Source organism: Salinarimonas chemoclinalis (genome assembly GCF_041514305.1).
GTDB lineage: Bacteria > Pseudomonadota > Alphaproteobacteria > Rhizobiales > Beijerinckiaceae > Salinarimonas > Salinarimonas chemoclinalis.
The window spans coordinates 330,520-388,190 of the sequence record NZ_JBGMWH010000003.1 but is presented as its reverse complement, the minus strand read 5'-3'; the positions used below and the strand labels follow the sequence as shown (position 1 = coordinate 388,190).

The following is a 57,671-nucleotide window of genomic DNA, read 5'->3' as shown; positions in this document are numbered from 1 at the left end:
TTCGACGAGGAAGACCTCGCCGTGGTGTCGGCCCACCTCCAGGATGCCGCCGTGCGCGTGGAGGACGTCGCCTATCTCCCCAAGGAGGGCCGCTTCGCCCTGTGCGCCCGCCGCTTCGACTGGGAGAGCGACCCCGGCGAGTCCCCCCGCCGGCGCCTCACGGGCCTGCATTTCGAGCGCGTGCTCGCCGTGCGCTGCCGGAACATGGACCCGCGCCGCAAGGACGAGGTGCTCAACCTCCTCGCCGTCACCTTCGAGCCGATGACCGCTCCGGCCGGCTGCGTCACGCTGATCTTCTCCGACGACCGCGCCATCCGCGTCGAGGTCGAGTGCCTCGAGGCGCAGATGAAGGACATGGGCCCCGTCTGGGAGGTGGAGAGCCGCCCGGCGCACGATCCGGCCCGTGCGGCGCCGGCGATCCTGGACGCCGCGCCCGAGCCCCGCGGGGCGCGGGGCTGATGCCGATCCGTCTCGACGCGCGCGATCCCGCCTTCGCGCAGGCCTTCGAGGCCCTGCTGGGGATGAAGCGCGAGGCGTCCGAGGAGGTCGACGGCGTGGTGCGCGCCGTCATCGCCGACGTGATCGCGCGGGGCGACGCCGCGCTCGTCGACTACACCGCCCGCTTCGATCGCCTGAGCCTCGCCGCCGACGGCCTGCGCATCACGGGAGACGAGCTGGAGGCCGCGGAGGCGGCCTGCGACCGCACCGCGCTCGACGCGCTGCACCTCGCTCGCGAGCGCATCGCGAGCTACCACGCGGCGCAGAAGCCGCAGGACATGCGCGAGACGGACGCGCTCGGCGTCACCCGCGGCTGGCGCTGGACGGCGGTGGAGGCCGCGGGCCTCTACGTGCCCGGCGGCACCGCGAGCTACCCCTCGTCCGTGCTGATGAACGCCGTCCCCGCCCGCGTCGCGGGCGTCGAGCGCATCGTCATGTGCGTGCCCACCCCCGACGGCGCGGTCGATCCGCTGGTGCTCGCCGCCGCCCGCATCGCGGGGGTCGACGAGGTCTATCGGGTGGGCGGCGCGCAGGCGATCGCGGCGCTCGCCTACGGCACCGCGACGATCGCGCCGGTGGCGAAGATCGTCGGGCCGGGCAACGCCTATGTGGCCGCCGCCAAACGCCGGGTGTTCGGGCGGGTGGGCATCGACATGATCGCCGGCCCCTCCGAGGTGCTGATCCTCGCCGACGGCGAGGCGAACCCGGACTGGGTCGCCGCCGACCTGCTCGCCCAGGCGGAGCACGACGCCGCCGCGCAGTCCATCCTGATCACCGACAGCCCGGCGCTCGCCGACGCCGTCGAGGCGGCGGTGGAGCGGGCGCTGGCGACGATGTCCCGGGCCGAGATCGCCGGCGCTTCCTGGCGCGACTTCGGCGCCGTGATCGTCGTGCCCGATCTCGAGGGCGCGATCCCCCTCGTCGACCGGCTCGCGCCCGAGCATCTCGAGATCGAGACCGCCGATCCCGAGCGGCTCGCCGCGCGGGTGCGCAACGCCGGCTCGATCTTCCTCGGTGCCCATACGCCGGAGGCCATCGGCGACTACGTCGGCGGCCCCAACCACGTGCTGCCGACGGCGCGCTCGGCGCGCTTCTCCTCGGGCCTCTCGGTGCTCGACTTCATGAAGCGCACCTCGATCCTGTCCTTGACGCCCGACGCCCTGCGCGCGCTCGGTCCCGCCGCGATCGCGCTCGGCCGCGCCGAGCGCCTCGACGGCCACGCCCGCTCCGTGGCGATCCGGCTCAACCTCTGAGGGGGGAAGAAGAGGGCGCGCCCGCCGCCCGCGTCCTCCGGGAGCGATCCTATGCCCAGCGAGAACCCCCGCCACCCCGGTTTCCCGATCCCCGGAGGCCCCGAGTTGCGCGCCAAGGGCTGGCGGCAGGAGGCCCTGCTGCGGCTCCTCGAGAACGTGCTGGCGGTGGGCGAGAACCCGGACGCGCTCGTCGTCTACGCCGCGCTCGGCAAGGCGGCGCGCTCCTGGCCGGCGCACCGCGCCATCGTCGAGACGCTGCTTTCCATGGACGAGGACCAGACGCTCGTCGTGCAATCGGGCAAGCCGGTCGGCCTGCTGAAGACCCACGCCGACGCGCCGCTCGTGATCATGGCGAACTGCAACATCGTCGGCCAATGGGCGAAGGCGGAGATCTTCTACGAGCTGGAGCGGAAGGGCCTCGTCGCCTGGGGCGGGCTCACCGCGGGCTGTTGGCAGTACATCGGCTCGCAGGGGGTGATCCAGGGCACCTACGAGATCTTCATGCGCATCGCGCAGAGGCGCTTCTCCGGCGATCTCGCCGGCCGCTTCGTGCTCACCGCCGGGCTCGGCGGCATGGGCGGCTCGCAGCCGCTGGCCGGGCGCATGGCGAAGGCCGCGATCCTGTGCGTCGAGGTCGACCCGGCTCGCGCCGAGACCCGCAAGCGGATCGGCTATCTCGAGGAGATCGCGCCCGACCTCGACACGGCGCTCGCCATGATCGACGCGGCGGTCGCCGAGAAGCGCCCGCTGTCGGTGGGCCTCGTCGGCAACGCCGCCGACGTCTACCCGGAGATCGCCCGGCGCGGCATCACCCCCGACGTGGTCACCGACCAGACCGCGGCGCACGACCTCGTCTTCGGCTACGTGCCCCGCGGCATCCCCCTCGACGAGGTCCGCCGTCTGCGCGAGTGCGATCCCGACCGGCTGATGCGCGAGAGCCGCGCCTCCATCGTCGAGCACGTGCGGGCGATGCTCGCCTTCCAGGCGCGCGGGGCGGAGGTGTTCGACAACGGCAACCTGATCCGCTCCCACGCCGTCGACGGCGGCGTGGCGAACGCCTACGACATCCCGATCTTCACGGAAGCCTACCTGCGCCCGCTGTTCTGCCGCGCCATCGGCCCGTTCCGCTGGATGGCGCTCTCTGGCGCGCCCGAGGACATCCGGGTGATCGACGATCTGGTGCTCGCGATGTTCCCCGACGACCGCATCGTCACGAACTGGATCGCGCTCGCCCGCGCACACGTCCCCTTCGAGGGCCTGCCGGCGCGCATCGCCTGGCTCGGTCACGGCGAGCGCACCCGCCTCGCCCGCGCGGTGAACCGGCTCGTGGCGGAGGGGCGGCTCGCAGGGCCGATCGCCTTCTCGCGCGACCACCTCGACGCGGGATCGATGGCGCATCCGCGGATCATGACGGAGAACCTGAAGGACGGCTCGGACGCCATCGCCGACTGGCCGCTGCTCGACGCGATGGCGCTGTGCGCCTCCGGCGCCGATCTCGTCGCGATCCACTCGGGCGGGGGCGGCTATGCCGGCTTCATGACGTCGGCGGGCGTCACCGTGATCGCCGACGGGAGCGACGCCGCCGACCGCCGCCTCGACCGCGCGCTGACGAACGACACCGCGCTCGGCGTCATCCGCTACGCCGACGCCGGCTACGAGGACGCGCTCGACGCGGCGGCGACGGGGGACGTGGGGCACATCCGGGTGGGGTGAGGCGCGAAGGTAGGCGCAGCGTCGCGGAACATCCGCCGACGCGCTCCCCTCTCCCTCGTGGCTCGTCGACTCACACGTATGCGGCACGTCGGGTCGAACGACGAACTCCGCGAGGCAGATGCAGGCCTTCTCCTTCCCTGTAGGGGAAGGTGGCACCGGCGAAGCCGGTGACGGATGGGGCGCGGCGCGCGAGCGACGCGTTCCGCGAAGCGGAAGCCGACGTGTCCGACGTCGAACCGACCACCTCCCCAGCACAGGTCGTGTGGGTCCGTGCGGCACGACCGCGACGCCGGTCCGGCGCGCTCACATGTGGAGCGCGCGCTTCTCCACGGCGAGCGCGGCTTCCTTCACCGCCTCGGCCAGCGTCGGGTGGGCGTGGCAGGTGCGGGCGACGTCCTCGGAGGAGGCGCCGAACTCCATCGCCACGGCGATCTCGTGGATCAGGTTGCCGGCTTCGGGCCCGACGATGTGGGCGCCGAGGACCCGGTCGGTCTTGGCGTCGGCGAGGATCTTGACGAAGCCGTCCGTCATCAGGTTCGCCTTGGCGCGGCCGTTGGCCGTGAAGGGGAACTTGCCGACGTTGTAGGCGACGCCCTGCGCCTTCAGGTCCTCCTCGGTCGCGCCGACGGCGGCGACTTCCGGATAGGTGTAGACCACGTTGGGAATGACGCCGTAGTTCACGTGCCCGCCCTTGCCGGCGAGCAGTTCGGCGAGGGCCACGCCCTCGTCCTCCGCCTTGTGGGCGAGCATCGGGCCGGCGATCACGTCGCCGATGGCCCAGATGCCCGGCACGTTGGTGGCGTAGTGCCCGTCGGTGACGACGCGACCCTTCTCGTCGCGGGCCACGCCGACCTCGTCGAGGCCGAGCCCGTCGGTGTAGGGTCGCCGGCCCACCGCGACGAGGACGACGTCGGCGTCCAGCGTCGTGGCCTCGCCGCCCGCCGCGGGCTCCACGGTGAGGGTGACGCCCGCATCCGTCGCCTCGGCCTTGGTGACCTTGGACGAGAGCTTGAAGCTCATGCCCTGCTTGGCGAGGATCTTCTGGAACTGCTTGGCGGTGTCCGCATCGATGCCGGCGAGGATGCGGTCGAGATACTCGATGACCGTCACCTTGGCGCCCAGCCGGCGCCAGACCGAGCCGAGCTCGAGCCCGATCACGCCGCCGCCGATCAGCACGAGGTGCTCCGGCACCGCCTCGAGATCGAGCGCGCCGGTGGAGGAGACGATCCGCTTCTCGTCGATGGCGATGCCCGGGAGCGCCGTCACCTCGGAGCCGGTGGCGATGACGATGTTCTTCGCCTCGAGCGTGGTGGTCGCGCCGTCCTCGGCGGTCACCTCGACCTTGCCCGGCGCGACGATCCGGCCGGTGCCGTGGTGGGCGTCGATCTTGTTCTTCTTGAGCAGGAACTCGACGCCCTTGGTGTTGCCCTCGATCGCCTGGTCCTTGAAGGCGAGCATCTTCTTCAGGTCGAGATTCGGCGTGCCCACCTCGATGCCGAAGGCGCCGAAATGATGCGCGGCCTCCTCGAACAGGTGAGAGGCGTGGAGCAGCGCCTTGGACGGGATGCAGCCCACGTTGAGGCAGGTGCCGCCATGCGCCTTGCGCTTCTCGACGACGGCGGTCTTCAGCCCGAGCTGCGCCGCGCGAATGGCGCAGACGTAACCGCCCGGGCCGGTGCCGATGATGACGAGATCGTAGGTGGACATTTAGCTTTCGGCCCCCGTGTCGGTGGCGCCGCGAAGGCCGTCCTTGAGGCTTGCGGCGTCGATGTAAGTCGGAAGGCGGGTTCGATCGTCTACGACGGCCGACATGAGCTGCTCCACTGTGAGATTCGCAACTTCCGTCAAATCTGTCCCGCGCAGAACCGTTCCGCGCAGATCCGCACCCTTGAGATCCGCTCGCTGCAGCGATGCGTTGGAAAGGTCGGCTCCCGCGAGATTGGCACCCCGCATGGAGAATTCGCTGAAGTCGAGGCGGCGAAGGAATGCGCCGTGTAGGTCGAGCCGGGGCGTCGAGCGTACGCGCCCGAGCGGCTCTCGGCCGAGATCCCGGACAGCGCGGACCGTCGTAAACAACATGCTGCGTCAGCCCGCCAGATCGAGGAGCGCGGCCTGGCGCACGGCGAGATCGCGCAAGAAGTCGCACTCAAAGTCGATTTCGTCGCCGTCGTCGTCCAGCCAGAAGATGCCGTGCCCGTATTCCTGGACCTGTACATTTCTGAAGCGGTCGGAATCGCGGATCGACGCGAAAATCTCCCCGTCCTTGATGAGCGGCCTAAGGTCGACGAAGCCCTCGTAACCATCGGTCCAGCGGAGCTTGACGACGCCGGGCAAGACGGCTTCCGCTGCTTCGATATGGAGAAAGCCGCTCATTCGATTCTCCCCGGCTTTTGCATCTTCTGGGCAGTATACCAAGCCGCGAAGAGTTTCTCACGCCGCGGCTCGGCCCAAGCCAGTAAAGCCTTGAGCTTGTGCACCGGAAAGGTGCCCTTGAGACTCCGAAGGGTCTCGATCTCGACAGCCAAGCGATGCTCGCCGAAGATCGCGTGGAAATGCGGCGGAGGATGCTCCCTCAAGTAGAACCGAATCTGAATGCCGTCCACGACGGCGACGGTCGGCATCCTCCCGGCCCCCTCGTCAAAGATCTAGCACGAGTCGCGCCGGGTCCTCCAGGGCCTCCTTCACCCGCACGAGGAAGGTCACCGCCTCCTTGCCGTCGACGATGCGGTGGTCGTAGGAGAGCGCGAGATACATCATCGGGCGCACCACGACCTGGCCTGCGCGCACCACGGGGCGCTCCTCGATGCGGTGCATGCCGAGGATGCCGGACTGCGGCGCGTTGAGGATCGGCGTCGACATCAGCGACCCGTAGATGCCGCCGTTGGTGATGGTGAAGGTGCCGCCCTGCATCTCGTCGATGGAGAGCTTGCCGTCGCGCGCCTTCTTGCCGTAGACGCCGATCTGCTTCTCGATCTCGGCGATCGACATCGTGTCGGCGTCGCGCACCACGGGCACGACGAGGCCCTTCTCGGTGCCGACCGCGATGCCGACGTGGTAGTAGTTCTTGTAGACGATGTCCTGCCCGTCGATCTCGGCGTTGACGGCAGGGAGCTCCTTCAACGCCTGCACGCAGGCCTTCGTGAAGAAGCCCATGAAGCCGAGCTTCACGCCGTGCTTCTTCTCGAACACGTCCTTGTAGGTCTTGCGCATCTCCATCACGGCCGTCATGTCGACGTCGTTGAACGTCGTGAGCATGGCGGCGGTGTTCTGCGCGTCCTTGAGGCGGCGCGCGATGGTCTGGCGCAGCTTCGTCATGCGCACGCGCTCCTCGCGCGAGGCGTCGTCGGGCGCCGAGGGCGCGCGCATCTGGGCGGGCGCGGGGGCCGGCGCGGCCGGCGCCTGCGCGCCGCCGGATGAGCCGCCTTGGGCGATCGCGGCGAGCATGTCGCCCTTGGTGACGCGCCCGTCCTTGCCGGACGCGGCGACCCCGGCGGGGTCGACGCCGCTCTCGCGGGCGAGGCGGCCGACCGCCGGGCCGTGGTCCTCGGTGGCGAGCCCGGTCTTCGGCGCGTTGCCGTAGCCCTGCGCGGACGCCGCCGGCGCGGAAGCCGGCTTCTCCGCCGGCTTCTCGGCGGGCTTCTCCTCCGCCTTCTTCGTCGGCGCAGCGGACCCGCCCTCGTCGATCGTGCCCAGGACGGCGCCCGGCTCCACCGTCGCGCCTTCGGCCTGGGCGATCTCGGCGATCACGCCCGACGCGGGCGCGGGCACCTCGAGCGTGACCTTGTCGGTCTCCAGCTCCACGAGCGGCTCGTCGGCGGTGACGGCCTCGCCGGGCTTCTTGTACCAGCGGGCGATCGTCGCCTCGCTGACGGATTCGCCGAGGGTGGGGACGCGGATCTCTGTGGCCATCGGTTCGGGTCGCTTCATCGGACGGGAGAGGAGGGGCGGGGGCGCCCGCCGCGCGGCGCGGCGGCGGGCGAAGGCGCCGGCGTCAGCCGGCGTAGACCTCGTCGAGGAAGGCCTGGAGCTGGTGGAGATGCTTCGACATCAGGCCCGTCGCCGTGGCGGCGGAGGCCGGCCGCCCGGCGTAGCGCGGGCGCGAGACCTTGGAGCCGGCATGCCGCAGCACCCACTCGAGGTAGGGCTCGACGAAGGTCCACGAGCCCATGTTCTTGGGCTCCTCCTGGCACCAGACCACGTCGGCGTTCTTGAAGCGCGAGAGCTCCTGCTGCAGCGACTTGAGCGGGAACGGGTAGAGCTGCTCCACGCGAAGCAGGTAGACGTCGTTGACCCCACGCTTCTCGCGCTCCTCGAACAGGTCGTAGTAGACCTTGCCCGAGCACAGGACGACGCGGCGGATCTTGTCGTCGCGCACGAGCTGGAGGTCGCCGACGCCGTAGTGCGCGTCGTCGTGCAGGATGCGGTGGAAGGCCGAATCCGGCCCGAAATACTCCGCCGTCGAGACGCAGCGCTTGTGGCGCAGCAGGCTCTTGGGCGTCATCAGGATGAGCGGCTTGCGGAACTCGCGCTTGAGCTGCCGGCGCAGGATGTGGAAGTAGTTCGCCGGCGTCGAGACGTTGGCGACCTGCATGTTGTCTTCCGCGCACATCTGCAGGAAGCGCTCGAGCCGCGCCGAGGAGTGCTCCGGCCCCTGGCCCTCGTAGCCGTGCGGCAGCAGGCAGACGAGGCCGGACATGCGCAGCCACTTGCGCTCGCCCGACGACACGAACTGGTCGAACACCACCTGCGCGCCGTTGGCGAAGTCGCCGAACTGCGCCTCCCAGAGGGTGAGCGCGTTCGGCTCGGCCAGCGAGTAGCCGTACTCGAAGCCGAGCACCGCCTCCTCCGAGAGCATCGAGTTGATGACCTCGTAGTGCGCCTGGTCCTCGGCGATGTGGTTCAAGGGCGTGTAGCGCTCCTCCGTCTCCTGGTCGAGGAGCACGGAATGGCGCTGCGAGAACGTGCCGCGCTCGCAATCCTGGCCGGAGAGGCGCACGCGGTGGCCGTCGAGCAGCAGCGAGCCGAAGGCGAGCGCCTCGGCGGTCGCCCAGTCGATGCCCTCGCCGCTCTCGAGCATCTTCTTGCGGTTGTCGAGGAAGCGCTTGATCGTGCGGTGGACCGCGAAGCCCTCGGGCACCGTGGTCAGCGCGGCGCCGATCTGCTGCAGCATCTCGGGCTCGATGCCGGTGCGGCCGCGGCGGGGGTCGTCGACGTCCTCCTTCACGGCCTTGAGGCCGGCCCAGCGCCCGTCGAGCCAGTCGGCCTTGTTGGGCTTGAAGGCGGTGGCGGTGTCGAACTCGTCGTCGAGGCGCTTGCGGAACGAGGTCTTCATCTCCTCGATCTCGGCCTCGGTCACCACGCCCTCGCCGACGAGCTTCCTGCCGTAGAGTTCGAGCGTGGAAGGATGCTCGCGGATGATCTTGTACATCCGCGGCTGGGTGAAGGACGGCTCGTCGCCCTCGTTGTGGCCGTAGCGCCGGTAGCAGAACATGTCGATGACGACCGGCTTCTGGAAGCGCTGCCGGTACTCGGTCGCGACCTTCGCGGCGAAGACGACCGATTCCGGGTCGTCGCCGTTGCAGTGAAGGATCGGCGCCTCGACCATCTTCGCCACGTCCGACGGATAGGGCGAGGAGCGCGAGTAGCGCGGGTTCGTGGTGAAGCCGATCTGGTTGTTGATGATGAAGTGGATCGAGCCGCCGGTGCGATGCCCCTTCAGCCCGGACAGGCCCAGGCACTCGGCCACGACGCCCTGGCCGGCGAAGGCCGCGTCGCCGTGCAGGAGCAGCGGCAGCACCGCCGTGCGCAGGTCCGGCGGGCACTTGTGCTGGTCCTGCTTGGCGCGGACCTTGCCGAGCACCACGGGATCGACGATCTCGAGGTGCGACGGGTTGGCGGTCAGCGACAGGTGGACGTTGTTGCCGTCGAAGCTGCGGTCCGACGAGGCGCCGAGGTGGTACTTGACGTCGCCCGAGCCCTCGACTTCGTCGGGGGCGAAGGAGCCGCCCTTGAACTCGTGGAACAGCGCGCGGTGCGGCTTGCCCATCACCTGGGTGAGCACGTTGAGGCGCCCGCGATGGGCCATGCCCAGCACGATCTCCTTCACGCCGAGGTTGCCGCCGCGCTTGATGATCTGCTCGAGCGCCGGGATCAGCGACTCGCCGCCGTCCAGCCCGAAGCGCTTGGTGCCGGTGTACTTGCGGTCGAGGAAGGTCTCGAAGCCCTCGGCCTCCACGAGCTTGTTGAGGATCGCGCGCTTGCCCTCGCGGGTGAAGGCGATCTCCTTGTCGGGCCCCTCGATGCGCTCCTGGATCCAGGCCTTCTCCACCGGATCGGAGATGTGCATGAACTCGACGCCGAGCGTCTGGCAGTAGGTGCGCTCGAGGATCGCCAGGATCTCGCGCACGGTGCCGAACTCGAGGCCGAGCACCATGTCGAGGAAGATCTTGCGGTCGTAGTCCTCCGGCCCGAAGCCGTAATGCGCCGGCGAGAGCTCCTCGTCGGAGACGCGCTTCTCGAAGCCGAGCGGATCGAGGTTGGCGTGCAGGTGGCCGCGCATGCGGAAGGCGCGGATCATCATCAGCGCGCGCAAGCTGTCGCGCGTGGCCTGCTGCACCTCGGCCTGGCTGATCTCGACGCCCTTGGCCTGCGCCTTCGACTTCAGCTTGTCGCCGACGTGCTTCTCGACCTCGATCCAGTTGCCGTCGAGCGCCGAGACGAGCTCGCCGTTCATCGGGATCGGCCAGTTCGGCCGCTTCCAGGACGCGCCTTCGGCGTTCTTGGCGACGGTGGCGCTCTCCTCCTTCATCGCGCCGAAGAAGGCCTGCCATTCCGCGTCGACCGCGTGCGGGTCGCGCGTGTAGGCGGCGTAGAGCTCCTCGATCCAGGCGGCGTTCGTCCCCGAGAGGAAGGAGGTCTGGAGAAAACCTTCGTTGGCGTCGTTCTGGCGTGCCATGGCGTTTTCGTTCGTCCGGTTCAGCGCGGTGCGCTCCGCGCCGGGATCGTTTGGGGGCGATGCCTCGCCCCCGGCTGCCTCACCCGGCCTCCCCCCGGGGCGCGCGCCCCGGCCGGGTCCTTCGAGTGGAGGACGCGGATCCTACCGCGGCCTCCCTTCCTTCGCGTTAACCACGCGCCTCGTCTCAGCCCTTCAGGACCTCGACGAGCGTCTTGCCGATGCGCGCTGGCGACGGCGACACCGTGATGCCCGCCGCCTCCATCGCCGCGATCTTGTCCTCGGCGCCGCCCTTGCCGCCCGAGATGATCGCCCCGGCATGGCCCATGCGGCGGCCCGGAGGCGCCGTGCGGCCGGCGATGAAGCCGACCATGGGCTTCTTGCGCCCGCGCTTCGCCTCGTCGGCCAGGAACTGCGCCGCGTCCTCCTCCGCCGAGCCGCCGATCTCGCCGATCATGACGATCGACTGCGTGGCGTCGTCGGCGAGGAAGTGCTCCAGCACATCGATGAACTCGGTGCCCTTGACCGGGTCGCCGCCGATGCCGACGGCGGTCGTCTGGCCGAGGCCCTCGTTCGAGGTCTGGAACACGGCCTCGTAGGTCAGCGTGCCCGAGCGCGAGACGATGCCCACCGAGCCCTTCTTGAAGATGTTGCCCGGCATGATGCCGATCTTGCATTCGCCCGCCGTGACGACGCCGGGGCAGTTCGGCCCCACGAGCCGCGACTTCGAGCCCGACAGCGCGCGCTTCACCTTCACCATGTCGAGGACCGGGATGCCCTCGGTGATGCAGACGATGAGCGGTATCTCGGCGTCGACCGCCTCGAGGATCGCGTCCGCGGCGCCCGGAGGCGGCACGTAGATGACGGAGGCGTCGGCGCCGGTCGCCTCGCGCGCCTCGCGCACGGTGTCGAAGACGGGCAGCCCCAGATGCGTCGAGCCGCCCTTCCCGGGCGAGGTGCCGCCGACCATCTTCGTGCCGTAGGCGATGGCCTGCTCGGAATGGAAGGTCCCGTTCTTGCCGGTGAAGCCCTGGCAGACGACCTTGGTGTTCGCGTCGATGAGAATGGACAAGTGAGCCTCCGGGCCGGGCAGCCTCAGGTCTGTCGGTCTGCGCTCGGGCGCAGCTCCAGAATGGATTTGGATTCCTCGGCGCGACGACGTTCGTCGCGCTGCTCGTCGCGGTCGTAGAGCGACTCCCGCGTCCAGGTGATCGGACCAACGTCGAGAGGCGACGTCTCGGCGAGCTCGCGGATCTTGCGACGAGCTTCGTCGAGATCGGTCCTCACCGCGGGCGGGATCAGCGCGAGATGCTCGAGATGGGCCTTCAGCAACCCTTCCGGAGCCGTGCCGCGAGCCGCGGCGTAGGCCGCGACCTTCTCGAGCACCTCGTCATCGATCTCGACCGTGATGAACGCCATGACGTCGCTCCCCGCCCCTCAGCCCCCGCGCACGGCGGCGACGATCTTCTGCGCCGCGTCGTCGAGGTCGTCGGCGGGGATGACGTTGAGCCCGGACGAGCGGATGATCTCCTTGCCTTCCTCGACGTTCGTGCCCTCGAGGCGCACGACGAGCGGGACCTGCAGCCCGACCGCCTTCACCGCCGCGATCACGCCCCGCGCGATGACGTCGCATTTCATGATGCCGCCGAAGATGTTGACGAGGATGCCCTTCACCTGCGGATCGGCGGTGATGATCTTGAAGGCCGCGGTGACCTTCTCCTCGCTGGCGCCGCCGCCGACGTCGAGGAAGTTCGCCGGCTCCTCGCCGTAGAGCTTGATGATGTCCAGCGTCGCCATGGCGAGGCCGGCGCCGTTGACCATGCAGCCGATCGTGCCGTCGAGCGCGATATAGGCGAGGTCGTACTTGGAGGCCTCGATCTCCTTGGCGTCCTCCTCCGTGAGGTCGCGCAGCGCGGCGATCTCGGGATGGCGGAACATCGCGTTCGAATCGAACGACACCTTGGCGTCGAGGCAGCGCAGCTGGCCGTCCTTGGTGACGATCAGCGGGTTGATCTCGAGCATCTCCACGTCCTTCTCGACGAAGAGCGTGTAGATCTTCCCCACGAGGGCGCCCGCCTGCTTGGCGAGGTCGCCGGAGAGGCCGAGCGCCTTCGCCACCGAGCGGCCGTGGTGCGGCATCGGGCCGGTGACGGGGTCGACCGTGAGCGTGAGGATCTTCTCGGGGGTCGCGTGTGCGACCTCCTCGATGTCCATGCCGCCTTCCGTCGAGACCACGAAGGCGACGAAGCCGGTCGAGCGGTCGACGAGGGCGGAGAGGTAGAACTCCTTCTCGATGTCCGAGCCGTCCTCGATGTAGAGGCGGTTCACCTGCTTGCCCTCGGGCCCGGTCTGGGCCGTCACCAGGGTGTTGCCGAGCATCTCGGCGGCGAACTGCTTCACCTCCTCGATGGACTTGGCCAGGCGCACGCCGCCCTTCTCGCCGGCGGCGGCCTCCTCGAACCTGCCCTTGCCGCGGCCACCCGCGTGGATCTGGCTCTTGACGACCCAGAGCGGGCCGCCGAGCTCGCGCGCCGCCGCCTCGGCCTCGCCGGCCTCGAAGATCGCGACGCCGCGGGAGACGGGCGCGCCGAACTCCTTCAGAAGCGCCTTGCCCTGGTATTCGTGGATGTTCATGAGATCGGTCCACCCTCTCTCGGGATCGGAAATGGTCGGCGGCGCCCTGCTCGGGAGCGCCGCTGGAGACGCGTCAGGCCAGCGACGGATCGATGCCCTTGCAGGCGTCGACCAGAGACTTCACGGCGGCCACCGACTTCTCGAACATCGCCTTCTCGTCGGCCGTGAACGAGACCTCGACGACCTTCTCGACGCCGTTCGCGCCGATCACGATCGGCACGCCCACGAACATGTCTGAGACGCCGTACTGGCCGTCGAGATGGGCGGCGCAGGGCAGGACGCGGCGCTTGTCCTTGAGGTAGCTCTCGGCCATGGCGATGGCGGAGGCCGCCGGCGCGTAGTAGGCCGAGCCGGTCTTGAGCAGGTTGACGATCTCGCCGCCGCCCTTGCGGGTGCGCTCGACCATGGCGTCGAGCTTCTCCTGCGTGGTCCAGCCCATCGCCACGAGGTCGGGCAGCGGGATGCCGGCCACCGTCGAGTAGCGCACGAGCGGGCACATGTCGTCGCCGTGGCCGCCGAGCACGAAGGCGGTGACGTCCTCCACCGAGACGTCGAACTCCTCGGCGAGGAAGTGGCGGAAGCGCGCCGAGTCGAGCACGCCGGCCATGCCGACGATCTTGTTCGCGGGGAGCCCCGAGAACTTCTGCAGCGCCCAGACCATCGCGTCGAGCGGGTTGGTGATGCAGATCACGAAGGCGTTCGGGCAATGCGCCCTGATGCCCTCGCCCACCGCCTTCATCACCTTGAGATTGATGCCGAGCAGGTCGTCGCGGCTCATGCCGGGCTTGCGCGGCACGCCGGCGGTGACGATCACGACGTCGGCGCCGGCGATGTCGGCGTAGTCCTGCGTGCCCGTGTAGGCCGCGTCGAAGCCGTCCACCGGGGCGCTCTCGGCGATGTCGAGGCCCTTGCCCTGCGGCACGCCCTCGGCGATGTCGAACAGGACCACGTCGCCAAGCTCCTTGAGGCCGACGAGATGGGCGAGCGTGCCGCCGATCTGGCCGGCGCCGATGAGCGCGATCTTCTTGCGTGCCATGAGGGAAACGCCTCTTCCAGGATTTGACCGTCGAGCCGCGGCCCTCTCGCGTCGCGGACGCCGGGCGCGGGTTTCCGCGTGCTTAAACCCCAAGAGCCGTTCGCGTTCAACCCGTTGCAAACCTTGGGCTCTTGGTCCGGTCCGCGGCGGGAGCGCCCCCGACGGACGTCGCAGGCGTCGGGAAAAGGCCCGTCTGCTCAACGACTTGGCGCGCGGGCGGAGAAGCCGGCCGGGCTGCGGGAACGTCCGCGAGGGCGAAATGACGGATTACAATTTTCGACATTCGTCATGGTTGATGTTTTCCCGCCGCCCGCCGAGCGTTCAAACCCAGCCCGCATGCAACGCCCGCAGCACGACGTCGAGCATGGTCGAGAGCCGCTGGTCGAGCACGGCGGCCGGCACGCGCACGTCGATGCGCACCATCACCGGGTTCACGAAGCGCTGCACGGCGTCGATGACGAAGGCCATCGCGCGGTCGCGGTCGCGCGGCGCGAAGGCGTCGGTGGCGATCCCCTCCTCGAGGATGCGCTCGAGCAGCCGCAGCTGGCGGCCGCGGTGCTTGCGGGCGATCCCGCGCGAGGCCTCCACCGCCGAGACGTAGACATCGAACACGGCGGGGTTCTCCACCGCGCAGTCCCGGTAGGCGCGGGCGATGGCGAGCACGAAGCGCTCGAGCTTGTCGGCGACCGGGTCCGGCCCGTCGACGATGTCGGCGAGCGCGTCCTCCACCTCCCGCAGCCATCGCCCGGCGATCGCGTCGATGAGATCCGCCTTGGACGGGTAGTAGCGGTAGACGTTGGCGTGCGTCATCCCCGCCTCCTCCGCCACGCCGGTGACGGTGAGCCGCCGCGGCCCGAAGCGCGCGAGGTGGTCGGTGGCGATGCGCAGCAGGCGCACGTCGGTGGCGGTCTCGGCGGGCGGGCGCGGCGGCACGGTCACGGGCTCCTCGGGCGTTCGCCCCATCCTAGAGCATCGTGCCGGCGAAGGGAGGCCGGCCGCGGGAAGAACGACGCGACGAAGCGGGACGGCGCGGCGGGGACGGATCCGCGGGGGGCGTCGCAGAAAACAACTTCGAGTGTTCAGTCGATTTTACTAAAGCGAAACCCGGATCATCTATTCGAATTGCATCGTCCATACGGCGTCTCCGGCACGCCTGCGAGGGGGTCGACGTGCAGTTCACCAATCTCTCCATCCGCTCGAAGCTCATCGTGTTGTCGGGCCTGCTCTTCGTCGTGGCGATGGCGGCGGTGACCTTCATCGGCTCGGCGATCATGACCGCCTCCGTGCGCGCGCAGTCCGAGCGCACCGCCGCCGCCGAACTCGAGCGCACCGCGGCGACGGTGTCCGAGGACATCGGCCGCGCCGTGCTCGCCGCCCGCATGGGCGCGCGCGGCGTGTCGGGCATGCTGGCGGACGGGGCGGTCGATCGCGACGCGCTCGGCGCCTACGTGGCCGCCAACGTCGAGGCCCAGCCCGCGCTCGTCGGCATGACGCTGGCCTTCGACCCGAACGCGCTCGACGGCCGCGACGCGGACCACGTCGGCCACCCCTATTCCGACGAGGCGGGCCGCTTCGTCCCCTACTTCTTCCGTGCCGGGGACGGCTCCGTCGGCGTCGAGAAGCTGATCATGACGCCGGAGGCCGGCACCGGGGGCTGGTACGACCGGCCGATGCGCGAGAACCGCGACCTGATCACGCCGCCCTACGTCTACCCGGTCGAGGGCGTCGACGTGCTGATGACCACCGTGAGCACCGTCGTGCGCCGCGAGGGCCGCGCCATCGGCATCTTCACCGCCGACCTGCCGCTCACCGACGTCTCCGCCGCCATCGGCGAGCTGCGGCCCTTCGGCGTCGGCTCGGTGAAGCTGGTGGCGACCGACGACCTCTACGTCGCCCATCCCGATCCCACGCGCCTCGGCCAGCCGGTCGCCGATCCCGCGATCCGCGCGATGCTCGCCGCGCCCGCCGGCGTGGGCCGCGCGCTCGTCGACGCCGCCGGCGTCGAGCAGTTCGCCCTCGCCACGCCGGTCGCCTTCGAGGGACTCGACGAGACCTGGCGCCTCGTCGTCACCGTGCCGATGGAGGCCCTCGTCGCCGATGCGGTCTCGGCGCGCAACTCCATGATCCTCGCCGCGCTCGCCGCCCTCGCGATCGTCCTCGTCGTGGTGTGGCTCACCGCCCATTCCCTGGCACGGCCGATCCTCGCCATGACGGCGCGCATGCGGGCGCTGGCCGAGGGCGACACCGGCACCGCGATCGCCGGCACGGAGCGCGGCGACGAGATCGGCGAGATGGCCCGCGCGGTCGCGGTGTTCCGCGACGGCGCCCTCGAGCGCGAGACGCTGTCCGCCGAGCAGGCGCGGGCGCAGGAGCGCGACCGCGCCCGCCAGGCCCGGATCGAGGGCCTCGTCGAGGGCTTCCGCGCCACCGCCGAGGCGCTGGTGCGGCGCGCCGCCGCCTCCGCGAGCGACCTCGACCGCGTCTCGACGGAGCTCGGGGCGCTCGCCGACGGCAGCGCCGCGCGCGCGGAGAGCGCCAGCCGGGCGGCGGGGCGTGCCTCCGAGGACGTACGCGCCGTGGCGACGGCGGCCGAGGAGCTCTCCGCCTCGATCGGGGAGATCGCCTCGCAGGTCGGCCGCACGACGGAGATCGTCGCGGTCGCCTCCGAGCGCGCGCAGCGCTCCAACGTCAAGGTGGGCGAGCTCGCCACCGCCGCGAGCCGCATCGGCGAGGTGATCGGGCTCATCCAGGCGATCGCCGAGCAGACCAACCTGCTCGCCCTCAACGCCACGATCGAGGCCGCCCGCGCCGGCGAGGCCGGGCGCGGCTTCGCCGTCGTCGCCGCCGAGGTGAAGAACCTCGCCGAGCAGACCGCCAAGGCGACCGAGGAGATCGCGAGCCAGGTCTCCGCCATCCAGGAGGCCACCGGCGAGACGGTGGACTCCATCGCCGGCATCACCACGACCATGGAGGACGTGCGCGGCTACGCCACCGCCATCGCCTCGGCGATCGAGGAGCAGGGCGCGGCGACGGGCGAGATCAGCGGCAACGTCGAGAGCGCGGCCGCGCAGACCGGCGTCGTCGCCGACGACATCGGCCGCCTCGGCGCCGCCGTCGGCGAGACCAGCACCACCGCCGGCCGCGTGCTGGAGGTCTCGCGCACCGTCAACGCGGCGACGAGCGACCTCGAGCGCGAGATCGACGCCTTCCTCAGGTCCGTGGCCGCCGCCTGATCCCGCACCCTTCTCGCGGGGACCCGGGGCGGCTCCCGCGCCGCCTCAGGTCTCCACGAGCCCGGTCGTGTCCCCCGAGGCGCGGGAATCCGCGCGGCCGTGGGGGAGGCCGAGGTAGTCCTGCGAGGCCATCTCGACGAGCCGCGAGACCGTGCGGTCGAACTCGAAGGCCTCGCGCCCGTGGGTGGCGGTGTAGAGCCCCTGCGGCGGGGCCTCGGCGGTGGCGAGCAGCTTCACCCGCTCGTCGTAGAGCGCGTCGATCAGGGTGATGAAGCGCTTGGCCTCGTTGCGCTTCGCCAGGTCCATCACCGGGACGCCCTCGATCATCACCGTGTGGAAGTCGCGCGCGATGGCGAGGTAGTCGGAGGCGCCGAGCGGGCGCTCGCACAGGTCGGCGAAGCCGAAGCGCGCCACCCCCGCCGCCGCCTGCGGCACGGCGACCGCACGCCCCTTCACCGCCAGCGAGATCGGCTCGCCGCGCGCGCGCCCGGTGAGCGCCTCGAAGGCGCGGTCGAGCGCGGCCCGCCCCGCCGCGTCGGCGGGCACGTGCCAGGTCTCGGTCCCCGTGAGCTTCTCCAGCCGGAAGTCGGTGCGTGCGTCGAGCCGAACCACGCCCATGCGCGCCTCGATCATGCCGATGAACGGCTCGAACAGGGCGCGGTTGAGCCCGCCCTCGTAGAGCCGCCGCGGCTCGACGTTCGAGGTCGCCACCACCGTGACGCCCTCCGCGAACAGCGCCCGGAACAGCCGCCCGAGGATCATCGCGTCCGCGATGTCGGTGACGGTGAATTCGTCGAAGCAGAGCACCCAGCTCTCCTCGGCGATGGCCTTCGCCACCGGGGCGATCGGGTCGTCGCCCTTCACGCGCCCGGCCTTCAGCTCCTGCCGGAAGGCGTGGATGCGCCCGTGGACGTCGGCCATGAAGGCGTGGAAATGCGCCCGGCGCTTGCGGCGCACCTGCAGGGTCTCGAAGAAGAGATCCATCAGCATGGTCTTGCCGCGCCCGACGGAGCCCCAGACGTAGAGCCCCTCGATCGGCTCGCGCGCCCCCGCGCGGCGCCCGAACAGCCAGCCGAGCGCGCTCCCCTTGCGGGCCAGCCGCCGCTCGGCGAGCGCCGCCGAGAGCGCATCGAAGCGTCGCAGCAGCCCCACCTGCGCCGGATCCCGCTCGATCGCGCCGGCCGCCACGCGCGCCTCGTAGGCCCGCGACACGGGACGCTTCGGATCGGGGAGGGGTACGGGCTTGCTCACGGGGGAGTGCTCTAGCGCCGCACGCGAGCGGGTTCAACGGGAAAGCGGGCGGGGGCGGCTCGGGGAGGGGGAAGGCTCGGGGCGGGGCGGCGTCCCGTGTGCTTGACTCGGACGATGATTCGTTCATTATTTGTTCTGTTGCGACCGCGAGGCTCGCGCCGAGGAACGCGCCATGAGGGTACCTCTCTTCACCCGGCGGGAACCGGTGATCGTCCGGCTCAGCGCCTCCGACGTGCCGGCGCGGCCGCCGCGGGTGCACAAGCGCCAGGCTCATGCGCCGGAGACGGTCGAGCGGGTGCGGTCTCTGGTCGAGGGCACGATCATCCCGCTTCGCGAGATCTCCGAGCGGACCGGGGTGGACAAGGGCACGATCTCGCGCTGGAGCGCCCGCCGGGGCTGGACGCGCCCGCCCGGCGCCTGCCGCTCAGCGCTGCGGCCGCCGGAGGCGCGCTACACGCCCAACCGCATCGGCCGAGCGCTGGCGCAGGAGCTGCTCGCCGCCTGCAACCGGCTCGTCGACGCCATCGTGGCCGATCCGCGGCCCGATCCCGCGGCGCTCGCCGAGGCGCTCGACCTCCTCGCCCGCGCGCGGGCCGAGAACAAGATCCGCCGCGGCCGGCGCCTGAACCCGCCCGCGAACCCGCCGCCGCGCAAGCGCAAGCCCAAGCGGCAGCCGGGAGACCCGCCCATCACCCGCCGCTCCAGCCGCGCGCTCCGCGCGGCGCTGCGCACCATGCAGGGCCTGCGCCCCGGCGACACGATCGAGCGCGAGCTCGCCGACCAGCTCCGCCCGCCCCCGCCACCGCGCAAGGGGCGGCTGGGGCGGTGAGGGGGATCACGTCACACGGAACACCTTCTGCACCTCGTCGCCGAAATGGTTGATCACCTTCACGCAGATCAGCCCGTTCGCCGGCGGGCGGAACGGCCGCGACACCGTGGAGTGCAGCTCCCCCCACGCCGCCTCGTCGATCTCCGCCTTCAGCGCCCGCTTCAGGCTCTCGTAGGGGTCGCGCCCCAGGAAGTAGGCCTGGCGCACGAAGAAGCTCTCCTCGTCGTACGCGTCGTCGATGAACCAGCAGGCGATGTCCTCGGCGGGGTCCTGCGAGGAGCGCACCTCCCCCGTCGTCGGGTCGAAGATGTCGACGCCGCGGATCTCCACGCGCACCATCCCGTCGGGCAGGTGCTCCACCGCGATGTCCGGCTCGCCGAAGACGACGAAGAGGTTGCCCGTCCCCGCCTTCAGCTTGTCACCCATGCGCAGGTCCTGGTTCATGCGCGCCTTCAGCACGGTCAGCTCGCCGAAATGGAGGCGCGAGTCGTCCACCTCCGGCGCGAAGGCGAAACCGCAGACGATCAGCGTGTCGAAGGCGTGCATCGCCTCGCGCGCGGCGTTCTTCACGAGGTCGAACCCCACCGTGTCGTATTCCGGCCCGATGGCGATGGCCGCGCGCTTCACCGCCCCGCCCTCGCTGTATTGCGCCTCGAAGGCGATGTAGCCGCGTTTCGACGCGAAGGGCTTGATCCACTCGAACCGGAGCGTCTCGCCCTTCTTGGTGTTCTGCACCCCCGCGGCCTTGAGGTTCTCGAGCACGACGGTCGCGAAGTCCGTCTGCGGCTGCGTCGCCCCGTCCGCCGCCGCGTCGCCCCCGCCTTCGCCGAGCGCGTCGAGCAGCACCGGGTCCTCGGCGAGCGGCAGCACGCGGTGCGGCGACAGGCTCTCGACGGTGAAGGGCCCGGAGACGCGCACCACGCCCCTTGCCTTGTACGGCCTGTCGTAGAGCAGCTCCACCTCGGCATTGCGCGCGATCGAGGCGTCGATCTCCGCCTGCCGCTCCCGGCGCAGGGACCAGAAGGCCGCATGCGCCTCGCAGGCGGCCGCGGGCCAGCTCGGCTTCGTCTCACGCGGGACCTGCCACTCCTCCCACGTCTCGTCGAGGACCGTATTGAGCATCCCGCGCGCCTCCTCGAGCCGGGGCTCGTAGGCGGCGTGAATTTCGTCGATCTCGGTGTTGTTGGCGATGGCCTTGAGCGTCACCCGCGGCACGCGCTCGTAGACGAAGCCCTGGCGCAGGTCGGGCTTGCCGCCGTGGTCCGGCCCCGGCACGGGCCGGCCGAGGATCTCGCTCTCCTTGGCCGCGCCCTCCTCGCAATCGCGCGGGATGTAGTAGTCGAACTTCGCCGCCATCAGCCGCGTGCGCGCCAGCGCCAGCGCGACGCGGCTCGTGTCGATGGTGATCCAGCGCCGACCCCATTGCTCGGCGACATAGGCCGTCGTGCCGGACCCGCAGGTGGGATCGAGCACGAGGTCGCCGGGGTCGGTGGTCATGAGAAGGCAGCGTTCGACGGCTTTCGCTGTGGTCTGTACAACGTAGATCTTCTCGTCTGCGAAACCGCCGGTCCTTGTGTCGTCCCACACATCCGCTCGCGGGCGGAATCGAAAATCATCGAGAAATCTGATGTAGCTTAGTGATCTACCGACGGCCATCAAACGATCGGCTTTCTGAACTCTGCTCAAGCCGACGAGATTCGTCTTGAAGGTACCCTTGCCCGGCGTAAACTGCTGGCCGTTGAAGAGGTACGACCTTAGGTCTGCCCCTTGGGGCACACGAGAACTCGTCAGTGGGTTCGGACGGTATATTCGAGCACCTTTCGGCAACTCGGCAGACCCCTCGAACTCGGCACGCGTGAGCGTCCTTCTCTGGCCGTCTGGCATTTGGACCAGACGTAGATTCACCTCCGAGGTTGGGTCGCGCTCCTCGAAGAGCGGTCGGTACTTCACAACACTACGATCTTTTGCGTACCAAACAATGAAGTCCACTGTCACATCGAGAAGATCACTACCCTTTCCTGTCGTCTTTCTGAAGATAATTTGAGCGCAGTGATTATCAGCACCGAAGACTTCGTCCAGAAGACTGCGCACCAAGTGGACGTTCTCGTCCCCGATTTGAACGAAGACGCTACCACTCTCGGTCAACAAGTCCCTGGCAGCCGTCAGCCGATCTCGGAGGTAACTCAGATACGAGTGGATCCCGTCTTTCCATGTATCGCGAAATGCCCGCACTACCTCCGGCTCGCGCGACATGCTCTCGAGCTTGCCGTCCTTGACGTCTCGCGTCCGGGTCGAGGGCTGCCAATTCGAGTTGAACTTGATCCCGTAGGGCGGATCGAAATAGATCGCCTGCACACGCCCGCGCAGATTCTCCCGTTCGGCGAGGCTCGCCATAACGAGGAGCGAATCGCCCAGGATCATCCGGTTCGCCCAATTGGCATCGTGCGTGTAAAATTCGGTCTTCGCCTCGGGATCGTCGATGCCGTCGAAATCGGCGAACAGGTCCACCTGCTCCGCCGCCTCCTCCCGCCGCGCCTTCGAGCGCCGCTGCAGATCGGCGACGATCGCCTCGGGCCGGATCTTCTCCTGAATGTAGATCGGTGCCGCGTCCACCGCGAGCGGCTCCGCATCCTCCGCATCCTTCCCCCGCCAGACCAATTGCGGGTCGAGATCCGGGTTGCGCGGATACAGCAACGTCTTCGCCCCGTCGTCCGGCGCGAAGGCCTGGAGTTCGGCGGTGGGGATGTTGGTGCGCTTCGCCTCGCCGTGCTCGTAGGCGTCGACGTCGGCGGTGGTGGTGCGGGTTCTCACATTCGCTCCATGGGTTAAATGTCCTCTCCAGTCGCAACGATTTCCAGGATCCTTGTTGCTCGAAGTTTTTCGATTTCAAGCTGCATCCCATACTTGCCTTTGCTGCCGAGCCGGAAGTCACCACTTCGAGAACTGAAACAGGATCTAAAGAAGCCGCTGATGGTGAAGGGCAAAGAATCTTTCAGTCTTCCAGCGCTCCCAGCGGCGCCCACCGCCCCAGCTCGCAGTACCGACACACCGTCCGGAGCATAGATCCACACATAGGATTCGGGCGTGACGGCCAGCATGCGTCTGACCTGACGACGCAGATGATCATCGAATTTGAAATCCGGGTCGTACTTCGAAACATTAGAAGCTTTAGCCTGTACAAAATAACCCTTGCAGGCTGCGTAATTTCGTGCCTTCACGTCCACGCTCAAGAATAGATCAGCTCCCAAGACGCGCTCTTGCGACCGCGCCCCCCGCCACTTGAGTCTTGACACCCTGGCCTTGAACTGAAGCCCATGCAAATTTTCATTGTTCAGTGAATCTTTTATCTTCCTCACAAACTGTGATGTAAAATCATCTTCATCGATGATTTCGTCCCATTCTCCGCATATCTGCCTTGCGTCAGTAGCTATTCTTTGAACTGCAGCGTTGATTCCGAGCTGAAATCCTTTTAACATTTATGCTGCCTCCCTCTTCCCCGCCGCGATCCCCCGCAGCACCCGCTCCGCCTCGAAAATATCCTGCCCAATCTCCACGAACGCCCAGCGCCCGAAGCGCCCCGCCGCGTTCACGGCAGGAACCCAGATCCCAGTCGCGACGTCCGCCTTCGCCGCGTCCTTGTTGTCCTTCAGCCCCTTGATCTCGACGACGAGGTTTAGCGGCTTCGCCCCGCCGTCGCGCAGGCGCACGACGTAGTCCGGGCGGTAGCGGCGCTCCGCGCCGGCATAGTGGTAGGGGATCTCGAACTGGAGGGCGTGGTTCTTGACGTAAGACACCACCACGTCCTTCATCCGCTCCAGCGTCTCGGCGAAGGCGAGCTCCCATTCGCTGTCGGCCACCACGTGGTCGACGGGCGAGAGCCGTGTCTTGAACAGCAGCGTCTTCGTCGTGGTGAAGTCGACGTGGTTGGTCGAGCCTTCCGGCGTGAACGGGTCGAGGATCGGCAGCGTGCGCTCGGTGCCGCCGCCCGCGGCCTGCCCGCGAGCGCAGGCGGTGTAGATGCGGTTCGCGGCCTCATCGGCGAACTGCCGGAACTTCATGAACTGCTTGGGCACCTCGCCGCGGGTGACGAGGCACGTGTCGAACCAGCGCTCGGTGATGCGCACCAGTTCGGGGAAGCGCCACACTTCCACCGCGCCTTCGTCGTCGCGGAAATACTTGCGCAGCGTGTGGCCGGCGACGTCGAAGATCACCGATTTGAGCCGCAGCCGCTCGGCGTCCTCGCGCAGATCGAAGGTGATGCCCTCGCCGATGAAGGGCTCGTTCTCGACCTGGGTCGGGATCATGTCCGGCGTCAGCTCGTAGCGGCTGTTCTCGGTGAAGGTCGCGGTGAGCGGCCGGCGCGGGAACACCACGCGGTAGCCCTGCACCCGCGGGAAGCGGATCTCGAGGTCCGGCCGGTCGCGGCGCGTGCGCACATGCGTCACTGGCGGCGGGGGCTTGGGCGCGGTCTTCGTCTTCGAGGCGTTGGCGAAGGTGAAGGGGATGCCGAGCACGTCGGCATATTCCACGGGGAAGAGCCCCGTGGCCCTGTCCACCTCGTAGGACATGCGCCGCAAGCCGCGGCCCACCACCTGCTCGCAGAGCAGCTGCGTGCCGAAGGCGCGCACGCCGAGAATGTGCGTCACGGTGTTGGCGTCCCACCCCTCGGTGAGCATCGACACGGAGACGACGCAGCGGATGTCGCCGCCGAGCTTGCCGGGGCGCCCGACCGTGTTCATCACCTCGCGCAGGATGTCCTGTGGCGACAGCTTCTCCGGGTCGCCTTGCCCGCGGCGGCGCATCTCCTCCTTGAACCGCGCGATCTCCGGGCCGGCGGCGCGCAGGAACTCGTCCGAGAGCGCCTCGCCCGAATCGAGCTGCTCGGAATCGATCAGCAGCGTGCGCATGGGCCGCGCCTCGCGGCCGTTATCGTCGATGTTCTGGAAGAGCTTCAGCCGACCGGGGACGAAGCGGGACGGCCCGCCCTCGGGGTCCTCGATCTCGTAGCCGGCGATGTGGTCGTAGACGAGCTTCGACGTGGTCGTGTTGTTGCAGACCACGATGAAGACCGGCGGGCGCCCCAGCAGCGGCTCCCGCTCCCAGGCTTCGTGGATCTCGGCATAGTGGCCGTAGAGCGCGCCGAGCGCGCTCTCCAGAAGGCCGGGCAGATCCTGCGGGTCCATGGCGATCTTCGACTGCTTGGCGCGCCCCTTGCGCGGCAGCGGCCGGTCGCCCGCCTGGATGTTGCGGTAGAGATTGCGGAAGAGCGGCATCTCGCCGGCGACGCGGTCGTCGAGAACGGGAATGCGCGGCACCTTGACGATGCCGCTCTCGATCGCGTCGAGCAGCGAGAAATCGGAGACGACCCACTTGAACAGCGAACCTTCCGGGTAGCCGGAGCCCTTCAGGTTGAACGGCGTCGCCGAGAGATCGTGCACGGTCTTGATGCCGAGCACGCGGTCGAACGCCTCGATGCCGGTGATCCAGACACGCGCCGCTTCCTCCGCCCTCTTGGCCTCGTCCTTTTCCTCCGCGTCGAGCTTCTCCTGCGCGGTCAGCTCGCGATGGCGATAGCAATGATGCGCCTCGTCGTTGAGGACGAGGATGCCCTTGCGGCCCATCAGGTCCTTGGCGACGCGCCTGACCATCTGGCCGTCGGTCTCGACGAAACGCTTCTCGCCCTCGAGCCCGCCGAGCACCTGCCGGTTGAGCTTCGAGACCTGCAAGGTCTCGCGCGGCATGAAGGCGTGGTAATTGGTGATGACGATGCGCGCCTTGCCGAGCCCGTCGCGCAGGTCGGTGGGCACGAGGTCGAGCGCGGCATAGACGTTCTCCGGGTCGCTCGGCATCAGCACCCGCAGCCGGTCCTTGATGGTGATGCCGGGGCAGACCACGAGGAAGGCGTCGGTGAACCGGCTGGAGTTGCGGTGGCGCGCCTTGTTCACCGCGTGCCAGGCGATGATCATCGCCATGACGGTGGTCTTGCCGGACCCGGTCGCCATCTTCGAGGCGAGGCGGGTGAGGCCGGGATTGGCCTCCTCGTTCGCCTCCTCGATCTCTCCGCGGAAGCGTCCGGGATCGACCTCGGTGAGGTAGATCAGCGTCTCCAGCGCCTCGATCTGGCAGAAGAAGAGCTTGCGCGTGCGGTCCGGGTCGGTCCAGTGCTCGATCAGGCGGCGCGTCTCGGGTGTGACGCGGCTCAGCCGGTCCGGCGACTTGCGCCACGCGTCGACGCGCTCGCGGATGCGGTTGACGAGCCGGTTCTCCTCGACGCGTTGCGCGAGATCCCCGAGATCGAGCTCGGGCTCCTTCTTCTGTCTGCGCGCCTGCGGCACCGGCACGATCTGCACGCTCGGCCGCCGCCCGTCGACGAGCACGCCCGTGGGTTGTCCGTCCTCGCCCAGCTGGTAGTGCTGCCGCGGCGCCGCGAACGGCGTGTTGACGACCGGATTCGTGCCGAAACTCATGACCACCCCCGTTCCACGAGCAAGCGCATCCGGTACGCAACTGTCAAGATCGCGAACATTCCTACGCCGACGCGAGCACCCCACCGAGACCCCCGCGACTCCCCACCCCCTCGCCATCCCCCCGTTCCCCCGCTACAACTCCCCCCACCACCCGCCCGCCCCGGGAGCGCCGCCCGATGTCCCACCATTCCACCTCCCCCCGGTTCAAGGACAACGCCCACGCGGCGCTCCACGACGTGCAGCTGCAGCGGGCGCTCTCGAACGTGCGGGTGGGGTTCATCGAGAAGCGGGCGAAGGCGGCGGGGAAGCTGCCGGAGTTCGAGGCGCTGCGGGATTCCGCGCGCGACATCAAGGACCACGTCCTCGCCCATCTCGACCTCTACCTCGAGGCCTACGTCGCCGAGGTGGAGGCGTCGGGCGGGGTGGTGCATTTCGCGCGGGACGCGGCGGAGGCGCGGGCCATCGTCACCGCCATCTGCCGGGAGAAGGGCGCGCGCACCGTCACCAAGGGCAAGTCGATGATCTCCGAGGAGATCGGGCTCAACGACCACCTCGCCGCGGCGGGCATCGAGCCGGTGGAGACGGATCTCGGCGAGTACATCATCCAGCTGCGCCACGAGACGCCCTCGCACATCATCGCGCCCGCCGTTCACGTCAACGCCTCCCAGGTGGAGGAGGACTTCCGCCGCGCCCACACCCACCTCGACGCGACGCGCGACCTCTCCGAGCCGGTGAACCTGCTGACCGAGGCGCGCGGCGTGCTGCGCGAGCGCTTCCTCGCCGCCGACGTCGGCATCACGGGGGCGAACTTCCTCGTCGCCGAGACCGGCACCTCGATCATCGTGACCAACGAGGGCAACGGCGACCTCACCCAGATCCTGCCGAAGACCCACGTCGTGCTGGCCTCGATCGAGAAGCTGGTGCCCACCCTCGAGGACGCCGCCCAGCTCCTGCGCGTGCTGGCCCGCTCCGCCACCGGGCAGGAGCTGTCCGTCTACACGACGTTCTCCACCGGCCCCCGCCGCCCCGAGGACCTCGACGGGCCGGAGAGCTACCACGTCGTGCTGATCGACAACGGCCGCTCGTCCATGCTGGGTACCGAGTTCGAGGACATGCTGCGCTGCATTCGATGCGGCGCTTGCATGAATCACTGCCCGGTTTACCATGCTGTCGGAGGTCATGCTTATGGCTGGGTCTATCCGGGACCCATGGGCGCAGTGCTGACACCTTCGCTCATCGGCGTCGACAAGGGCGGACATCTTCCGAATGCTTCGACCTTCTGCGGGCGCTGCGAGAGCGTCTGCCCCGTGCGCATCCCGCTGCCGAAGCTGATGCGCCATTGGCGCGAGCGCGAGTTCGAGCGCCACCTCTCGCCCGCCACCGTGCGTTCCGGCATCGCGGCCTGGGCCTTCTTCGCCAGGCGCCCGGCGCTCTACCGGCTGGCGACCCGCGTGGGCATGAACCTGCTGGCCTTCGCGGGGCGCAAGAAGGGCGGGACGAAGGGCCGATTCCGCTGGCTGCCCTTCGCCGGCGGCTGGACGGAGCACCGCGACTTCCCCGCTCCCCAGGGCGGCACCTTCCAGGAGCGCTTCGCCCGCGAGCGGGCGGGCAGGCCGCCGAAGGCGGACGCGGAGCCCGCCGCGACGACGGCGGCGTGAGGAGCGCACCCATGAGCACCGCCCGCGACGAGATCTTCGCCTCCATCCGCCGCTCGCTCGGCGTCACCGGGCGCGAGCGCCCGCGCCGCGACGTGGTCACGGAGCGCATCGCCCGCGCCCCCGCCGGCGTCGTCCCCGCCCGCGGGGCGGTGACCGGGCGCACCCGCATCGACCTCTTCATCGCCCAGGCGGAGGCCGCGCTCGCGACCGTCAGCGAGGTCGACGCGCCCGACGCGGTTCCCGCCGCGATCGCGCAGTGGCTGCGCGCCCACAATCTCGCCGCGACGTTGCGCATGGGCGCCGACCCGCGACTCTCGGCGATGCCCTGGGGCGACACGCCGCTCGCCATCGACGAGGGACCGAGTGACGGGAGCGACCTCAACGCGGTCAGCCACGCCGAGGCGGGCGTGGCGGAGACGGGCACCTGCGTGCTCGTCTCGGGGCCGCACAATCCGTCCACGCTCAACTTCCTGCCGGACAATCACGTGATCGTCGTCCAGGCGGCGGACGTCGCGGGCGACTACGAGAGCGTCTGGTCGTGGCTGCGCGAACGTTTCGGCAAGGGCGTGATGCCGCGCACGGTGAACTGGGTCACCGGCCCATCGCGCTCCGCCGACATCGAGCAGACGATGTTCCTCGGCGCGCACGGGCCGCGGCGACTGCACATCGTGGTCGTCGGCGGCCGGGGGGAGACGCCGGCGTCCTGAGCCGACGGCGAGCGTCGAGACCCGCCGCGATCGCAAGCCGCGCGCAAGCGTCGGCGCGCACCGTTCGTCGGCAGGGCGCGGACCTGCCGTTCCCGCGACGAGGGCGCCCCGATGCGGCTCGATCAGGCCTACTCCCCCTTCCACGTCGACCGCCGCCGCGACGAGAGGCTGGCTCTGGCCCTGCCGTGCCGCATCGTGCTCGGCGACGGCGCGCCCTTCGCGGGCGAGACCCGCTGCGTCTCGCCGGACGGCGTGTCGGTCGCGTCCGCGGCGCCGGTGCTCGAGGGGGAGATTCTGACACTCGCCATCGCCGAGATCGGCGTCGCGCGCGGGCGCGTGGCCCGCTTCGTCGAAGACGGCTTCGCCGTCGCGTTCGAGCGGGATGGGCGCGAGGAGCGCATCGCGGCCCTCGTCTGGCTCGAGGAGCGGCTCGACGGACGACGCGCGGAGCTGCGCGCGCATCCCCGCGGGCTGCCGCCGCCCGCCACCGCGACGCTGACCGTCCTCGACGAGCCGCCGGAGATCGCCCCGGTCGCGGTCGCCGATCTCTCCTTCGGCGGCGCCCGGCTGGTCTCGCCGCTGCGGCCCGGCCTCGGCGCGCCGGTGCGCCTCGGCGGGCTGCCGGCGCGGGTCGTGCGGCACACGCCGGACGGGATCGCCATCGCGTTCACGGGTCCGTGATCACCCGCACGGCGCGACGGGAGTCCTTGAGAGGACGAGCGAAATCGCGGCGCCGCCGCCGGCCCGGCGGGCGGGCCGTCGGGCACCCGACCCGCGGACGGTTTCCCCCGGGGTCGATTTCCCTATAGTGCGGCGCGTGGCGCCGGGATTCGGCGGCGCATCGGCCCTTCGCGGCACCCGTCCCCCGTCCGAAGCCTTCCCCTGGATCATGCGCCAGCACTCGTCGCTCATCGTCTTCATTCGCTCGCATACGCGCCTGGCGACCATCGCTCTCGTGATCTCGCTCGCGCTCGCCATCGTGGTGCTGCTGGGCGCCGCGGCGCGGGCGCAGGTTCCGGGCCTCCCCCTCCCCGGCGTCGCGGCGCAGCAGGAGGCACCCGCGGACGAGGCGGCGGCCGGCGAGCCGACGGACGCGGCTCTGCCCCCCGAGCTCGAGGCGCTGCGCGCGGTGATCGCCGACGACGCGGCGCGGGCGCGCCTGCTCGAGGCGCTCGCCGCGACCGCGCCCGCCGGGGACGCGGTCGCGGCCGCCGCGGCGGCACAGGAGGAGGCGCCGCTGCCCTTCGCGACGCTGATCGCCGAGCAGACCCGCGCCGTCGCCGAGCAGGTCGCCGGCATCTTCGCCGTCACCGGCCGCGCGCTCGACACCGTGAGCGCCCTGTGGCGCGACGTCGACGGCGCCGATCTCGAGCGGCTCGGGCGGATCGTCACCGGCCTCGGCCTCGTCATCGCCGTGACGGTCGGCAGCTATCTCGCGCTGCGCTGGTTCGCGAGCCGGCTGGGCGACCGCTTCGCCCGCCATCGGCAGACGGGCAACGTGATCGGGCGCATCGTGCTGTCGGTGGCGACCTTCCTCGTCGAGGCGCTGGCGCTCGCCGCCGCGTGGGCGATCGGCACGTTCGTCGCGGTGAACTGGGGCCCGACGGGCATGAACGCGCTGAACCAGCAGCTCTTCCTCAACGCCTTCGTGCTGGCCGAGGTGATCAAGCTCGGCGTGCGCGCGGTGCTGCGGCCGAACCGGGGGAGCCTGCGGATCGTGCAGGCGATCTCGGACACGGCGGCCGCCTACTGGTACTTCTGGATCGGACGTACCACCTCGATCGTGGTCTACGCCTTCCTGTTCGTCGCCCCGATCGCCTCCTGGAGCGTCTCCTTCGCGGCGGGACAGGCGATCCGCACGCTCGCCGTCCTCGCCGCCTGCCTCGTCGGCGTGCTCGTGACGCTGCAGAACCGCGACGCCGTGCGCCGGGTCATGCTGCGCCGGGCGGTCGGCGGCCGGAACGACGCCACCGCGCGCTTCATGGCCGCGCTCGCGCGGGTGTGGCACGTGCTCGCGATCGTCTACTTCGTCGCCCTCTTCTTCATCTGGACGACGCGCCCGCGCGAGGCGTTGACCTACATGCTCTCGGCGACGGTCGAGAGCGCGATCGCCGTCGGCGTGGGCGTCGGCATCGCGATGGTCCTGTCCCGCTTCATGACGGGCGGCATGCGCCTGTCGCCGGACGTGAAGCAGCGCCTGCCGCTGCTCGAGTCGCGCCTCAACGCCTTCGTGCCGAAGATCCTGCACGTGATCCGGCTCGTCGTGCTCGTCGGCATCCTCGTCGCGGTGGCGCAGGCCTGGGAGCTGTTCGACTTCCTCGCCTGGGCGTCGAGCGGCGTCGGGCTGGCGGTGACGACCTCGCTGATCTCGGCCTTCCTGCTCGTGCTCTTCGGGATCGCGCTCTACATCCTCGTTTCGTCCTGGATCGAGTATCGTCTCAACCCGGACTACGGCACCCAGCCGACGGCGCGCGAGCGCACGCTGCTGGCGCTTTTCCGCAACGCCTTCACGGTGACGCTCGTCGTCGTCATCGCGATCATGGTGCTCGCCGAGCTCGGGGTGAACGTGGGGCCGCTGCTGGCCGGTGCCGGCGTCATCGGCCTCGCGGTGGGCTTCGGCGCGCAGAAGCTCGTGCAGGACGTCATCACCGGCGTGTTCATCCAGCTCGAGAACGCCATGAACGAGGGCGACGTCGTCTCCGCGGGCGGCATCTCGGGCGTGGTCGAGCGGCTGACCATCCGCTCGGTGTCGATCCGGGACCTGCAGGGGACCTACCACGTGGTGCCGTTCTCGAGCGTCGACAGCGTCTCCAACATGATGCGCCACTTCGCCTACTACGTCGCGGACATCGGCGTCGCCTACCGGGAGAACGTCGCCGAGGTGAAGCAGGCCATGCAGGACGCCTTCGACCTGCTGACGCGCTCGGAGGATCACGGCGCGAACATCCTCGGCCCGTTCGAGCTCATGGGGGTGGAGGCGCTGGCGGACTCCGCGGTCGTCGTCCGCGGGCGGATCAAGACCGCTCCCGGCAAGCAATGGGGCACGGGGCGTGCCTACCTGGAGGTGGTGAAGCAGGTCTTCGACGAGCGCGGGATCGAGATCCCGTTCCCGCACCTCACGCTCTACGCCGGCGAAGGCAAGACCGGGACGGCGCCGCCGCTCCACATCCTGGCCGAACGCGCGACGACGAGCGCCGCGCCCGCCGCCGTGCACCAGGTCGCGACGGCGGACGAGGCCGTCGAGAGCATCGCCGGCAACGTCACGTCCGCGCCAGAGGAGACCGGCGCGAAGGCTTGAGGGCGGTTCAGCCGACGGCCGCGGCGTCGACCTCCGGCTCCTCCTCGCCGAGGCGCGCGCGCAGGGCCGCGATCGTCTCGGCGAGGAGCGGCGCGAGCGCCGCGACGGTCGCCTCGTCCGGGAGCGTGCCGGTCTCCCGCGCCGCCGTCTCGATCGCGGCGAGGCGCACCGCCAGCGCCGCCGCGCCGACGTTGAGGCTCATCGACTTGAGCGCGTGCGCCGCGCTCGCGACCAGTGCCGGCTCGGCACCCTCGGCGACCGACGCGACGAGCTGGGCCAGCGCCGGTGGGGCGTGCTCCAGGTAGAGGCCGAGGATGCGCCGCAGGAAGCCGGCGCCGGTGGTGTGCGCCATCTCGGCGATGCCGGCGACGACCTCCTCGTCGAGCAGTGCCTCGGCGTCCCGGTGCGCCTCGGCGTCGAGCGCCGCATCGGGGCCGGGCATCGCCGGCATCGACGCGCGAGACGCGTCGGCGGGCGCGGCGGGCTCGGACACCGGGAGGTGCGCGCCGAGCGTCTGCGCGAGCGCGGCGAGTGTGAAGGGCTTGTGCAGCACGCCGTCCATGCCGGCCTCGCGCCAGGCGTCCGCGCCGGCCCCCACCACGTGGGCCGTGAGCGCGACGATCGGCGTGCGGGCGGTGCCGCTCTGCGCCTCGTGCACGCGCACGAGGCGCGTCGCCTCGAAGCCGTCGAGCTCGGGCATGGAGCCGTCCATCAGCACGAGGTCGATGCCGCCCGCCAGGATCGCGTCGAGCGCCTCGCGCCCGTTCGCCACCGTGCGCGCCGCGATCCCGAGCCGCGACAGCGCCTCGCAGGCCACCTCGCGGTTGACCGCGCTGTCGTCGGCGACGAGGACCCGCGCGCCCGCGAAGCGCGGCAGGCTCGACGCGGCGCGATCCGGCGCCCCATCCTCCCGCGGGAAGGGCGAGCCGTCCACCAGGCGCGCGAGGGCGAGCGCCCACTCGCTCGGCGCCAGCGGCCGGCGCAGCAGCGCGTCCGCGAGGCCCCGCGCGCGGGCCTCCTCGCCGGCCCGCTCGCCGATCGGCGCCAGCGCGAGCACCCGACGCGCGCCGGTCGGCCGGCCGTCGCGGAGCAGCGCGTCCGCGTCGACGATCCAGTCGGCGTCCGCGCCGTCCGCCTCCGGCCCCGCGACGTCGAACCCCGCGGCCGCGAGCCGGAGCGACAGCGCCGTGCGGGTCGCCGCGCCCTCCGCGGCGACGATCGCGACGCGGGGCGCGTCGAGTCGCGGCGGCGCCGGCGCGCCGTCCGCCGCGGCGATGCAGGGCAGCTCCACGATGAAGCAGGAGCCCTCGCCGACGACGCTTTCGACCCGGATCGCGCCGCCCATCGCGGCGACGAGGCGCTGGACGATGGACAGGCCGAGCCCCGTCCCGCCGTAGCGCCGCGTGGTCGACTGGTCGGCCTGGGAGAACGCCGAGAAGATCGTCGCGCGCTTCTCCTCGGGGATGCCGATGCCGGTGTCCTCCACGCGGATCGTCACTCGCCCGTCCGCGGCGGCGATCCGCACCAGCACGTGGCCCGTCTCCGTGAACTTCAGCGCGTTGTTGACGAGGTTCGCCAACACCTGCGTCAGCCGCACCGGGTCGCCGACGATCCGCGGCAGCACCGGGTCGATCGCGGCGGCGAGGTCGAGCCCCTTGCCGGCGGCGCGCTCGCCGAAGAGCGTCACCACCGTCTCCGCCGCCTCGCCGAGGTCCACCGGCACCGCCTCGAGTTCGAGCTTGCCGGCCTCGACCTTGGCGAAGTCGAGGATGTCGTTGATGATCGCGAGCAGCGACTGGCCGGAGCGGGCGATCACCTCCGCGTAGCGCCGCTGGCGCTCGGGCAGGTCGCCGGCGGCGAGCAGTTCCGCCATCACCAGCATGCCGTTCATCGGCGTGCGGATCTCGTGGCTCATCGTGGCGAGGAAGTCGGACTTGGCGCTGCTCGCCCGCTCGGCGGCGTCCTTGGCGGTCGCCAGGTCGCGGGTGCGCTCCTCGACCTCGCTCTCCAGCCGCTCGCGATGCTGCGCGAGGCGCGCGTCGCGCCGGCGGATCTCGCCGAGCATGGCGTTGAAGCCGAGCGCGAGCTGGCCGATCTCGTCGTCGCTCTCGACGGGGCAGGCCTCGTCGTAGTCGTGCGACTCGCGCACGCGGCTCATCGTCGCCGACAGGGTGAGCAGCGGCCGCGTGATCGCGCGCTGGAGCCGCCAGGCGATGGCGAGGCCGATCGCGCTCGCCACCATGGCCGCCCCGAGCGCGAAGGCGAGCACGACGAGGAGGCGCCCCCGCAGGTCGCCGGTCTCCGAGATCAGCTCGAGCCGGCCGACCTCGACGCCGCGATGGCGCACGGGCACGCCGACGACGGCGGTGCGCGAGAAGAGGATCGCCCCGACCGACGGCGGCGTGGCCTCGTCGAGGACGAGGTGGCCGAGGAGCTGCACGCCGGTGCCCACCTCCTCGAGCACCGTCCCGTCGCGGGCCGCGACCGTCACGTGCGTGATGCCCGGCAGGCGCCCGATGGCGCGGACCGCCTCGAAGATCGCGTCGCGATCGTGCTCGACGACGGCCTCGGCGCTCGCCGCCGCGAAGGCGTGGGCGACCGCGAGCAGGCTCTCGCGCTTCTGCTCGCCGTAGCGGCGGATTTCGAGCCAGAGGCTCGCCGTCGAGCCGAGCGTGAGCGCGATCAGGACGGAGATCACGACCAAACGGCCAAGCTTTCCGACGACCGATCTCTTGGGTTGCAAGTCACCACTCCCGCCGCTCGAGCGTCTGCACGCCGGTGATCATGAACGAATGTGGCCACGAATGAGTAAGTGTCGGCTTAACTAAACGATTTAATCGGGCATTCAGGGATTGCGCCTACACGTCGTTCTTCAGGAAGGGCGGAACCGATGCTTCTCGGCAAGACCAATGCGGGCTTTCTGTACGTGTTCGACAGCCCGACGCGCCTCCTCGTGGTGGACGACGATCCGATCCTGCGCGAGATCGCGGTCGGGCATCTCGACCATCCGGGCGGCGAGATCGTCACCGCCGGCGACGGCGAGGAGGCGCTCGCGATCCTCCGGCGCGACGCGCGCTTCGACATCGTGCTGTGCGACCTCGAAATGCCGAAGATGAACGGCTTCGGCCTTCTCGCGGAGATGCGGCGCGACCCGCGGATGCAGAACCTGCCGGTCGTCGTGATCACGAGCCGCGACGACATGTTCGCCATCGACCGCGCCTACGAGGTCGGCGCCACGTCCTTCGTCGCCAAGCCGGTCAACTGGCGTCTCCTCGGCTACCAGCTGCGCTACGTTCTGCGCGGGGCGCGCATGGAGGCGATCACCCGCGAGGCGCGGGGGCGGGCGGAGGAGGCGGACCGGCTCAAGGAGAGCCTGCTCGCCCTCCTCCAGCACGAGACCCGCACGCCGCTCAACGCCATCATCGGCTATTCCGAGCTGCTCCAGGCCTCGCTCGACCCCGACGCCGACCCGCGCGACTATCTCGACGGCGTGATCACCGCGGCGCGCGGCCTCAACGACACGCTCCAGCGCGTCTTCGCCTTCGCGCAGATGTCGGCCGGCACCGTCCCCGTCGTGCCCGAGCGGCTGCACGCGGCCGATCTCGTCGAGGACGAGGTCCACCGCCGTCGCCGGGCGGCGGAGGCCGGCGGCGTCGTGCTGCAGGCCGACGCCGATCGCGCACTCGTCGTCACGGCGGACCCCCACCTCCTCGCCAAGGCGCTCGGCGAGCTCGTCGGCAACGCCCTGGCGCACGTGCCCCGCGGCGGACGGATTCGGCTGACGGCGCACGCCGAAGGCGACGACGTCGTGCTGGGCGTCGCCGACGACGGCCCCGGCCTCGACCCCGAGACGCTGGCGCGCTGCACGCAGGCCTTCCTCCAGGCGGAGAACGTCCTCGTCCGGCGCGCCGGTGGGCTGGGGCTCGGCCTGCCGACGGCGCGGCGCATCGCCGAACTCAACGGCGGGCGCCTCCTCCTCGAATCGGCGCCCGGCCGGGGGCTCGCCGCACGCATCGTCCTGCCGGCCGCGCGTCGCGACGCGCCCGGCCTGTCCAGGGAGGCCGCCGAATGACGGGCGAACGCATCTCGAGCCGCCTCGCGGCGCTGCGTCGGCGGCTTGCCGACGACGCCGGCAGCGTGGTCATCGTCTTCAGCCTCGCCGTCGTGCCGATGCTCGGCGCCGCCGGGCTCGCGGTGGACGCGACGAGCTGGTACGGCGCCCGCGCCTCGCTGCAGGCGGCAGCGGACACCGCCGCGATCGCCGCCGCGCGCGAGATGCGGCTCGCCAACACGCCCGCCGACCGGCTCGAGGCCGGCGCCGAGACGGCGGCGCGCGCCGCCATCGCCGCGCGGGGCTTCGATCCCGACGCGGCGCGGGTGGACGCGACGGTCGATCCCCGCACCCATTCGGTGCGCATCGACATCGAGAGCCCGCTCGCGCGCGTCTTCAGCCGCGTCGTCACCGACGCCTTCGCGCAGGTCGCCGTGACGGCCACCGCGAAGCTCAGCGGCAGCGCGCCGGTTTGCGTCGTGGCACTCGACGGCTCTGGTCCGAAGGCGCTCCATCTCGAGAAGCGTGCGAAGATGGAGGCGCAACGCTGCGGCGTCTTCTCCAACTCGACGCACATGCAGGCCCTGCGGATCGACGACCAGGCGAGCCTGCACGCCGCGCTGATCTGCTCGGCCGGCGGTCATTTCGGGCGCGGTACCGCCTACGTGCCCACCCCGCGCACCGAGTGCCCACCGATCCCCGACCCGCTCGCCGGGCGCGCAACCCCGCCGGTCGGTGCCTGCGACCACCGGGACGTCGACATCCGCAGCGACAGGTACCTGCTGCCCGGCGTCTATTGCGGCGGTATTCGCATTCGCGACGGGGCGCGGGTCGACCTCGGCTCCGACCTCTACGTCATCAAGGACGGCGAGCTGCGCGTCGACGACGGAATGCTCGTGGGCCGCTACACCAGCTTCTACTTCACCGGGAAGGACGCCGTGATCGACTTCCGCAAGGAGTCGAGCGTCGACCTCACGGCGATGCGCGACGGCACGCTGGCCGGTATCCTGTTCTTCCAGGACCGGAATGCGGAAGAAGCGCGCGACTTCGAGATCACCAGCGACGACGCCCGGAACCTGCTGGGCACGATCTACCTGCCGCGCGGCGATCTGCGCGTGAGCTCGGAGAGATCGGTCGCCGACCGCTCCGCCTTCACGGTGATCGTGGCCCGGCGCCTCGAACTCTCGGAGGGTCCGGTGCTGCAGCTCAACACCGACTACCATGCCACGGACATCCCGGTTCCCGACGGCGTCGGACCGACCGGAGACGTGGTGCTTTCCCATTAGAGCGGCATATCGTCCTGAACATCTGCCGACGATCCTCGGTCGTGAGCGATCTGTGCAGTAAGAGATGGTTAACTACGATCGTTCGACTTCGCCTAAAGCTCGAACGATCGGGAACCGCGATCCGCGCCGCCGGTTGGGCCCGCATGACGGTTCCATGGAGAGGCGTCCCGCCGCCGGCGACGAGGGGCGGGACGAGGTGAGCGATGTGAGCGATGTGAGCGTGCGTATCCTGATCTGCGAAGACAATCCGCTGATCGCCCTGGATCTCCAGGCGATCGTCGAGAACGAGGGGCACGAGGTCGTCGGCGTCTGCGACAGCGCCGCCGCGGCGCGCCGCATGCTCGCGACGCAGGTCGACGTCGCGCCGGTCGACTTCGCGCTGCTGGACATCGACCTCACCGACGGCAAGAGCTTCGGCGTCGCCGAGGCGCTGGACGAGCGCGGCGTGCCCTTCGCCTTCGTCTCGGCCGCGCGTCCGAGCGACCTGCCGGAAAGCCTGCGCGGCGCGCGCTTCGTCGCCAAGCCCTACCACGAGGCCGCGATCCTCGCCGCTCTGCCGCGGCACTGACGCCGTCGCGAGAGGCACGTCGGCGGCCGGCGGACCCAGATCCCGCGGGCGCGGTTCCCGCGCGGGCGGGGATCAGGCCGGGCGCAGGTCCCCGGCGCGCGGGTCGTGCCGCGCGAGGCGGGCGAGCAGGAGATCGACCTCCACCTTCGCCTGCGCCGAGACGCCGCCGCCGGGCTTGCGCAGCGTCGCGTCGGCGATGATGCCGCGGCGCATCAGCACGTACTTGCGCACCGCGAGCCCCGCGCCCGGCTGCTGCTCGTAGCGCAGGTAGGGCAGGTGGGCGTCGAACAGATCGTGCGCGGCGTCGCGCTCGCCCGCCGCGGACAGCCGCACCACGTCGGCCAGCATGTCCGGGAAGGCGTAGCCGGTCATGGCGCCGTCGGCCCCGCGCGCCATCTCGAAGTCGAGGAACATGCCGCCGTTGCCGCACAGGACCGAGATCCGGCGCATCGACCCGTCGCGCTCGAATCCGCGCAGCGTCGAGATCTTGTCGAGACCGGGCCAGTCCTCGTGCTTGAGCATCACCGCGCCGGGATTGTCCGAGACGATCCGGCGGATCACGCCCGGCGTCATCACGACGCCCGTGGACAGCGGATAGTCCTGGATCACGAACGGCACGTCCGTGCCGATCGCCTCGGCGGCGTTGGCGTAGTAGCCGACGATCTGGTCGTCGGTCTTGAGCGCGGAGGGCGGGGCGATCATCACGCCGGCGGCCCCCTGGTCCATCACGGCCCTCGTCAGGCCGCGCATCGCGGCGAAGCCGGGCGCCGAGACGCCGACGACGACCGGCACGCGCGCACGCGCGATCACCCGCGCCGCGACCGCGAGCGCCTCCTGGGCGTCGAGCTTGGGCGCCTCGCCCATCATGCCGAGCACCGTGATGCCCGTGGCGCCCGCCCCGACGAAGAAGTCGGTCATCCGGTCGATCGAGGCCTCGTCGACGCGACCGTCCGCGTGGAAGGGGGTCGGGGCGATGACGTAGACGCCTTTCGCGGACGCGTCGAGCATGGGGGGCGGCTCCTGGTGGCGGGGTCGAGGCTCCGGCGCGCACGCCTCGGCGTGTGGGATCGGGCGCGCACGCTAGGGCGCGGGAGACGGGCGCGCAAGCGCACCCACACCCATGCGCGTTTCGGCCCGCTTGCAGGAGGCGCCCGCCCCGTGGTGTGGTCGCGACCGACCCCACAGACGAGAAGAGGCCCAGCCCCGATGTCCCGTACCGTCTTCCTCAACGGCGATTTCGTCCCCTACGAGGAGGCGCGCGTCCCGATCATGGACCGCGGCTTCCTGTTCGCGGACGGCATCTACGAGGTGGCCGCCCTCGTCGACGGCAAGCTGGTCGACGCGCCCGCGCATCTCGCGCGGCTCGACCGGTCGCTGCGGGAGATCGAGATCGCGAACCCCTACTCTTCCGACGAGTGGATGGCGCTGATGCGGGAGCTCGCCCGCCGCAACGACCTCGGCGAGGGACTCGTCTACATCGAGGTGACCCGCGGCGTGGCCGAGCGCGACTTCGCCTTCCCGCCCGCCGGCACCACCCCGACCGTGGTGATGTTCACGCAGGCCAAGCGCATCCTCGGCGCACCCGCGGCGGAGACGGGCGTCGCCGTCGTCACCGTGCCGGACCTGCGCTGGAAGCGCCGCGACATCAAGTCGGTGGCGCTCCTCGCCCAGGTGCTCGCCAAGCAGGAGGCCGCCCGCGCCGGCGTCGCCGAGGCGTGGATGGTGGAGGACGGCATGGTGACGGAGGGTTCCTCCTCCTCCGCCTTCATCCTCACCGCCGACGACCGGCTCGTCACACGGCCTCTGTCGAACGCGATCCTGCCGGGGATCACGCGCACGGCGGTGATGCACCTCGCCCGCGAGATGCGGCTCGTCGTCGAGGAGCGGCTGTTCAGCGTCGAGGAGGCGCATAGGGCGAAGGAGGCCTTCTACACCTCGGCTTCCGCCTTCGTGATGCCGATCGTGAAGATCGACGACCGGACGGTCGGGGCCGGCACGCCGGGTCCCGTCGCGCGGCGCCTGCGCGAGGTCTACATCGCGCTCGCCCGGGACGGATCGCTCGCGAGCGCCTGAGCGCCGGCGCCCCGCGAGAACCCCCACGAGAACGCGAACGAGAACGCCCCGCCCTCCGTCGGGAGGGCGGGGCGTCGTGCGTCCCGGACCGGGACGCGGGATCAGAACTTGTAGTTCAGGCCCGCGCGGACGGTGGAGAACTCGACGCCGGCCTTGCGCTGGACGTCGAGGTTGTAGGTCTCGTTGTCCAGGTCCGTGTAGAGGTACTCGACCTTGGCGGTCAGGTTGTTGGTGAAGGCGTGCTCGACGCCGCCGCCGAGCGTCCAGCCCCAATGGGTCTGGTCGTCGGAGAAGGTGCGGCCGCCCACGATCGCGGTCACGTCGGCGCTGCCGTAGGCGAAGCCGCCGGTGGCGAAGACGAGCGTGCGGTCGAGGGCGATACCGGCGCGCGCGCGCACGGTGCCGAAGTAGTCGAGGTGGGCCTCGCTGATGGTGCCGGCGAGCGCGCCCGGGACGACGGGGCCGCCCTCGAAGTTCGTCCACTGCAGGTCGGTCTCGAGACCGGCGACGAACTGGCCGAACTGGGCGTTGAAGCCGAGCTGGCCGCCGCCCACGAAGCCGTCACCCTCGTCGTAGAGCGCGCCGCCGGTCCGGCCGGTGAAGTCGCCCCAGGCATAGCCGAGGTTCACGCCGGCATAGAAGCCGGACCAGGTGAAGGAGGGGGGCGCGGAGGGAACGAAGGGGGCCGGCTGCGTCCGGGACGGCAGGTCGGCCGCGACGGCGACCGCCGAGAACGCGACGAGCGCGGTGGAGGCGATGAGCAGGCGATACATGATGTTGGTCCTCTTGATGGGATGACGGACACATAGCGCGAAGTCCCGTGCCGCGAAAGTCGCGCGGACCGGTTACCGAAGCATTGATGCAGCACGTTGTATTTATGCAACTTAATCATCGGTTAAACATACTCGCGCCGTCTTGCCGGCGACTTCGTGTCGAAAAGAAGGCAACGACGAATACGCCGGCTCCTCGGCCCCGGTTTCTTTACGGACCGTTCACCATTCCGCCACATTCGCGCTCGGCCATGGCTCTGCCTCGGCTCGGCCTCGCCTCGGCCTCGGGCCGTTGACAGCCGCGCGCGCCGCTGCGATCCCTCTCGGCCATGCCGTACCTGCAGGTCTGCCCCCTCTCCCGCCTCGACGAGACCGTCGACGCGACGCGCGCGTCGCACCTCGTCACGCTCGTCGGCGTGGGGACGCCGCCGTCGCGCCCCGCGGCGATCGCCGCGGATCGCCACCTCACGCTGTTCATGAGCGACATCGTCGAGCCGATGGACGGGCACGTGCTGCCAGGCGTCGAGCACGTCGCGCCCTTCCTCGACTTCGTGCGCGCATGGGATCGCGCGGCGCCGATGGTGATCCATTGCTGGGCGGGGATCAGCCGCTCGACCGCGAGCGCCTTCGTCGCCGCCTGCGCCCTCGCGCCGGAGCGCGACGAGGCGGCGATCGCGCGGGCTCTGCGGGCGGCCTCGCCGATGGCGACGCCCAACCGTCGGATCGTCGCCGTCGCCGACGACCTGCTCGGGCGGCGCGGACGCATGGTCGACGCCGTCGCGGCCATCGGCCGCGGGGCGGACGCCTGGGAAGGCGTCCCGTTCGGGCTGGCGCTCGACTGAGGCGCGGGATCGACCGTCCCGGCGGCGGGACCGCCTCAGCGGCCGCAGACGCCGAGATCGTCGGGCTCGGCCGTGCCGGCGGAGGCGAGCAGCCCGGCCGCGGCGAGCGGGACGGGGGCTGCCGTTGGGGAGCTCGCGGCGAGCGAGCCCTCCTCCTCGAGGGTGCGCACCGCGCCGACGAGCGGCGCGGTGGTCAGCCGTGCGACCGCCTCCGGCAGGCCCGCGACCTCCGCGACGACCGACGCCGCGACGTCTCCCGCGATCTCGGACATCGACCGGCCCGCGAGCGTGCGCACCAGATCCGCGAGGCCGTGATCGACGACGGCGAGCGACATCGTGCGTGCTCTGGCCCGGGCGAGATCGCGCGATCCGAGCGCGGAGAGGTCGAGATCCTCGGCGACGTCGAGATCGAGCTCGGCCGTCGCGTCGGCGAGGCCCGGCGCGTCGAGGCAGACGAGACGCAGGCGCAGGCGCCCGGGGCGCAGCACCGCGTCGGCGGCGACGTCGAGGCCCAGATGCGGGCCGCCCTCGAGCCCCGCCGCGTCGAGCCCCTGCGCGGAGGCGGAGGCGGCGATGGTGCGCGCCTGCTCCTCGATCGGCGTCCCGGCGAGGAGCGTGGCGGAGGCCCGCGCGCCGCGCAGGTCGAGCCGCGCCCGCGAGGCGGACGAGCCGAGGTTGACGTAGACGCCGCCCGACTCGGCGACGAACACCGCCGGCTCGGCCCCCGGCCGCCGGGCGCGGAAGAGCAGATCCTCGAAGGCGAGCGAGAACAGCCGCGCGGCGTCCTCGGGCGCGTCGGCGAGGCCGAGAGCGGCTTGCGCGACCCGGGTGAGGTTGCGCGGCGAGCCTTCGAGCGCCAGGCTGCCGAGGGTGAACTCGGCCGCGCCGGCGAAACGTGCGCTGCCCGAGACGCCCCGCGCGCCGAAACCGGCGATGTCGAGCGTCGGGATGCCGGGCGCGTCCTCACCCGCCTCGACGGTGCGGGCGACGAGGCCGTCGAGCACGAGGTGCTCGGCGGAGAATCGCGAGGCGAAGCTGCCGCGCGCCGGATCGTCGACGCCGCGGCGAATCTCGATGGCGACGTCCTCGATCACGACGTCCGACGGCGCCGGGGCCTCGGGCAGCACGCCGGTGGCGGCGGCGCCGAGCGAGCGCAGCGCCTCGTCGGAGAGGACGACGAGATCGGCGCCGAGCGTGCCGGCCTCGTTCTCCAGCGTGAAGCCCTCGAGCACGAGGTGCTCGCCCACGAGCGCGGCGTTCGCCGCGGCGAGCCGCGTGCCGCGCCAGCCGATCGAGAGGGAGAGGCCGCTGGCGGTGAGGTCCGGCGCGATCCGCTGCACGTCGCCGCCGGTGCCGTCGCCGAGCGGGTGGTCGGAGGGCAGGCGCACGGCGAGGGGCCCGCCGTCCCAGGCCACGCTCGACCAGGTCGCGCGCTCGAGCAGGGGATGGGCCCGGGAGAGGAAGCGACCGAGCACCACCTCCGGCACCTCGACGCGCTCGGGGGGAAGCACCTGCGGCGGAGGTTGCTGGACGATCTGCGGGGCGACCGCCTGCGCGGCGGCGGAGCGCGGCGCGAGCCCCGCACCGAGCGCGAGCGCGATCAGGGCCACGCCCGCGAGGCGCGCGGCGCGGGTGGACGACGACGAACCGGTCATTGGGCCCAACCCGGCCTCCATGCATCCGCCGGCGCGGCGCCGGCATAGGGGTCGCCGCGCTGGCCGTCGAAGCGGCCGGCCCACCAGCCCCCTCCGCCGCGGGGCTCGGGCTCCGGCTGGGGCTCGGGCTCGGGGGCGAGCCAGTAGGGCATCGCCTCGGCGGCGAAGAGCGGCGCGTCGATCGTCGCCGTGGTGATGCCCGCGGCGCGGGCCTCGCGCAGGAAGGAGGCGGCGACGGGCGCCGCGAAGGAGCCGCCGGTCGCCCGCCGGCCGTTGATCGAGGGCAGCGGACGATCGTCGTCGCGCCCGATCCAGACGGCGAAGGCGAGATCGCCGGTGCGGCCGACGAACCAGTTGTCGCGGTGCTCCTGCGAGGTGCCGGTCTTGCCGATGACGCCGTCGGGCCCGTTGGAGAAGGCGCCCGCCGCCGTGCCGCGCAGGACGACGCCGCGCATCATGCGCTCGAGATCCTCGAGGTTCTCGCGGCTCGTGATGTCGCTGCTGCGCGGGTCGAGCGCCGCCATGCCGAGCGCCATCCGGTAGGGTGAGGTCTCGACCGCGCCGATCGAGGCCGAGGGGAAGAGCAGGCCGCGCTCGTCGGGCGGGTAGAGGCTCGCGGAGACGGCGACGCGGCGCACCTCCTCCATGCCGACATGCATCGCGAGGCGGGCGGCGACCTGGTTGTAGCTGCGCTCGAGCGCCGTGAAGACCGGCGTGTAGCTGCCGCCGCCGCCGTCGTAGTTGCCGGGCGACCAGACCTCGTTGCCCACCGCGACCGTGATCGGGCCGTTGAGCACCCAGTCCTGCGGCCGCACGCCGCCATCCAGGGCGGCGAGCCAGACGAAGGGCTTGAAGGCGGAGCCGGGCTGGCGCTGGGCGCGGGTGCGGTCGAAGCCGCTCGCCCAGCTGCGGCTCCCGCCCACCGAGGCGATCACCTCGTTGGTGGCGAGGTCGATCGCGACGAGCGCGCCCTGGACCCGCGGACGGCCCTGCACCTCGCCGTCGGGGAGGAGGACGAAGACGTCGCCGAGCTGCGCCCCGCGGGGGAGCTCCGGCACGGCGGGGGCGGGGGCGTCGGCCGCGGTGGCGCCGGTCGTGTCGACGGGGTCGCGCGGCTCGACGATCGGGCCGTTCGGGCCCGCGATCACCCTCAGGAAGCCGTCCGGCAGGCGGGCGACGACGCGGTCCGCGGCGAGCCAGAGCGCGTCGGGGTTCGCCGCGGCGCGCTCGAGCACGCGCTCCGGCACGCGGCCGAGCGGCGCATCGGGCAGGCGGCGGTTCGCCGGCTCCAGCACCGCGTCGAGCGCGCGCTGCGCCATCGCCTGCGCGTCGGCCTCGATCGTGGTGACGAAGGGCCGGTCGGCCGGCTGGTCGAGATAGGTTCCCGTGCCCAGGAAGCGGCGGGCTTCCGACAGCGCCCAGTAGTCGGGATCCGCGGGCGCGGGGCCGGCGCGGGGCGGCGGCGGCGGCGGTGCCACCGCGATCGCGGTGGCCTGCGCCGCGTCGCGCGCGGCCGCGTCGATGAATCCGACCTCGGCCATGCGGGAGAGGACGTGGTCGCGCCGGGCCTTCGCCCGATCGGCGCTGCGCAGCGGGTCGAGCCCCGAGGGCGCGCGCAGCACGCCGGCGAGGAAGGCGTGCTCGGGCAGCGTCAGGGCGTCCCAGTCGCGGCCGAACCAGTTGCGCGCGGCATTGGCGGCGCCGTCCGAGCGTCGGCCGAAATAGACCGCGTTGGCGTAGCTCTCGATGATCTCGTCCTTGGTGGCGACGCTCTCGGTCATCACCGCGACGATCGCCTCGGCGACCTTGCGCTCGAGCGTCGCCGAATCGCCGACGAGCGCGTTCTTGGCGAGCTGCTGGGTCAGCGTCGATCCGCCGCCGGCGTCGGAGCGGCCGCCGAGTGCGCCGATCACGGCGCGGCCGAGGCCGGCGGGATCGAGCCCCATGTGCCGCTCGAAGCTCGCGTCCTCGACGGCGACGAGCGCCTCGACGAACGGATCCGGCAGATCCGCGTAGCGCATCGTGGCGCGGTCGACGCCGAGTCGGCCCGCGATCTCGCCACCCCGGTAGGCGATCGCAATCGAGCGGGAGGCGCCCGCCGCTTCCGTCCCGTGCAGCGCCAGTACGGGCTTGGCGTCCACGACGCCCACCGGCCCCGCGACGATGGGGGCGCCGAGAGCGACGAGCGCGGCGAGGGCGGTGAACGCGTCGGACATGATTCGGCGTTTCTCCAGGAAGGAACTAGTCGGCGCTTCGCCCGAACGCGCACACGCGAGCCGCTGCGATTCTCATTTGCACCCTAACATCCGTTACGTCCAGGTTGACGCCCGGCGAATGCGAGGCACCGTATCGCTTTCGCGCCACGGTGTGGAAAACTTGTGACGGCGCGCGCGAATCCGCGATCCCCGCGACAACGCCGCAGCCGGCGTTCGGATGCGGCGGCGGCCGTCGGAAGGGGCGTCACCCGTGAATCACCCGCCGGTCGACGCGTGCCGTTGCGACCCGCGGCCGGTCGGGCTATCGACCCCGGGCGAAGGAGCGTCTCCCCATGGTTCACCGGCCGCGCAGGGCCCTCGTCACCGGCACGGCCGGCTTCATCGGCTTCCACCTCGCGCGGCGCCTGCTCGCGGACGGGTGGCTCGTCACCGGCGTCGACGGGATGACGCCCTACTACGACGTCTCCCTGAAGCAGGCGCGCCACGCCCGCCTGCGGCGCTCCAACGCCTTCCACGCCCACGAGATCATGCTCGAGGACGACGCCGCGCTCCCGGACGCCTTCGACGCGGCGAAGCCCGACGTCGTCGTCCACCTCGCCGCCCAGGCCGGCGTGCGCTACTCGCTCGAGAACCCGCGCGCCTACGTCGACGCCAACCTCGTCGGCACCTTCAACGTGCTGGAGGGCGTGCGCCGGCACGCGCCCGCCCATTTCCTCCTCGCCTCGACGAGTTCGGTCTACGGCGCCAACACGGACATGCCCTTCGCCGAGACCGACCGCACCGACCATCCGCTGACGGTCTACGCCGCCACCAAGAAGGCGACGGAGACGATGGCGCATTCCTACGCCCACCTGTGGAAGCTGCCGACGACGGCGTTCCGCTTCTTCACGGTCTACGGCCCCTGGGGCCGGCCCGACATGGCGCTGTTCAAGTTCGTGCGCGCGATCCTCGCGGGCGAGCCGATCGAGATCTACGGCGAGGGCGCGATGCAGCGCGACTTCACCTACGTCGACGATCTCGTCGAGGCGATCGCGCGCCTGATCGAGGCGCCGCCGGTGGAGGGCGCGCCGGTCGCGCCGTGCGATTCGCTCTCGCCGGCGGCGCCCTGGCGGGCGGTGAACATCGCCGGCGGGCGCCCGGTCGGGCTCGTGCCCTTCGTCGAGACGATCGAGGCGGCGCTGGGGGTCGGCGCGAAGAAGATCCTGCTGCCCCTGCAGAAGGGCGACGTCCCCGCCACCTTCGCCCGCGCGGAGTTGCTCGAGGCGCTCACCGGCTACGTGCCCGCGACGCCCGTCGAGGAGGGCGTCCGGCGCTTCGTCGCGTGGTACCGCGAGCACTACGGGGTGCCCGCGACCTGATGGCGCAGGCGCACGACTCGAGCTAAGCCTCGCAGTGGCTCGGTTCGGGCCGCATCCGGGGGCGCGCGGCCGTGGGCGACGAGATCTTCTTCCTGCTGATCGCGCTCGCGGTCCTGTCGCTGCCGATCCTGGCGATCGCCGCCTTCGTGATCGCCTACGACGCCCGCCAGCGGGTGCGCGGGCTCGAGAGCCGCCTCCTCGCCGCCGAGGGCGCGCTCGTCGCGCTGCGCGCGACGACGCCTCCCCCACCGGCCGCCTCCGGCGAGGCGACGCGGAGCGTGGAGGACATCCCCGAGGCGATCCGCGAGGACGAGATCCGGGACGAGGCGCCGCCGCGCGCGGAGCCGGAGCAGCCTTCGGACCCCGCCCCCGAGCCCGCGCCGCCGCCGGAAATCCCTCCCCCGCCGCCTCCGCCCGCAATGCCGCCGCCGCGGCCGGGCCTGGAGGAGCGCTTCGGCACGCGCTGGGCGGTGTGGATCGGCGGCATCGCGCTGGCGCTCGGCGGCGTCTTCCTGGTGCGCGCCTCGATCGAGGCCGGCCTGCTCGGCCCCGGCGCGCGGATCGTGCTCGGCGCGCTGTTCGCGGCGGCGCTGATCGCCGGCGGCGAGGTGCTGCGGCGGCGCACGGCGCCGCTCCCCGCCTTCGGCAGCGCCTACGCGCCCGGCGCGCTCACGGCGGCGGGGGCGACGACGGCCTTCGCCGTGGTCTACGCGGCGTTCGCGCTCTATGGCTTCATCGGACCCGCCCTCGCCTTCGCGCTCCTCGCCGCGGTCGCGCTCGCCACGATGCTGGCGGCGGCCCTGCACGGACCCGCCCTCGCGGCGATCGGCCTCGTGGGCGCCTTCGCCGCCCCGCTGCTGGTCGAGAGCGAAACGCCGAGCCTCTGGCCGCTGCCGCCCTACCTCACGTTCGTCGCGATCGCCGCCTACGGCGTCGCGCGGCTGCGGCGCTGGCGCTGGCTCGCGCTGTGCGCCGCGGCCGGCGCCGCGCTGTGGGCGCTGGTGCTGACGCTGCTCGCCTTCGGCGACCATGCGCCCGGCCTCGTCCACATCGCGCTCCAGACGGCGCTCGCCGCCGGCGCCTTCGTCGTCCTGCCCTACGGACGGGATCGCGCGCCGCGGCCCGTTCTCGACCTCGTCGCGACCGCGGTCCTTGCGGGCTTCGCCGCCCTCGCGCTGCTCGCCCTCCAGAGCGGGGACGTCGGGCCCGCGGCCCGGGTCGCCTTCGCCGGCGCCGTCGCGGCCGTCCTGACCGCGACCGCCCTGCGCTTCGCCCCCGCCGCCGCGGGAGCGCTCCTCGCTGCGATCGTCGTGGCGGGCGCGCTCGCGACCTGGCCGTTGGCCTGGGAGATGGCCGCCGAGCCGCAGCGCCTCGTCCCCGGCGGCGTCGCGCGCACGCCCTGGCCGGAGGCGCTGGGGACCTTCCTCGCCTTCGCGGTCCTGGCGGGGTCGGCGATCGCGGCGGCGTCCGGCCTGCGGCTCCTGCGCGGCGCGGCCCTGCCGCGCCTGCCCGCCGCGGCGCTCGCCGCCGCCGCCTCGGGCGCGCCGCTCCTCGTGCTGGTCACCGTCTACTGGGTGCTCACCGACGCCTTCCGGAGCCTCGACGCCGCCCCCGTGGTGCCGTTCGCGGCGGTCGCCGCCGGTCTCGCTTTCGCCTATGCCGGGATCGCCGCATGGCTCCGGCCGCGGCTCGCGGGGGAGGACGGGGAGACGGCGGGGCGCCTCCTCCTGGCCGGCAGCGCGGCGGCGGCGCTCGCGGCGCTCTCCGCCGGCCTCGTCTTCACCCTCGACCGCGGCTCGCTGACGGTGGCGCTGGCGCTCTCGGCGCTGGGCAGCGCGTGGGTCGCCGATCGGACCGGCATCGCCACGCTCAGGCTGGCGGTGGGCGTGCTGGGAGTCGTCGTGCTGGCGCGGCTCGTCGCCGATCCCGTGCTCGCCGACGATCCGGGCCGCACGATCCTCCTCAACTGGCTCCTCGTCGGCTACGGCGTGCCCGCGGTCGCCTTCGCGCTGGCGGCGCGGCTCCTCGCCCGCACTCGCCGGGACGGCGTCTCGCGCTTCGCCGAGAGCCTCGCCTTCGTGCTCGGCGCCTTCCTCGTCTTCTTCCAGATCCGCCACGCGCTCCACGGCGGCGACCCGCTGGCGCAGGCGACGGATCACGTCGAGATCGGCCTGCTCGCCACCGCCTCCCTCGCCTTCTCGGTCCTGGCGACGCGTCTCGACATCGCCCGCCGCGACCCCGTCACCGGAATCGCGAGCCTCGCCTTCGCGGTGGTCTCGCTCGCGCTCGTGGTGCTCGGCCTCGCGGTCGGCGCGAACCCGCTCCTGACGGACGAGCCGATCGCCGGCGCCGCGGTCCTCAACGACCTCCTCCTCGCCTACGCGCTCCCGGCTCTCCTCGCCGCCGTGCTGGCGCGCGCGGCGCGCGGGGTGCGCCCGCCCTGGTTCGTCGCCGCCGCCGGCTGGCTCTCGCTGGCGCTCGGCGTCGCATGGATCGGCCTCGCGATCCGTCACGCGGCGCTCGGGGCGCGGGTCGGGCTCGAGCGGCCGGCGACGGAGGCCGAGACGTGGGCGTACTCCGCGGCGCTGATCGCGCTCGCGCTCGCCGCGCTCGCCGTCGGCTTCCTGCGGGACTCGCGCCGCGCACGCCTCGTCGCGATGGCGTTCCTGGCGGCGGCGGTCGTCAAGGTCTTCCTCGTCGATCTCGCCAACCTCGAGGGCGTGCTGCGGGCGGTCTCCTTCATCGGTCTCGGTCTCGCGCTGGTGGGGATCGGCCTCGTCTGGCAGCGTCTCCTGGCGCGACGCCCCGCGCCGGACGGGGGAGGAGCCCGAGAGGGGGCGTAGGCGGGGCGTAGGCGGGGGATGGATCGGCGCGCCCCGATCGCTATGCTGCCGCCCCGACGACCGCATCCGCCACGGGAGATCGCATGACCATCGCCGTCGAGACCGTCGAGACGACACCCTTCCCGGACCAGAAGCCCGGCACGTCCGGCCTGCGCAAGAAGACCGCGGTGTTCCGTCAGCCGCACTACGTCGAGACCTTCGTCCAGGCGATCCTCGACGGCGTGCCCGACAAGGCGGGCGCGACGCTCGTGGTGGGCGGGGACGGGCGCTACCTCGTGCGCGAGGTCGTGCAGGTGATCGTGCGCATGGCCGCGGCGAACGGGATCGGCCGGCTCGTCGTCGGCGCCGAGGGGCTGCTCTCGACCCCCGCCGCCTCGGGCCTGATCCGCGCGCGCGGCGCCGCAGGCGGAATCGTGCTCTCGGCGAGCCACAATCCCGGCGGCCCGGACGGCGACTTCGGCATCAAGTTCAACGTCTCCCACGGGGGCCCGGCGCCGGAGAGCGCCACGCGCGCGATCCACGAGCGGGCGAGCGCCATGACCGCCTACCGGATCGCCCGCGCGCCGGACCTCGACCTCGGCTCCCTCGGCGAAACCCGGCTCGGCGACACGATCGTCGAGATCGTCGACCCCGTCGCGGACTACGCGGAGCTGATGGCGCGGTTCGTCGATCTCGACGCCATCGCCGGCTTGTTCGCCCGCGGCTTCCGCATGCGCTTCGACGCGATGAGCGCCGTCACCGGCCCCTACGCGACGGCGATCCTGGAGGAGCGGCTCGGCGCGCCGGCGGGCACCGTCGTCAACGGCACGCCGCTCCCCGATTTCGGCGGGCACCATCCCGACCCGAACCCCGTCCACAACGCCGGGCTCGTGGCGCTCATGACCGGCCCCGACCGACTCGACTTCGCGGCGGCCTCCGACGGCGACGGCGACCGCAACATGATCGTCGCGCCGGGCATGTTCGTCACGCCCAGCGATTCGCTCGCGATCCTCGCGGCGCACGCGCATCTGGCGCCGGGCTACGCGAACGGCATCGCCGGCGTCGCCCGCTCGATGCCCACGAGCCGCGCCGTCGACCGCGTCGCGGAGGCGCTCGGCGTCACGGCCTACGAGACGCCCACCGGCTGGAAGTTCTTCGCCAACCTCCTCGACGCCGGGCTGATCTCGCTGTGCGGCGAGGAGAGCGCCGGAACCGGCTCGTTCCACGTGCGTGAGAAGGACGGCCTGTGGGCGGTGCTCCTGTGGCTCGACATCCTGGCGAAGACCGGCGAGAGCGCCGACGCGCTGGTACGCGCGCACTGGAAACGGTTCGGGCGCGACTACTACCAGCGCCACGACTACGAGGAGGTCGACGCCGAGGCGGCCGCGGCGCTCATGGACGACCTGCGCGCGCGCCTGCCTGCGCTCCCGGGCACGGTGGTCGCGGGGCTGCGCGTCGAGGCGGCGGACGATTTCGCCTATACCGATCCCGTGGACGGCTCCGTCACCGCCGCGCAGGGCGTGCGGGTCTATTTCGCCGACGGCGGCCGCGCGGTCTACCGCCTGTCGGGCACCGGCACGGCGGGGGCGACGCTGCGGGTCTACCTCGAGCGCTTCGAGCCCGCGGACGGCGACCACGACCTCGACGTGGGCGCGGCGCTGGCGGAGGTGGTCGCCGCGGCGCGGGAGATCGCCGGCATCGAGGCGCGAACCGGCCGAGCCGAGCCGAGCGTCGTCACCTGACGGGCGATCACCTCCGACCCCCGTCCGCGAGCCGCCTCCTCAGCCGACGTCGCCGGCGTCGTCGAGGGCGTCCCCCGCCTCCGCCACCACGGCGGCGTCGCCCCGCTCGCCGCCGACCGGCCTGGAGCGCACCTGCGGCAGGGCGCGCGGATGCTCCGCCTGGAGCCAGGCGATCAGCGCCTCGCGCACGGCGCACCGCAGGTCCCACGCCTCCGCGGGGGTGCGGGCGCTCATCAGGCCGCGGACGATCATCGTGTCGCGCCCCGCGTCGATCACCTGGAGCCCCACGACGTCGCCGTCGAACAGCGGGTTCTCGCGCACCAGCGCCTCGAGGCGCGCGCGGATCGCCGCGACCGGCGCGCCGTAGTCCACGTGCAGCACCACCGCGCCGATCAGCTGCGGCGCCTCCCGCGTCCAGTTCTGGAAGGGCTGCTCGATGAAGCGCTTGAGCGGCACGATCAGCCGGCGCAGGTCCCAGAGCCGCACGACGACGTAGCTCGTGCGGATGTCCTCGATGAAGCCGAACTCGCCCTCGACGATCACCGCGTCCTCGAGCCGCATCGGCTGGGTGATGGCGATCTGCAGGCCGGCGATGATGTTGGAGAGCACCGGCTGCGCCGCGAGCCCGATCACGAGCCCCGCGACGCCCGCCGAGGCGAACAGGCTCGTGCCGTACTGCCGCGCCACCGGGCTCGTGGTCAGCAGCGCCGCCACCGTGAGGAAGACCACCAGGATGACCGCGATCCGGCGCAGGAGCCGCACCTGCGTCGCCGCCTTGCGCGCGAGGCTCGCGTCCGCGCTCTCCCCCGGCAGGCGGCGCAGGTAGATCCGAGCCGCGACGTCGACGACGATGATCATCGCCCAGCCGAGGACGACGATGACGGCCAGCAGGAGGAGGTAGGCGATCCAGCCCCGCGTCTCGCCGGAGAGCGGCACCGCCGGCAGCGCACCCGCGACGGCGACGAGCACCAGGGCGAGCCGGGTCGGGCGCCGAATGCGATCGAGGATGTCGCGGCCGAACTCCCCGGCCCGGCGGCCGACCGTGGCGCGTATCGCCCGCACGATCAGGGCGTGGACGACGAGCGCGGCCAGGGCGAAGAGGGACAGGACGATCGCCGCCTGCGCCCAGGCGGGCAGGCCCGCGACCATGCCGCCCGCATCGCGGGCGAGCGCTGCGATGCGCTCCACTTCGATCTCCCCCGGCTCGCGGTGTGGGGAGCGAACGCGGCGGCGAGCGCGGCGGTTCCGGCGGAGCGGCGGGATCGGCGCTCTAGGCGTACCAGCACGAGTTCCGCCTCCCCCTTCGCTTCCGAGCGGCCGTGGACGATGCGGGCGTCGTCGCCCGTCAGCGCGTGAGGGACACGCGCCGCTCGTAGATGTCCCGCGCGATCGCCTCGAAATGCGTCACCAGCGTCGTCACCTCGGAGGTGAAGGCGTGGCGGGCCGACGACGCGCAATCGGCCAGCAGCGTCCTCGTCGTCGCGTCGGAGACCGCGAAGCCGACGGTGAAGACCTCGACGCCTTCGCCGCGGAGGCTGGCGCAGATGGTATGCATCCGATCGTTGAGCAGCGCGGTGTGGTTCCTGGAGTCGAACTCCGCGCTGTCCGAGAGGCGGCCGTAGGCGGTGTAGTCGCTGTCGCCCGAGGGCGCGTGACCCGTGTAGAAGCCGTTCACGCCGTCGGTCATGAACACGACGATGCGCTGGTACTGCGCGTCCACCGGCGCATTCGGCCAGGGGTCGGGTCCCCACAGCCCGTCCCAGCGCGCAGAGAGCATGCGCCAGCCCCACAGGAGTCCGACATGGCCGAACGTCCCCCCGCGGTGCCATGCCTCGAACCGGTCGATCTCCCCGAGCAGCCGTGCGCGGTCGTCCGTGAAGGGGACGATGGCGTTCTTCGGGCAGCCGAGATTGGGGCCGCGGCCGTCGTTCGACTGCGCGTTGGTGTTCCAGCTCTCGTCGACGTCGTTGGGCAGGTACGAGTTGAAGCGGTTGCTCGGTGCGCCGGCGCCGGTCCAGGAGGGCCAGTAGTAGGGCGCGAAGGCGCCGCTCGCGGGCGGCGCGTCGGTCAGCTCCTCGGGCGAGCCGGCGCGCTCCATGACGCACCCCGCCCAGCCGTCGGCCACCCAGCAGGTGTTGCCGCGCTGGACGCCCGGGCACGGACCGCCGCCCTCCCATTCGGAGAGGGTGCCGATGTGGCACAGGCCCTGGGTCCAGCTGACGCCGGTCCCCTTGCACAGGTTCTGCGGCACCTCGCTTGCGTGCCAGACGTACCGGTTGCGTGCGATCGCTCCGAGGCCACCCGGCGCGGGTGCGAGCCAGCCGGCGTTCCCCCGCCCGATGTTGACCGTGGCCGAATAGGGCACGATCGCGATGCGCACGATGTCCGACGCCTCACCCTCCGGCAGCAGCGTCTCGACGAAGGTGCGCGCGGAGGTGCGCAGCGCGTTGATGCGCCCGCCCTTCATCGAGCCCGTCACGTCGACGACGAGCACGACCTCGTAGAGGCGGCTCGAGGTCTGCGCCTCCGCCTCCAGCGTGAAGGGGATCGTGTCGAACCCGATCACCCGCACGATCCGGGTGCGCAGGCTGCCCTGAACGGTGATGCGCACGCGCCGCACGCCGGTCTCCGCATCCGTGAAGACGACGGGATCGACGCTGGTGATCGTCACGTCCTCGTGGAGGTTTCCGACGAGGGTGGCGAGCATGGTGCGGGCGTAGTCTTCCGAGCCGACCTGCTCCGTACGCGTCACGGTGGCGAGCGCCGTGCGGTCCATGGCGGTGAGAATCTGCGGGCGCACCGACGTCGCGCGGCCATAGTCGACGGCCGCCCCCGCCAGGCCGAGGAGGGGCAGGATGGAGAGCGCGAAGGCGACCGCGATCGTGCCGCGGCGGTCTGCGAGGAGCCTTTGGAGCATACGCGAGAACATCGCTCGGACCATCCCGTGGATCGAGGGGCTACCGCTGCCCGGCCGCACCCTGCGAGGAGCGTTACCAGCAGCGTCTTCAATTCGTGCGAATGCGATCGCGAGAATGCGCGCCGAGGTATTAACCTTGCGTCAACTCTCGCCGCCGTGGGCGGGACGACCCGGGAGGGCGACCGACCGGATTTCCCTCCGTGGTGCGATGCTCTACAGATCGCACATGGCCGCCTTCGACGACGAGACCCCGCCCGACGCCGATGCGCTGCGCGATGCGCTGATCGCCCTCCTCGATCTCGACGTCGCCGCGGGTGTCGACTGCGCGCTCGACGAGACGCCGCACGACCGCTTCGCCGAGACGGCGCGGCAGCGGCAGGAGGCGCACGGGGAGGAAGCGCGCCGGGAGGAAGCGCGCCCTCGGCCCGCCCCGGCCGACGCGCGCCGCGGGCCGCCGCGGGAGCGCCCGCAGCCCGCCGACGCGCGCAGCCCCGCCCGCCCCGCCGTCTCCCCCGACGCCCTCGATCCCGAGGGGGCGGTGGCGAGCGCCCGCGCGCTCGCGGAGGCGGCCGAGGACCTGCCCGCGCTCGAGCGTGCGCTCGCGGCCTTCGAGGGCTGCGCGCTCAAGGCCTCGGCGCGCAGCCTCGTCTTCGCCGACGGCAGGCCCGGCGCGCGGGTGATGATCGTCGGCGAGGCGCCGGGCGCCGAGGAGGATCGCTCGGGCATCCCCTTCGTCGGGCGCGCGGGGCAGCTCCTCGACCGCATGCTCGCCGCCATCGGGCTTTCGCGCACCGACGTCTACATCGCCAACGTCGTGCCCTGGCGTCCACCGGGCAACCGCACGCCGACGCCCCAGGAGGTCGCCGCCTGCCTGCCCTTCACCCGCCGCCAGATCGCGCTCGGCGATCCCGACATCCTCGTGTGCATGGGCGCGCCGGCGACGCAGCACCTGCTCGGGGTGCGCGAGGGCATCACCCGGGCGCGCGGGCGCTGGCTCGACTACGACACCGGCCGGCGCACGATCCGCGCCATGCCGATGCTCCACCCGGCCTACCTCCTGCGCAATCCGGTGGTGAAGCGCCTCGCCTGGCGCGACCTGCGTGCGCTGCGCGCCGCGCTCGCGGAGGGCGCGGCCGCTCAGGCTTCCGACAGCCCGCCGAGATAGGCCCGCGCCTCGGGGTCGTGCGCCGCGTGCAGCCCCGCCGCCGCCTGGCGCGCGAAGCGCAGGGTCAGCGCCTTGCGCCGCGCCGGCGCCAGCGGGTGATGCGGCGGCTCGCGCAGGATCTCGGCGCCGAAGCCGTCCGCGAGGATCAGGCCCGTCTCGATCGGCAGGATGTCGATGGGCGTGCCCGCGTCGACGGCGAAGTAGAGCCGATCGCAGAAGTCGCGGTAGTCCGGCCACTTCCGATCCGCGCGGAAGTCCCGCACGCTCGACTTGATCTCGACGATCGAGACGCTGCCGTCGCGCGCCAGCGCGATCACGTCGGCCCGCCGGCCGGAGCGCAGGGTGAACTCGCACAGCGTGACGCAGTCGTGCGCCGCGAACAGCCGGCGCACGCCCCGCTGGATGGCGAGGGCCGTCGGCGACTGACGCCCGTCGGGGCGTGCCGGGGACTGGCGCGGGGCTGACGCGAGCACGGTCATGCTTCGTTCCTAGCACGGCGTGATCGAAGAGGGAACATCGACGTCACTGTTCACGGGCGCGCCACGGGCGATCGCAGCGGGGAGGAGCCCCCCGCCGCGGGCGCATCCGGCGCGCGTCAGCCGCGCTCCAGCGCGGCGACGATCGCGTCGCCCATCTCCGTCGTCGAGACCGCGTTCGCGCCCTCGCCCGCGATGTCCTTGGTGCGCGCGCCCGAGGCCAGTGCCGTGGTGATCGCGGCCTCGAGCCGGTCCGCCGCCTCGACGAGGCCGAAGGAGTAGCGCAGGCACATGGCGAGCGAGCCGATCATCGCGATCGGGTTGGCCAGGCCCGCGCCGGCGATGTCCGGCGCCGAGCCGTGGACCGGCTCGTAGAGCGCCTTGCGCTTGCCGGTCTGCGGGTCCTCGGCGCCGAGCGAGGCCGACGGCAGCATGCCGAGCGAGCCCGTCAGCATCGCCGCGACGTCGGAGAGGATGTCGCCGAAGAGGTTGTCGCAGACGATGACGTCGTACTGCTTGGGCCGGCGCACGAGCTGCATGGCGCAATTGTCGGCGAGCACGTGCTCCAGCGTCACGTCGGCGTAGTCCCGTGCGTGGACGCCGGTGACGACCTCCTTCCACAGCACCCCCGACTTCATCACGTTGTGCTTCTCCGCCGAGGAGACCTTGTTGCGGCGCTTGCGCGCCAGCTCGAAGGCGACACGGGCGATGCGGTCGATCTCGCCGGTCGTGTAGAGCTGCGTGTCGACGGCGCGCTTCTCGCCGTTCTCGAGCCCGACGATCTCCTTGGGCTCGCCGAAATAGACGCCGCCGGTGAGCTCGCGCACGATGACGATGTCGAGCCCCTCGACCAGCTCGGGCTTGAGCGACGAGGCGCTCGCCAGCGCCGGGTAGCAGATCGCCGGGCGCAGGTTGGCGAACAGCCCCAGATCCTTGCGCAGGCGCAGCAGACCCGCCTCCGGACGGTGCTCGTAGGGCACGCCCGCCCACTTCGGCCCGCCCACCGCCCCGAACAGCACGGCGTCGGCGGCGTCGGCGAGGCGCATCGCGTCCTCCGAGATCGCCTTGCCGTGCGCGTCGTACGCGGCGCCGCCGACGAGATCCGTCTCCGTCTCGAAGGAGGCGACGCCGGCCCTGGTCAGCCAGGAGACGATCTTGACGACCTCCCCCATCACCTCGGGGCCGATCCCGTCGCCGGGGAGGAGGAGGAGCTTGTGCGTCGCCATGGCGTGAGGTCCGCTTCGTGATTGCGCTGGCGAGCCTTGTGACGGAGGGAGCCCACGGGGGCAAGAGGGAGCGGCGCGGGGGCGGGATGCGGTGGGTCCTCGCTGGACGATGGCGCACGATGCACAGCCCGCGCCTGCGCGAACGCCGCTGGCGGTGAGGGAGCCGCGCCGGTAGGGTCGGGCGACGACGAGATGCCGGAGGACGACGGGCATGGCGAAGATCGCGCTGGTGACGGGGGCGGGGTCCGGGATCGGGGCGGCGGCGGCCGTGGAGCTGGCGCGGGGCGGGTTCGACCTCGTGCTCGCCGGGCGCCGGCCGCAGCCGCTGGAGGACGTCGCCGGCGAGGTCCGGACCCTCGGCCGCGAGGCGCTGTGCGTCCCCACCGACGTCGCCGACGAGGCCGCGGTCGAAGCGCTCTTCGCGGCGATCGTCGCCCGCTTCGGCCGGCTCGACCTCCTCTTCAACAACGCCGGCCTGTTCGCGAAGGGCGTCGAGATCGACGCGCTTTCGGTGGAGGAGTGGCGTCGCTCCGTCGACGTCAACCTCACCGGCGCCTTCCTGTGCGCGCGCTCCGCCTGGGGGCTGATGAAGCGCCAGGACCCGAAGGGCGGGCGGATCATCAACAACGGCTCGATCTCCGCCCACACGCCGCGGCCGAACTCGGCGCCCTACACGGCCACCAAGCACGCGATCACCGGCCTGACCAAGGCGCTCGCCCTCGACGGGCGGGCGCACGACATCGCGGTCGGGCAGATCGACATCGGCAACGCCGAGACGGAGATGGTGCGCGCACTCGAGGCCGCCCGCGCGGACGCGCCCGGCGCGCCGCCGCCGCAGCCCACCATGGACGTCGCCCACGCCGCGCGCGCCGTCGCCCACATGGCGAGCCTGCCGCTCGACGCGAACGTGCTGTTCATGACGGTGATGGCGACGAAGATGCCGTTCGTCGGGCGCGGCTGAGCCGGCGCGGAGGC

General features: G+C 71.6%; 43 protein-coding genes (1 of these 43 running past the window's edge). 19 read left to right on the top strand and 24 right to left on the bottom strand.

The annotated features are described in order from the left end of the window. The 3 genes in view from AB9M23_RS09005 to ertB are tightly spaced (at most 51 nt apart) and all read left to right on the top strand, a layout consistent with a single transcriptional unit that may run on beyond the window. On the top strand, positions 1-459 hold the 3' portion of the coding sequence (locus AB9M23_RS09005; RefSeq protein WP_372424187.1) for a DUF2948 family protein. The gene continues 24 nt to the left of window position 1, outside the view; the window shows 459 of its 483 coding nt (coding positions 25-483); its start codon lies beyond the left edge, outside the window; its stop codon occupies positions 457-459. Continuing rightward, positions 459-1,751: a histidinol dehydrogenase gene (hisD, locus tag AB9M23_RS09000; protein WP_372424186.1), complete on the top strand. Its 1,293-nt coding sequence runs from the start codon at positions 459-461 to the stop codon at positions 1,749-1,751. The genes AB9M23_RS09005 and hisD overlap by 1 nt, the downstream gene beginning before the upstream one ends. Positions 1,752-1,802: 51 nt before the next feature. Next, positions 1,803-3,464: a thiourocanate hydratase gene (gene ertB / locus AB9M23_RS08995; RefSeq protein ID WP_372424185.1), complete on the top strand. Its 1,662-nt coding sequence runs from the start codon at positions 1,803-1,805 to the stop codon at positions 3,462-3,464. A 303-nt stretch (positions 3,465-3,767) separates the two neighbouring features. Here ertB and lpdA read toward each other — a convergent pair whose 3' ends face one another. The 11 genes from lpdA to AB9M23_RS08940 all read right to left on the bottom strand — a co-directional run bounded on the left by lpdA (position 3,768) and on the right by AB9M23_RS08940 (position 15,049). Beyond that, a complete protein-coding gene (gene lpdA, locus AB9M23_RS08990) occupies positions 3,768-5,171 on the bottom strand; it encodes a dihydrolipoyl dehydrogenase (RefSeq protein ID WP_372424184.1) in 1,404 nt (467 codons plus the stop codon). Beyond that, complete coding sequence (locus AB9M23_RS08985) at positions 5,172-5,543, bottom strand: pentapeptide repeat-containing protein (protein ID WP_372424183.1); 372 nt, start codon at positions 5,541-5,543, stop codon at positions 5,172-5,174. 6 nt (positions 5,544-5,549) lie between these two features. Beyond that, positions 5,550-5,837 (bottom strand): DUF2442 domain-containing protein, encoded by a 288-nt coding sequence (locus tag AB9M23_RS08980; RefSeq protein WP_372424182.1) that lies wholly within the window; start codon positions 5,835-5,837, stop codon positions 5,550-5,552. Next, complete coding sequence (locus AB9M23_RS08975; RefSeq protein ID WP_372424181.1) at positions 5,834-6,085, bottom strand: DUF4160 domain-containing protein; 252 nt, start codon at positions 6,083-6,085, stop codon at positions 5,834-5,836. Before AB9M23_RS08975 ends, AB9M23_RS08980 begins: the two co-directional genes overlap by 4 nt. Before the next feature lie 16 nt (positions 6,086-6,101). Then, the gene (gene odhB / locus AB9M23_RS08970; RefSeq protein ID WP_372424180.1) at positions 6,102-7,373 is read right to left on the bottom strand and encodes a 2-oxoglutarate dehydrogenase complex dihydrolipoyllysine-residue succinyltransferase; all 1,272 of its coding nucleotides are present in this window, start codon (positions 7,371-7,373) and stop codon (positions 6,102-6,104) included. Positions 7,374-7,455: 82 nt separating this feature from the next. Continuing rightward, positions 7,456-10,419 (bottom strand): 2-oxoglutarate dehydrogenase E1 component, encoded by a 2,964-nt coding sequence (locus tag AB9M23_RS08965; RefSeq protein WP_372424179.1) that lies wholly within the window; start codon positions 10,417-10,419, stop codon positions 7,456-7,458. 184 nt (positions 10,420-10,603) lie between these two features. After that, complete coding sequence (gene sucD / locus AB9M23_RS08960) at positions 10,604-11,488, bottom strand: succinate--CoA ligase subunit alpha (protein ID WP_372424178.1); 885 nt, start codon at positions 11,486-11,488, stop codon at positions 10,604-10,606. 23 nt (positions 11,489-11,511) lie between these two features. Further along, entirely contained in the window at positions 11,512-11,835 is a 324-nt protein-coding gene (locus AB9M23_RS08955; protein WP_372424177.1) for a hypothetical protein, read from the bottom strand. 18 nt (positions 11,836-11,853) lie between these two features. Next, the gene (sucC, locus tag AB9M23_RS08950) at positions 11,854-13,050 is read right to left on the bottom strand and encodes an ADP-forming succinate--CoA ligase subunit beta (protein ID WP_372424176.1); all 1,197 of its coding nucleotides are present in this window, start codon (positions 13,048-13,050) and stop codon (positions 11,854-11,856) included. 73 nt (positions 13,051-13,123) lie between these two features. Beyond that, positions 13,124-14,086 (bottom strand): malate dehydrogenase, encoded by a 963-nt coding sequence (gene mdh / locus AB9M23_RS08945; RefSeq protein ID WP_372424175.1) that lies wholly within the window; start codon positions 14,084-14,086, stop codon positions 13,124-13,126. A gap of 321 nt (positions 14,087-14,407) precedes the next feature. Then, the gene (locus tag AB9M23_RS08940; protein ID WP_372424174.1) at positions 14,408-15,049 is read right to left on the bottom strand and encodes a TetR/AcrR family transcriptional regulator; all 642 of its coding nucleotides are present in this window, start codon (positions 15,047-15,049) and stop codon (positions 14,408-14,410) included. A 206-nt stretch (positions 15,050-15,255) separates the two neighbouring features. Here AB9M23_RS08940 and AB9M23_RS08935 point away from each other — a divergent pair, with 206 nt between their 5' ends. Further along, the gene (locus tag AB9M23_RS08935) at positions 15,256-17,319 is read left to right on the top strand and encodes a methyl-accepting chemotaxis protein (RefSeq protein WP_372424173.1); all 2,064 of its coding nucleotides are present in this window, start codon (positions 15,256-15,258) and stop codon (positions 17,317-17,319) included. 45 nt (positions 17,320-17,364) lie between these two features. Here AB9M23_RS08935 and zapE read toward each other — a convergent pair whose 3' ends face one another. Next, on the bottom strand, positions 17,365-18,570 hold the full coding sequence (gene zapE, locus AB9M23_RS08930) for a cell division protein ZapE (protein WP_372424172.1): 1,206 nt from the start codon (positions 18,568-18,570) through the stop codon (positions 17,365-17,367). A 172-nt stretch (positions 18,571-18,742) separates the two neighbouring features. Between zapE and AB9M23_RS08925 the strand changes: the two genes are divergently transcribed. Further along, on the top strand, positions 18,743-19,399 hold the full coding sequence (locus tag AB9M23_RS08925) for a hypothetical protein (protein WP_372424171.1): 657 nt from the start codon (positions 18,743-18,745) through the stop codon (positions 19,397-19,399). A gap of 6 nt (positions 19,400-19,405) precedes the next feature. Here AB9M23_RS08925 and AB9M23_RS08920 read toward each other — a convergent pair whose 3' ends face one another. The 3 genes from AB9M23_RS08920 to AB9M23_RS08910 are packed head-to-tail and all read right to left on the bottom strand — an operon-like array spanning position 19,406 to position 25,866. After that, on the bottom strand, positions 19,406-22,210 hold the full coding sequence (locus AB9M23_RS08920) for a site-specific DNA-methyltransferase (protein ID WP_372424170.1): 2,805 nt from the start codon (positions 22,208-22,210) through the stop codon (positions 19,406-19,408). Positions 22,211-22,224: 14 nt separating this feature from the next. Further along, positions 22,225-22,875 carry a hypothetical protein gene (locus tag AB9M23_RS08915; protein WP_372424169.1) on the bottom strand — a complete coding sequence of 217 codons (651 nt, stop codon included), beginning with the start codon at positions 22,873-22,875 and terminating at the stop codon, positions 22,225-22,227. Continuing rightward, positions 22,876-25,866 (bottom strand): BPTD_3080 family restriction endonuclease, encoded by a 2,991-nt coding sequence (locus AB9M23_RS08910; protein ID WP_372424168.1) that lies wholly within the window; start codon positions 25,864-25,866, stop codon positions 22,876-22,878. A gap of 176 nt (positions 25,867-26,042) precedes the next feature. Here AB9M23_RS08910 and AB9M23_RS08905 point away from each other — a divergent pair, with 176 nt between their 5' ends. From AB9M23_RS08905 to AB9M23_RS08890, 4 genes are all read left to right on the top strand, one after another. Then, complete coding sequence (locus AB9M23_RS08905; protein ID WP_372424167.1) at positions 26,043-27,524, top strand: LutB/LldF family L-lactate oxidation iron-sulfur protein; 1,482 nt, start codon at positions 26,043-26,045, stop codon at positions 27,522-27,524. Positions 27,525-27,535: 11 nt separating this feature from the next. Continuing rightward, positions 27,536-28,231: a LutC/YkgG family protein gene (locus AB9M23_RS08900; protein WP_372424166.1), complete on the top strand. Its 696-nt coding sequence runs from the start codon at positions 27,536-27,538 to the stop codon at positions 28,229-28,231. 111 nt (positions 28,232-28,342) lie between these two features. Beyond that, the gene (locus tag AB9M23_RS08895; RefSeq protein ID WP_372424165.1) at positions 28,343-28,912 is read left to right on the top strand and encodes a PilZ domain-containing protein; all 570 of its coding nucleotides are present in this window, start codon (positions 28,343-28,345) and stop codon (positions 28,910-28,912) included. 208 nt (positions 28,913-29,120) lie between these two features. After that, a complete protein-coding gene (locus AB9M23_RS08890; RefSeq protein ID WP_372424164.1) occupies positions 29,121-31,529 on the top strand; it encodes a mechanosensitive ion channel domain-containing protein in 2,409 nt (802 codons plus the stop codon). A gap of 7 nt (positions 31,530-31,536) precedes the next feature. Here AB9M23_RS08890 and AB9M23_RS08885 read toward each other — a convergent pair whose 3' ends face one another. Next, complete coding sequence (locus AB9M23_RS08885; RefSeq protein WP_372424224.1) at positions 31,537-34,227, bottom strand: ATP-binding protein; 2,691 nt, start codon at positions 34,225-34,227, stop codon at positions 31,537-31,539. A 192-nt stretch (positions 34,228-34,419) separates the two neighbouring features. Between AB9M23_RS08885 and AB9M23_RS08880 the strand changes: the two genes are divergently transcribed. The 3 genes from AB9M23_RS08880 (at position 34,420) to AB9M23_RS08870 (ending at position 37,434) form a co-directional block, all read left to right on the top strand. Beyond that, positions 34,420-35,601 (top strand): ATP-binding response regulator, encoded by a 1,182-nt coding sequence (locus AB9M23_RS08880; protein ID WP_372424163.1) that lies wholly within the window; start codon positions 34,420-34,422, stop codon positions 35,599-35,601. Further along, positions 35,598-36,866, top strand: coding sequence for a pilus assembly protein TadG-related protein (locus AB9M23_RS08875; RefSeq protein ID WP_372424162.1), 1,269 nt, complete (start codon positions 35,598-35,600; stop codon positions 36,864-36,866). The genes AB9M23_RS08880 and AB9M23_RS08875 overlap by 4 nt, the downstream gene beginning before the upstream one ends. A gap of 154 nt (positions 36,867-37,020) precedes the next feature. Beyond that, the gene (locus AB9M23_RS08870) at positions 37,021-37,434 is read left to right on the top strand and encodes a response regulator (protein ID WP_372424161.1); all 414 of its coding nucleotides are present in this window, start codon (positions 37,021-37,023) and stop codon (positions 37,432-37,434) included. 72 nt (positions 37,435-37,506) lie between these two features. Here AB9M23_RS08870 and AB9M23_RS08865 read toward each other — a convergent pair whose 3' ends face one another. Beyond that, a complete protein-coding gene (locus AB9M23_RS08865; RefSeq protein WP_372424160.1) occupies positions 37,507-38,442 on the bottom strand; it encodes a dihydrodipicolinate synthase family protein in 936 nt (311 codons plus the stop codon). Between the two features lie 198 nt (positions 38,443-38,640). Between AB9M23_RS08865 and AB9M23_RS08860 the strand changes: the two genes are divergently transcribed. After that, on the top strand, positions 38,641-39,507 hold the full coding sequence (locus tag AB9M23_RS08860; RefSeq protein ID WP_372424159.1) for a D-amino-acid transaminase: 867 nt from the start codon (positions 38,641-38,643) through the stop codon (positions 39,505-39,507). Between the two features lie 101 nt (positions 39,508-39,608). On the opposite strand, the gene AB9M23_RS08855 is transcribed toward AB9M23_RS08860, so the two are convergent. Continuing rightward, positions 39,609-40,280 (bottom strand): outer membrane protein, encoded by a 672-nt coding sequence (locus AB9M23_RS08855; RefSeq protein ID WP_372424158.1) that lies wholly within the window; start codon positions 40,278-40,280, stop codon positions 39,609-39,611. Between the two features lie 326 nt (positions 40,281-40,606). Here AB9M23_RS08855 and AB9M23_RS08850 point away from each other — a divergent pair, with 326 nt between their 5' ends. Then, on the top strand, positions 40,607-41,119 hold the full coding sequence (locus AB9M23_RS08850; RefSeq protein ID WP_372424157.1) for a tyrosine phosphatase family protein: 513 nt from the start codon (positions 40,607-40,609) through the stop codon (positions 41,117-41,119). A 35-nt stretch (positions 41,120-41,154) separates the two neighbouring features. On the opposite strand, the gene AB9M23_RS08845 is transcribed toward AB9M23_RS08850, so the two are convergent. Both AB9M23_RS08845 and AB9M23_RS08840 read right to left on the bottom strand, forming a co-directional pair. Then, the gene (locus tag AB9M23_RS08845; RefSeq protein WP_372424156.1) at positions 41,155-42,774 is read right to left on the bottom strand and encodes a hypothetical protein; all 1,620 of its coding nucleotides are present in this window, start codon (positions 42,772-42,774) and stop codon (positions 41,155-41,157) included. Further along, positions 42,771-44,990, bottom strand: a complete 2,220-nt coding sequence (locus tag AB9M23_RS08840) for a transglycosylase domain-containing protein (RefSeq protein WP_372424155.1) — start codon at positions 44,988-44,990, stop codon at positions 42,771-42,773. The genes AB9M23_RS08845 and AB9M23_RS08840 overlap by 4 nt, the downstream gene beginning before the upstream one ends. Before the next feature lie 332 nt (positions 44,991-45,322). Here AB9M23_RS08840 and AB9M23_RS08835 point away from each other — a divergent pair, with 332 nt between their 5' ends. From AB9M23_RS08835 to AB9M23_RS08825, 3 genes are all read left to right on the top strand, one after another. Next, positions 45,323-46,348, top strand: a complete 1,026-nt coding sequence (locus AB9M23_RS08835; RefSeq protein WP_372424154.1) for an NAD-dependent epimerase/dehydratase family protein — start codon at positions 45,323-45,325, stop codon at positions 46,346-46,348. Between the two features lie 71 nt (positions 46,349-46,419). Then, the gene (locus AB9M23_RS08830; protein ID WP_372424153.1) at positions 46,420-49,191 is read left to right on the top strand and encodes a DUF2339 domain-containing protein; all 2,772 of its coding nucleotides are present in this window, start codon (positions 46,420-46,422) and stop codon (positions 49,189-49,191) included. A gap of 83 nt (positions 49,192-49,274) precedes the next feature. Then, positions 49,275-50,912, top strand: coding sequence for an alpha-D-glucose phosphate-specific phosphoglucomutase (locus tag AB9M23_RS08825; RefSeq protein WP_372424152.1), 1,638 nt, complete (start codon positions 49,275-49,277; stop codon positions 50,910-50,912). A 39-nt stretch (positions 50,913-50,951) separates the two neighbouring features. Here the strand turns inward: AB9M23_RS08825 and AB9M23_RS08820 are convergent, their stop codons facing one another. Further along, positions 50,952-52,100 (bottom strand): mechanosensitive ion channel family protein, encoded by a 1,149-nt coding sequence (locus tag AB9M23_RS08820; protein WP_372424151.1) that lies wholly within the window; start codon positions 52,098-52,100, stop codon positions 50,952-50,954. A gap of 157 nt (positions 52,101-52,257) precedes the next feature. Next, positions 52,258-53,829: a pilus assembly protein TadG-related protein gene (locus AB9M23_RS08815; RefSeq protein ID WP_372424150.1), complete on the bottom strand. Its 1,572-nt coding sequence runs from the start codon at positions 53,827-53,829 to the stop codon at positions 52,258-52,260. Between the two features lie 208 nt (positions 53,830-54,037). On the opposite strand from AB9M23_RS08815, the gene AB9M23_RS08810 reads away from it, so the two are divergent. After that, on the top strand, positions 54,038-54,994 hold the full coding sequence (locus tag AB9M23_RS08810; RefSeq protein WP_443726246.1) for a uracil-DNA glycosylase: 957 nt from the start codon (positions 54,038-54,040) through the stop codon (positions 54,992-54,994). Here AB9M23_RS08810 and AB9M23_RS08805 read toward each other — a convergent pair. Both AB9M23_RS08805 and leuB read right to left on the bottom strand, forming a co-directional pair. Beyond that, positions 54,967-55,473, bottom strand: coding sequence for an MmcB family DNA repair protein (locus AB9M23_RS08805; RefSeq protein ID WP_372424149.1), 507 nt, complete (start codon positions 55,471-55,473; stop codon positions 54,967-54,969). The two genes, AB9M23_RS08810 and AB9M23_RS08805, sit on opposite strands and share 28 nt — an antisense overlap. A 116-nt stretch (positions 55,474-55,589) precedes the next feature. After that, positions 55,590-56,696: a 3-isopropylmalate dehydrogenase gene (gene leuB / locus AB9M23_RS08800; protein ID WP_372424148.1), complete on the bottom strand. Its 1,107-nt coding sequence runs from the start codon at positions 56,694-56,696 to the stop codon at positions 55,590-55,592. A 211-nt stretch (positions 56,697-56,907) separates the two neighbouring features. On the opposite strand from leuB, the gene AB9M23_RS08795 reads away from it, so the two are divergent. Further along, positions 56,908-57,657, top strand: a complete 750-nt coding sequence (locus AB9M23_RS08795) for an SDR family oxidoreductase (RefSeq protein ID WP_372424147.1) — start codon at positions 56,908-56,910, stop codon at positions 57,655-57,657. Positions 57,658-57,671: the final 14 nt, after the last annotated feature.

Coding starts and splice junctions, on each gene's coding strand:
- hisD (WP_372424186.1), top strand. CDS start 459: ATGCCGATCCGTCTCGACGCGCGCGATCCCGCCTTCGCGCAGGCCTTC.
- ertB (WP_372424185.1), top strand. CDS start 1,803: ATGCCCAGCGAGAACCCCCGCCACCCCGGTTTCCCGATCCCCGGAGGC.
- lpdA (WP_372424184.1), bottom strand. CDS start 5,171: ATGTCCACCTACGATCTCGTCATCATCGGCACCGGCCCGGGCGGTTAC.
- AB9M23_RS08985 (WP_372424183.1), bottom strand. CDS start 5,543: ATGTTGTTTACGACGGTCCGCGCTGTCCGGGATCTCGGCCGAGAGCCG.
- AB9M23_RS08980 (WP_372424182.1), bottom strand. CDS start 5,837: ATGAGCGGCTTTCTCCATATCGAAGCAGCGGAAGCCGTCTTGCCCGGC.
- AB9M23_RS08975 (WP_372424181.1), bottom strand. CDS start 6,085: ATGCCGACCGTCGCCGTCGTGGACGGCATTCAGATTCGGTTCTACTTG.
- odhB (WP_372424180.1), bottom strand. CDS start 7,373: ATGGCCACAGAGATCCGCGTCCCCACCCTCGGCGAATCCGTCAGCGAG.
- AB9M23_RS08965 (WP_372424179.1), bottom strand. CDS start 10,419: ATGGCACGCCAGAACGACGCCAACGAAGGTTTTCTCCAGACCTCCTTC.
- AB9M23_RS08955 (WP_372424177.1), bottom strand. CDS start 11,835: ATGGCGTTCATCACGGTCGAGATCGATGACGAGGTGCTCGAGAAGGTC.
- sucC (WP_372424176.1), bottom strand. CDS start 13,050: ATGAACATCCACGAATACCAGGGCAAGGCGCTTCTGAAGGAGTTCGGC.
- mdh (WP_372424175.1), bottom strand. CDS start 14,086: ATGGCACGCAAGAAGATCGCGCTCATCGGCGCCGGCCAGATCGGCGGC.
- AB9M23_RS08940 (WP_372424174.1), bottom strand. CDS start 15,049: ATGGGGCGAACGCCCGAGGAGCCCGTGACCGTGCCGCCGCGCCCGCCC.
- AB9M23_RS08925 (WP_372424171.1), top strand. CDS start 18,743: ATGAGGGTACCTCTCTTCACCCGGCGGGAACCGGTGATCGTCCGGCTC.
- AB9M23_RS08915 (WP_372424169.1), bottom strand. CDS start 22,875: ATGTTAAAAGGATTTCAGCTCGGAATCAACGCTGCAGTTCAAAGAATA.
- AB9M23_RS08910 (WP_372424168.1), bottom strand. CDS start 25,866: ATGAGTTTCGGCACGAATCCGGTCGTCAACACGCCGTTCGCGGCGCCG.
- AB9M23_RS08905 (WP_372424167.1), top strand. CDS start 26,043: ATGTCCCACCATTCCACCTCCCCCCGGTTCAAGGACAACGCCCACGCG.
- AB9M23_RS08900 (WP_372424166.1), top strand. CDS start 27,536: ATGAGCACCGCCCGCGACGAGATCTTCGCCTCCATCCGCCGCTCGCTC.
- AB9M23_RS08895 (WP_372424165.1), top strand. CDS start 28,343: ATGCGGCTCGATCAGGCCTACTCCCCCTTCCACGTCGACCGCCGCCGC.
- AB9M23_RS08890 (WP_372424164.1), top strand. CDS start 29,121: ATGCGCCAGCACTCGTCGCTCATCGTCTTCATTCGCTCGCATACGCGC.
- AB9M23_RS08880 (WP_372424163.1), top strand. CDS start 34,420: ATGCTTCTCGGCAAGACCAATGCGGGCTTTCTGTACGTGTTCGACAGC.
- AB9M23_RS08875 (WP_372424162.1), top strand. CDS start 35,598: ATGACGGGCGAACGCATCTCGAGCCGCCTCGCGGCGCTGCGTCGGCGG.
- AB9M23_RS08870 (WP_372424161.1), top strand. CDS start 37,021: ATGGAGAGGCGTCCCGCCGCCGGCGACGAGGGGCGGGACGAGGTGAGC.
- AB9M23_RS08865 (WP_372424160.1), bottom strand. CDS start 38,442: ATGCTCGACGCGTCCGCGAAAGGCGTCTACGTCATCGCCCCGACCCCC.
- AB9M23_RS08860 (WP_372424159.1), top strand. CDS start 38,641: ATGTCCCGTACCGTCTTCCTCAACGGCGATTTCGTCCCCTACGAGGAG.
- AB9M23_RS08855 (WP_372424158.1), bottom strand. CDS start 40,280: ATGTATCGCCTGCTCATCGCCTCCACCGCGCTCGTCGCGTTCTCGGCG.
- AB9M23_RS08850 (WP_372424157.1), top strand. CDS start 40,607: ATGCCGTACCTGCAGGTCTGCCCCCTCTCCCGCCTCGACGAGACCGTC.
- AB9M23_RS08845 (WP_372424156.1), bottom strand. CDS start 42,774: ATGACCGGTTCGTCGTCGTCCACCCGCGCCGCGCGCCTCGCGGGCGTG.
- AB9M23_RS08840 (WP_372424155.1), bottom strand. CDS start 44,990: ATGTCCGACGCGTTCACCGCCCTCGCCGCGCTCGTCGCTCTCGGCGCC.
- AB9M23_RS08835 (WP_372424154.1), top strand. CDS start 45,323: ATGGTTCACCGGCCGCGCAGGGCCCTCGTCACCGGCACGGCCGGCTTC.
- AB9M23_RS08825 (WP_372424152.1), top strand. CDS start 49,275: ATGACCATCGCCGTCGAGACCGTCGAGACGACACCCTTCCCGGACCAG.
- AB9M23_RS08815 (WP_372424150.1), bottom strand. CDS start 53,829: ATGCTCCAAAGGCTCCTCGCAGACCGCCGCGGCACGATCGCGGTCGCC.
- AB9M23_RS08810 (WP_443726246.1), top strand. CDS start 54,038: ATGCTCTACAGATCGCACATGGCCGCCTTCGACGACGAGACCCCGCCC.
- AB9M23_RS08805 (WP_372424149.1), bottom strand. CDS start 55,473: ATGACCGTGCTCGCGTCAGCCCCGCGCCAGTCCCCGGCACGCCCCGAC.
- leuB (WP_372424148.1), bottom strand. CDS start 56,696: ATGGCGACGCACAAGCTCCTCCTCCTCCCCGGCGACGGGATCGGCCCC.
- AB9M23_RS08795 (WP_372424147.1), top strand. CDS start 56,908: ATGGCGAAGATCGCGCTGGTGACGGGGGCGGGGTCCGGGATCGGGGCG.